Genomic DNA, 57,671 nt, shown 5'->3' on the forward strand with positions numbered 1-57,671 from the left:
GCAGAAGCGGAATTGTCAGTTGCTAAAACAAAAACCCTTGGCAAATTTAGATTAGCGGCCTTGATTTTAGTTTCAATAGCCTCTGCAGCTGCTATTAATTCATCCTCGCTAGGATTGTCTGGCAAGTTTTTGGATAGAGCCGGATATAGATCGTAGAATCTTTCATCCCGGCTTTGGCCTGCTCGATCAAATTCTTGATTCAAGCGGTCGTTATAATTGTATTTGACAAAAACGTTTTCTTTATTATAATCATCCATAATGAGTGCAGATAGAGCACCTGAGACGGCGATACCTCCGCCTAGATTATAACGAAGATCTAGAATAAGATCACTTATGCCCGCAGATTTGAATTCCGCAAACACGTCAAATACTTCGTCAACTTTATTATTTAAGAAACGGTTGTAGAAAATATAACCGACTTTCTTACCATTTGTTGAGGTAATTATTGAATGATAATGTACGGATGGTTCATCAACTTTTGCTGATGTTAATGTGACAATTTTATCTGTTGTCGTCAATACGTTCCCTTCCAGAGTGGCTAAGGTAATATTAAAGGATTCTCCTGATGAATACGGTTCTAATACATCCCCGTAATTTCCAACCGTCATCTCAGTACCATCCACTCTGGTGAAGATATCTCCTCTTTCTAGATCGACTTGGTCAGCTGGTGAACCCGGAATAATGTATTTGACGACAGCAAATACTTTTGTGTCATTTTCGTATGCGAATAACATGATGTTCATCCCCGTACTAGTTGAGACACCTTGCATCCCTTCATTTAGTTCATCTGCCTTCTGTATCCACGAAAAGCGATCATCCTCATTCAGAATGGTTTCAAAAAACTTTGGTGGTGTGAGTCCGAAATCCAGATTGTTATCAGTTGGCATCTCATCATTCCAATAGTAATAAACCCGCATCTGTTCGGTAACCCATTCATTAACCTTCTGATTCTTGGCTGATTGGTCACCTGGTTCATCCTCCTCGCCGGGTAGTTCTTCTTCTTCAGGTGGAGGAGGGGCTGTTTTTTCACACGAAGCGAAGCTGATCGCGATACCTATCAATAATATCGGGATATATCTTTTTATAAGTGTAAGATAACTTACTTTCATTATATCAAATTTAGTTGACCCAAAAGTAATAAAAAACTTATAGTTATTTATTAACATTCAGGTAGGCTTAGCGGGATATTAATTGCTAAACCACCATCTGACGTTTCTTTGTACTTTGAGCTCATGTCCTGAGCCGTTTGCCACATAGTTTTTACTACGTTGTCCAAACTGACAATAGTTTTATCAGGATCTGTTTTTAAAGCAAGCTGCGACGCCGTAATTGCCTTGATGGCGCCCATGGTATTTCGTTCGATGCAAGGAATCTGTACAAGTCCACCAATTGGATCACAAGTTAGGCCTAAATGGTGTTCCATAGCGATCTCAGCTGCTATTAATACCTGGGCTTGTGTGCCTCCCAAGCATTCGGTCAATGCAGCGGCAGCCATGGAGGAGGATACTCCGATTTCTGCCTGACAGCCGCCCATTGCGGCTGATATGGTAGATCTCTTCTTAAAAATACTACCTATTTCCGCTGCAGTCGCTAAGAAATGAAGAACCTCTTCTTCTTCTATATCGTGATGAAAGACACTGAAATACAAGGCAACTGCAGGGATAACACCCGCTGCGCCATTGGTAGGTGCCGTGACGACACGACCAAAAGATGCGTTTTCTTCATTCACAGCCAATGCGAAACAACTTACCCAATCAAGCGTATATTTAAAGTCGCTTCCCCCTGATCGGATCGCTTCTACCCACGATTGGTAATCATGGTAAGACTTGCCATTTAAGAGTTTTTTGTTGAGTTTAGCAGCTCGTCGTGTAACTGATAAACCGCCTGGCAGAACTCCCTCGGTATGACATCCGCGATACACACAATCCTTCATGACCTCAAAAATGGCCAGCATCTGAGCACGGGTTTCTTCTTCACTTCGCCAAGCCGTCTCATTCTCTAATACGATATCAGAAATGCTAAGCCCAGTCCGAATACACCAACCTAATAATTCATTTGCATTTTCAATAGGAAATGCTAGGTCAATCTGATTGTTTGAATCAAGCACTTCATTTTCCTGCGTCACAAAGCCTCCACCTACTGAATAATAGGTTTCCGTTACTGCTTTGCCTGTTGTTAAGAACGCCTGAAAGGTGAGCGCATTCGGATGAAAAGGGAGACTCTCTGTAAAATGAAAAACTATATCGTCTTTAAAAGAGAAAGGTATCGTCTGTTTTCCACCAAGTGAGATTTTTTTATTGCTTTTTATATATTCGATGGTCGGATTAATCTGGTTCACATCAATAGTAACCGGATCGTCACCATTAATACCAAGGGCAACAGCTATATCAGTCCCATGGCCGTGTCCTGTTTTCGCCAGAGAGCCGTAAAGATGTATTTGTAGCTGTTCGACGTTTCTCAACAAATCCTCTTCTTCTAATCGTACCAAAAAGCGCTGCGCAGCACGCCAGGGTCCCAAGGTATGGGAACTGGATGGTCCGACACCGATTTTCAAGATATCAAAAACCGAAATCTGTTCCTTTTCCATTCTTTATCGCTAATAATCAGTTTATTTTAATTGCAAAAATACAGATTATAAACTCACATCCGAAGCTTTATCTTTGCGGGGTATACAATTAAAATTATTAACTTGAAACATAGATTCCGAGCTATGAGAAAAATTCTTCTTTTATTCTTCTTTTTACATCTTTGTTCAATTAGTTCTGCGCAGTTATATAGAGAGTATTTGCTGAGCGACTGGGTTTTTAAATCCACGGAATCTAAATATTGGTTGCCCGCACAGGTTCCGGGAAATTCTGTAGATGATCTCTTGCTGAATGGGAAGACATCGGTAAATAAAGCTGATACAACCTGGCAATATCGAACAACTTTCATTGCCGACAAACAAATCATGTCAAGAGATTTTGTGGAATTGTTATTTGAAGGTCTCGATACACGCGCGACGGTTTATCTGAATCAGGAAAAAATATTAGAAGCTAACAATATGTTTCGTTCCTGGTCAGTTCCGGTCAAGCCTTGGTTGAAAGAAGGAGATAACGAATTACTAATCGAATTTGAAGCTGACGATTATACGCCGTCGCTTCGTAAAGCTTTTTATCATTACGACAGTGGACTTTCCCTTATCCCTGCAGGGATATGGAAGCCAATTATACTGGAGTCATGGAATGACTATCGTCTGGATGATGTGAGCTATAAAGTCGAGGAAATCAAAGATAAGGTTGCTTATTTAGATGCGTCGATCGAGTTCAGAACCGCCCAGAACTTAGCTGTAGATATCGAAATATATGACGAAGTATCTGGTAGAACATTTGCGCGAGAGAACATCACATTCGATAAAGACAGCCATCGAATGGATATTCCTTTTACGATAAGAAGACCTAAATTATGGTGGCCAAAAGCGTTAGGTAAGCCCAATCTTTATAAAATAGGAGTGCGTGTGAAGGGTGCCGATAATGAACAAACATTGGGTAAGCGGATCGGTATCCGAACTATTCAGGTTGATGGGGCTAGTCGAAATGATTTACGTATCTCTATAAACGACAAACCGGTCTTGGTCAAACAGACAGATTATAGACCTTTCTTAATTAATATAAGTAGTCAGAACACGACCGATTATGAAGCAATATTTAAAGTTGTAGAGTCACTCGGCAAGACGATGGTCCGCGTATTAGGTGTCGGAGTTTATGAAAATGAGTATTTTTATGACTTAGCTGATGTACATGGCATCATGATTTTGCAAGATTTCATGTTCGTTCCCACCGATTACCCAAAGACCGAAAGTTTTCTGAAGAATGTGAAAACAGAGGCTTTGGAAAATATCAAATCATTGCAACATCATCCGTCAATTGTCGCTTGGGGCGGCGTCATGGCTGATGACCTTAATCCGGAAGATGAATCATCAGCAGGTATTAATGCTGTGTTAAAAGAATCATTGAAACAGATAAATCCTTCATATATCTTTCTACCAGAATAATAATTGATACGCTATGCCTTTTACTTATGCATAAAAAAAGGGAGCCATTCGAATAGCTCCCTTTTTTTAGTATAGAGTGTTTGATTACATCATTCCACCCATGCCGCCTCCCATTGGAGGAGCACCTGCAGCGCCGCCTTTATCTTCTTCCGGCTCGTCTGCTAATACTACTTCCGTAGTAAGTAACATAGCCGCAATCGAAGCAGCATTCTCTAAAGCTACACGAGAAACTTTAGTTGGATCGATAACACCTGCACCGATTAAGTTCTCATAAACATCGTTGCGTGCGTTATATCCATAGTCTTCTTTTCCTTCTCTAACTTTTTGAACGACGATTGAGCCTTCTACACCTGCGTTATTGCAGATTTGACGTAGTGGTTCTTCGATTGCACGTTTGATAATATTGATGCCTGTAGTTTCGTCTTCGTTTTCGCCTTTCAGATCAGCTAAGGCTTCAATAGAGCGAATGAAAGCAACACCACCGCCAGCAACGATACCTTCTTCAACTGCTGCGCGAGTTGCATGTAAAGCATCATCTACACGGTCTTTCTTTTCTTTCATTTCAACTTCTGTAGCTGCACCAACGTACAATACTGCTACACCTCCCGCTAACTTAGCAAGACGTTCTTGAAGTTTTTCACGATCATAATCAGAAGTAGTGCTTTCTATTTGAGCTTTAATTTGATTAACACGTGCTTTAATCTCATCGGTTGAACCTGAACCGTTAATCATCGTCGTGTTGTCTTTGTCGATAACTACCTTTTCAGCTTGTCCTAGAGATTCTAATTCAGCATTTTCTAATTTGAAACCTCTTTCTTCAGAGATTACTGTACCGCCGGTTAGAATTGCGATATCTTCCAACATAGCCTTTCTGCGATCTCCAAAACCCGGAGCTTTTACAGCAGCTACTTTTAGCGAACCGCGAATCTTGTTAACAACTAATGTTGCTAAAGCTTCGCCGTCTAAGTCTTCCGCGATAATCAACAATGGTTTTCCAGTTTGAACTTGTTTTTCCAATATAGGAAGAAGCTCTTTCATATTGCTAATCTTCTTGTCGTAGATTAAGATATATGGGCTTTCTAATTCAACTTCCATTTTATCTGTATCGGTAACAAAGTACGGAGATAAGTAACCTCTGTCAAATTGCATACCTTCCACAGTTTTCACTTCTGTCTCAGTACCTTTAGCTTCTTCAACGGTGATAACACCGTCTTTACCAACTTTATTCATTGCTTCAGCAATCAATGTACCGATTACTTCATCATTGTTTGCAGAGATAGAAGCAACTTGCTTGATTTTGTTGTTGTCTTCTCCTACAGTTTGTGATTGAGATTGAAGACTGTTTACGACAGCAGATACTGCTTTATCAATGCCACGCTTTAAGTCCATCGGATTTGCACCAGCAGCAACATTTTTAATTCCTGCCGTTACGATAGCCTGGGCCAATACCGTTGCAGTTGTAGTACCGTCACCTGCTTGATCAGCTGTTTTCGAGGCTACTTCTTTGACCATCTGAGCACCCATATTTTCCATCGGCTCTTTCAAGTCGATTTCTTTGGCTACTGTTACACCGTCTTTCGTGATTGCTGGAGAACCGAATTTCTTTTCAATGATTACGTTACGACCTTTTGGCCCCAACGTTACCTTTACTGCATTAGCAAGTGTGTCTACACCTTTTTTAAGTGCATCACGTGCATCAATATTATATTTTACTTCTTTTGCCATTATATTTTATTTGTATGATAATTCTTGATTATAAAACCGATCCAATGATTAAAGTACTGCGTAAATGTCTGATTCGCGCATGATTAAATACTCTTTTCCTTCATAAGTAATTTCGGTGCCTGCATACTTTCCGTAAAGTATCTGGTCGCCTACTTTTACGGTTAATGGTTCATCAACTTTCCCTGTGCCGACAGCCACTACAGTACCATGTTGAGGTTTTTCTTTTGCAGTGTCTGGGATGTAAATTCCTGAAGCGGTTTTTTCCTCAGCAGGAGCGGCTTCTACTACCACTCTGTCTCCGATAGGTTTAATGCTTAATGCCATAATTATTCTATTAAAATTTAGTGTTAATACTTTTGTAAAGTTTTCTACTGGGTGATATTCAGTAACTATGCCAAAGTGATTTGGGGCGATAAACTGACACTTTCTATGTAAAAATGTCAGGGTCTTCCAACAAAAAAAGGGATGAATTTATTTTTCATCCCTTTTTGTTAGTCTTTTATGTCAATTAATTTGTTGTGTCGGCTGGACTTTCCGGGGTAACCGGTGTTGTGTTCAAATCCGGTGCTGGTGTCGTTGGCACTGTTGTCGGCTGGATTTGGTCTCCTAAGCCTGAGCCCGTACCGCTACCGCCGCCCAAAGGCATCGTTACATTGATCAACAATGAAATTACCATAATTGCAATTACAAGGATCCATGTCCCTTTCTCTAAAATATCTCCAGTGCGTTTAACGCCCATTAAATTGTTCGACCCGGCAAACTGAGATGCTAAACCACCTCCTTTAGGATTTTGTATCAGTACTACAAATACCAGTAGCGCACAAGCAATTATGATCAGGGTAATGAATAAGTAAAACATTGTATGATAGTTAATTTAAATTTTTTGATTCAATAGTTCAATTTGCCCCGCAAAATAAAGACTTTTTTCGGGATATTTCAAACTTAATTTTTTATAGGTGTCAATGGCTTTGTGATAGAGTCCCTGTTCGGCATAAATTTTTGCTAGGGTTTCGGAAACAAAACCCGAATCATCTTCAGCGCTTCTTCTCGCTTTATTTTCTAGATTTATCTTTTCAGCAGACGGAGGCTTGATCTGTGGTTCCTCTTTTATAAACCTTTCGATAATTGGGTCTTCTTTTCTTGGAACTTGGAACGGTTTAGCTTTACCGTCAAATTGTTCGCTCAATTTTGACTCTGGGTTTTGTAAGCTGAAAATATGTTCGCGTATTTGTTGATCTAAAGGGTTGTCGAGTTTATTGCTTTCAGGAATTCTATCTTCAGACTGTCTGCTCGAAGTGTAGGGTTGATTAGATTCTGCGTATTCATTCCTCATTTTTTGCAACCACCATACATAGGAATACGGCATCCAATCGTCAATATATCTGCTGGGCGTTTGATTGTCAGCGCTGTCTGTTTTTTGTGCAAGCTGCCGATGTTCGGAGCTAGGTTGTTGTGCTTGCGTGGTATCATTTTTTTCGGACAAATCTGATTTTTCGTCCTCCTTAGTTTGAAAAACATATGCACGGTATTTCGCTGTGTCTGAGCTGAATATAGCCCCATGCTGATATCGGTCTTTCGCGTCGGAGCTATTTTCAATAATCCCTAAACGAGCATGTAAAAACCAAAGAGCATTGACGTAGGGATATTTATCAATGAGCTTTTTTATATCGCTTGATTTCGCCGAGTCTTGGTTTGTGAACGACAATTGAAAGAGTTCCTGTTTTGCTATTTTACCATCCATTTTTCCTTGCTTTAATCATTTCGAATTTACCAATTCGCGAACGCACGATTAAAGATATCCTCTGTGAGCATATCGTTGATGCTTTTAATTAGCTGAGGTTCCTGCGCCTGAATAGGACCTGCTGTCGTCGAAAAATCCTCAAATCGACTAAACGATTGTTCGAAATTTAACTTCGGATCTAAGCGATTCTTATAAGTTACCGTTACCGTTATCGTAAGTCGGTTCAAGCCGGCACGGTCATTCCCTTGTACAGCTGTTGGTGTAATGCTATAGCCGGTTATCCTGCCTTGAAATGCAGCGTCTGCATCGGTACGAACCATGCTTAACCGTGATTGATTTCTGATTCGTGTCTTCAACGCCTCTGTAAATTCTTGACTAAGGTAAGTCACGACGATAGGTGCTGTATTTTCGAAAAAGTCAACGCTTACCGTATTCATCTCGGCGGGTATAGAAGCTCCTGTAAAGCTGTATATGCCGCATGAAAGATGCGATCCCATTGCAATGCAACATATTAGGAAAATCTGTTTAAACTTCTTTAGTGGCTTAAGACGCATTTAGTTTAAATTTAAGTCTTTTATTTTTCGATACAGCGTTCGTTCAGATATCCCCAATTCCTGTGCGGCTAATTTACGTTTTCCCTTATGTTTCTTTAATGCTTTTTTAATCAGATCAGACTCCTTGTCCACCAACGAAAGCGATTCTTCAATTTCCTCGGCTTCTTCGGTAATATTTACATCTTCATCGCTTTCCCTTTTTGCTTGATGTATCGTTAGGGTAGAGGATGGGCCAAGTTCATTTTGCGAATGGGCGGTATCCCGATAAAGCTGATTGATATACGGCGAATGTTCATCGATCGTGGATGCATTCACTCCGTTGTTTACAATACCCAATACTAGCTTCTTCAGCTCCATCATGTCTTTCTTCATATCAAAGAGTACCTTGTAAAGGAGGTCTCTTTCTGAAAAATCGTCACTCTTGTTATGCCCCAAAGTCGTCGGCAGTGAAGTCCTTTCTTCCGCAGGGAGGTATTTTCTCAAGGCCTCTGCATTTACGTTCCTGTCTTTTTCAAGTACGGCGACTTGCTCAGCTATGTTTTTTAGCTGCCTTACGTTCCCCGGCCAATTATACTGTATTAACAGAGACTGTGCATCGTCAGTCAGCTGTACATTCGGACTGCGGTACTTAAAAGTGAAATCCGATATAAATTTCCGGAACAGCAGATGAATGTCCTCTTTTCGTTCCCTTAATGACGGTATTTTTAATGGAACGGTATTTAAACGATAGTAAAGATCTTCTCTGAATTTACCTTTCTCTACCGCATTAAATACGTCAACATTGGTTGCCGCAATTACACGGACATCTGTTTTCTGAACTTTTGAAGAGCCGACACGAATGTATTCACCAGACTCCAATACTCGTAATAAACGGGCTTGGGTATTAAGGGGCAGCTCGGCCACTTCATCAAGAAAAATAGTTCCGCCGTTTACGGCTTCAAAATAGCCTTTCCTCGCTTCATGTGCACCCGTAAAGGATCCTTTTTCATGTCCAAATAATTCAGAGTCGATGGTGCCTTCTGGAATTGCCCCACAGTTTACGGCAATAAAGGTCCCATGTTTTCGAGCACTTAGCTGGTGGATAATATGTGAAAATACCTCTTTTCCGCTTCCACTCTCGCCAGTGATGAGTACCGATATGTCGGTCGGTGCCACTTGTCTCGCAATATCAATTGCTCGGTTCAGTAAGGGAGAGTTCCCTATAATACCAAACCTATTTTTTATATCTTGTATATCCATTTGACTAATCTATAATTCTTCCTATCAATGTAGCTGAAGTACAGGTTTCGCCAATTACATTTACGTAATCTCCAATTTTATATGATCCTTTTGGAAAAACAACCATCGCGTTCTGATCATTCCTGCCACAATAATCTTGGTCTGATTTTTTTGAATAACCCTCTATCAAAACTCGGTGTACTTTCCCAATTTGATTTTCTAGCCTGAATAAGCTATGCCCACGTTGTTTGTGCACTATTTCTGTGAGGCGACGTTTCTTAACTTCCTCTGGAACATCATCTTCGTATCGTTTAGCTGCCAAGGTTCCAGGTCGTTCCGAGTATGTAAACATATATGCGTAATCATACTGCACTAAATCCATAATAGATAACGTATCCTGATGATCCTCCTCAGTTTCTGTACAAAAACCAGATATGATGTCTGTAGATATCCCACAATCAGGTATGATTCGGCGAATGGCATTAATACGATCTATATACCATTCCCTGCTATAGGTACGGTTCATCAGTTCTAACACACGCGAGTTCCCAGATTGGATTGGTAAGTGAATATAATTACATATGTTCGGGTACTTTGCAATGGTATGGAGAACTTCGTCGGTAATATCTTTTGGGTGGGAAGTAGAAAAACGCACTCTCAACAAAGGGCTCACATCTGCAACCAATGCCAAGAGCTTTGCAAAATTGACGATTTCTTCGTCATTTTCACCTTTATGTTTATATGAATCCACATTTTGCCCCAATAAAGTTACTTCACGATAACCAGCTTCAAACAGATCCTTCGCTTCTTTGACGATGGATTCCGGATCTCTGCTACGTTCCCGTCCGCGCGTAAATGGCACAACGCAGAATGAACACATATTGTCGCAACCACGCATGATCGAAATAAAGGCCGTGATGCCATTTGAGTTTAAACGAACCGGACTAATGTCAGCGTAGGTCTCTTCTCTGGAAAGAAGAACGTTCACTGAGCGGTTCCCATCTTCAACTTTGGCGATTAAATTTGGCAAATCGCGATAAGCATCAGGACCTACTACTAAATCTACCAATTTCTCTTCTTCCAGGAATTTAGACTTTAGCCGCTCTGCCATACAACCTAGAACACCGACAATCATGCCTGGATTTTCGCGTTTGGCTCGCTTAAAATCTCCCAAGCGAGTACGAACACGTTGCTCTGCGTTTTCGCGGATCGAACAGGTATTGATAAAGACAACATCAGCATCATTATAATAACCCGTCGTTTCAAAACCGTTGTCTAATAAAATAGAAGCCACGATTTCACTGTCCGAAAAATTCATTTGGCAGCCGTAACTCTCAATATAAAGTTTCCTCCTCCCTTTACCTGGCTCTTTTTCTAAAAGAAGCGCTTCGCCTTGGCGAGCTTCATCATGTACTTTTGATTGGATAGGTGATTCTAACATTTACTTCTAATTTCAAACGACAAAGATACAAAAAAAAGACGAAAATGACAGTTTGTCAGGTAACGATTATTTTATTTTACCCTCAGCTAACTATTCAAGGCTTTGATTGTTACTATAGCCAAGTAGTGTAGGTTTTAAAAATTAAGATAACCTGACTCACGCACTTATTAAAGGAACATCTATGAATAAAATGAATACCCACAGCCATAAGAGAAATAAATGGAGAAAGCTGGTAATTTGGTTCGGAATCGTGCTTGGGGTTATTGTAATAGCCTTAGTAATTGGCGGTTTTATGCTTCAGAATAGCATGCCTGAAAAGCTCAAAGAACGGGTGGCTAAAGAAAGCAACGGTGTTTATCAACTGAACTTCACCGATATGAACGTAAGTTTGTTGAGAGGTGCAGTCACATTAGAGAATGTCAGCTTATTGCCAGACACAGCAGCATATTTTCATTCCGCCGACAGCAGTCGTTCTGCCAGCCTTTTTGAAGTCGACCTGAACTCTCTCTCCATTTCTGGGGTGAATGTGCTGAAGTTGCTTTTTAAAAAAGAAATACAACTTTCTACCATAACACTCAACCGTCCCAATTTGACCCTCTTGTCGATGCGGGATACAGTCGACCGTAACGAGGTTGAGAAAACCTTGTATGATAAAATGCCGGATTTCCTCAAGGAAACCGAAATAGAATTGCTTCGAGTGAATGAGCTTTCTTTTGTCGAACAAAAAGGTGGAGATACCACTGAAAGGGGAGGACGTTTATCGGGCCTGTCTTTCGCGTTGGAGTCAATCTATATCGATTCATTGCGAACTAGTGATACAACCGCATTTTGGTTCTGCGACGATGTGCGAATCGATAGTCGGAACGTTAAATACGAATCGGCCGATGGTATGTATATTTTCGACATAGCGTCTGTCCAATCTTCACTAAAAGACGGTTTTCTCAATATTTCGAATTTTAAACTCACACCACAATATCCAGAGATCGAGTTTTCGCAGCGATTGGGGACAGAAGGTGACCGCTACCAAATTGTCGTTGAAGATATTAAAGCGAGCGAAATAAATTTCAAAGATTTAGAACTGAATGAGGTGTTGAAGTTATCAACGTTGAGTTTGGAAGATGCTGAACTACGAATATTTAATAATAAAACCCTTCCCGAAAGTGGTAAGATAAAGGCGGAGAATTTTCCAAATATAGCCATGAAGCGCCTTGGACTGCCAACAACGATTGATACACTGCTGATGAAAAACTTCGCTGTTTATTATAAGGAGATGAGTCCCAAATCTGAGAAAGCGGGTACGGTATTCTTTACCAACTTGTACGGTACACTTAGAAACGTAACGAATGATAGTAGCCGATGGGAGTCTGATTCTTGGTGCAGGTCTGACTTTAAGACTAATTTTATGGGTAAAGTGCCGTTAAAGGTCAATTTAAACCTCAATATGGCTGATAAGGATGGTGAGTTCAATTATAAGGGGTCTCTGGGCAAAGGAAACGCGAAACTGTTTAATCAGTTCGCTGAACCTCTCGGATTAGCAAGAATTGAAAAGGGTGTTATTAATCAAGTTACTTTTTCCATTAACGCCAATCGCTACGGTTCATCAGGAACAGTGCAAGCATTGTATGATAATATAGAGATTAGTCTCTTGGATAAAGACGGTAATGTATTAAAGAAGAAGGGCTTCCTTTCGTTTTTAGCAAATTCGCTTATTGTTAAGAATAGTAACCCTCGTAAAGAGGGAGAGGAGCCAATATCCGCAGAAATATCTCATTTACACCCGCAAGACAAATCATTTTTTAATTTGATGTGGAAGAGTATTTATGCTGGATTAAAGGTAAATTTAGGCATTCCAGATTTATAGCAAACTATATGAATAAAGCTTTAAAAATCGTCCTCGCGATATTCTTATTTATTATCATCGCCGTTTTGGCTGGGTCTTGGTATTTAAGTAAACATTGGCGGCCGATCCTCAATGAACGTCTACAGGTGTTGGTAAGTTCGTCATCTGATAGCCTATATACCCTGACTTATGACGATTTGGAGTTTAGTTGGTACCGTGGTTATGCATCTCTGACCAATGTGGCTTTGAAGCCGAATCAGGCAGTATTCGACAGGATGAAAGCTGATAGTTTAGCACCGGATAATCAATACTCGATTCAGGTCGGCTTGGTTGAAATAAAGAATTTTCATCCAAGTCGATTATATCGACAACAAAAGCTCAATATCGATGATATTATATTGGTGGATCCAGTAGTTTCAGTTATCAATGAAACCATGCCCAAAAAAGATACAATCGAAGTTAAAGATCAACGAACGTTGTATCAAAAAATATCGAAGCTATTGAAAGAGATTCGGGTTGATAATTTTAACGTCAATAACCTGACACTTACCTATCAGAATAACAATACCGATGATAGTATCACTACTCGTTTGAAAAATATCAACTTACAGGTCAGTGACATCTTACTCGACTCGCTCTCAGGTCAGGATACTTCTCGAATTTACTATTCGAAAGGAGTCCATTTTAAAATGAAAAACTATCGGATAGCCACTCGTGACAGTCTTTATCATGTCAACCTTTCGGATATCGATTTCTCTACGGCGGCGAAAGAACTCAAAATCGACCATGTTGCGTTAGTCCCTCGCTATAATAAAGATGAATTTTATGAAATGGCAGCGAAGCCGACGGAGCGCTTCGAGCTATCATTCGATTCGTTGCTTATTCAGGGAATTGACATACCCCGTTTATTAGAATCCCAGCAGTTTCGGGCAACTAAAATTAGCACATCCGGCGGAGATATGGAGGTGGCCGCCAATACAAATTACCCAAAGCCGGTAACGGATAAAAGAGGGAAGGACCCTCATCAACAGATTTTAAAATTGGCCTGGAATATCGGAGTAGACACCCTTCATCTTAGCAATATGAATATCGTTTACGAAGAGCTTAGTAAGGTAACACAACAGAGAGGGAAGATCTCTTTCAATAATTCCGAGATTTCCTTATACAACATAACGAACGATTCACTCTTGCTCAGTCGCTCCCCCCATCTAAAAGCGGAAGTGCGAACAAAGTTTATGAATGCGGCATCGTTAGATGTTCATTTTGATTTTAATATGTTATCGGAGATAGGCGCCTTCCAATATCATGGAAAGCTGGGTGCAATGAATGGGCGGGTGCTAAATCAAGTATTGAAACCATTGGCGCAAATTGAAATCAATTCCGCAGATATACGGTCTTTAGCGTTCAACTTTAAAATAGATCAGCGTAAATCAGTTGGAACGGTCGACTTCCGGTATGATAATTTGAAAGTCAAGTTATTGATGCTAGAAGATAAAGGAGCCATCATTTCTAAAAGAAAATTGGCTTCATCACTTGCTACCACCGTTATCATTAATAGTAGTAACCCCGATGGGATAGGGAAGTATACACGCGGAAATGTGTATTACAATCGGCCTCAGTCTTATGCATTCTTTAAAATTATCTGGAAAAGCCTTTTTCAGGGCATAAAAACAAGTGCCGGTGTCAGTGAAGAGCGAGAAGCTAAATTAAAAAATACTGCCAAAGACACGAAACGCGCCGCAAAAAAGGTAGGCTCCTTTATAAAGGGAATTTTCAAAAAGAAAGAAGAGTAGAATTTAGTGCTTAATCAAGCACTAAATTCCAGCCAAATTCATCTTCGATGCGACCGTAACGCAAATCGTTCAGATAGGCAAGTACTTTATTGGAGAAAGCGCGGGTTGCCGGATCACTTAATTTGTAAACCTTCCCTTCATGCCCTATTTCAACTATTGGTGTTAAAGTTGCCGCCGTCCCCGCCGCAAATGCTTCGGTGACTGATCCATCCTCAATTCCATTGATCAGTTCCTCTATAGATACTTTCCTTGATTCGGTTTTCAAACCCCATTTCTTGGCGATATCCATAATGCTCAAGCGTGTAATTCCACGTAAGATAGTTTCAGAAGAAGGTGTTATCAGCGTGTCGTCCATAATGAAGAGCAAGTTGGCTGTTCCCGCTTCTTCTATATAGGCGTGTTCTTTCGCATCGGTCCACATCAGTTGATCGAAACCTTCTTCCTGCGCTAAGCGAGTCGGATGAAGCGATAATGCGTAGTTGCCAGCATTTTTTGAAAAACCAACACCGCCTTCTGCTGCACGTGTAAAATGGGTTTCAATCTTAACTCGTAAAGGCTTATTATAATAGGCGCCGACCGGACTCGTGATGATTAGGAACTTGTAACTGGCAGAAGGGTGTACCCCAAGGGCAGCCTCAGTTGCAAACATATACGGACGAATATAAAGTGACGTACCTGGATTTTTAGGAACCCAATCTCTATCTGTTCTAATCAGCTCTTTCATGCCTTCAAGAAAAATTTCTTCCGGCACTTCCGGCATTTCAAGTCGCGCAGCCGACTTGTTAAAGCGGATATGATTTTGGTCTGGACGAAAAATGCTGATCTGTCCATTCTCCAGGCTATAAGCTTTAATCCCTTCAAAGATTGCTTGTCCATAATGCAAAGCAGATGCCGCAGGGCTCAAAGACAGGTTCTCGTAAGGAACGACCTTCACACTTTGCCAGCTACCGTTGTCATATTCTGCCAACAACATGTGGTCTGACATGATTTTTCCAAAATTAAGATTTTCAAAATCTACTTGAGCTAAACGCGAATTTTGAGTTTGCTCAACGGCTATAGAATGCACTTTTTCCACGATAAACGTTGTTTAAATATTTATGTGCAATTTACAAAAAAAGAACAATTAACATTTAGAATATTTGTTTTTTAGGTTTTTGCCATTATATATGTACTTTTGATTTCAACGTTATATAATTTAAAACTCAAAAAAATAAGATACAATGAATAAAAAAGCACTATTATGCTCGTTAGCAGCATTGCCATTCATGGCATTTGCTCAACAAAGCTTTACAATAAAAGGACAGCTGGGATCTATCTCTTCCCCTGCCAAGGCTTACCTTCTTTACTCAAACGAAGGAGAGAGGATAACGGATTCAGCAACCATTGAAAATGGTACGTTCACTTTTTCAGGTACGGTAAATGAGCCAACTTCGGCAACATTAGCTATCGACCCAGACGGTGTAGGAATGAGCCAGTTAAGAGATCCGGATCGTACTACCCTATATTTGGAAGATGGTACGATCACACTAAAAGCAGATAGTTTGGTGGCAGAGGCAGAACTTGGTGGAACTCCGTTGAACGTAGATCAGAAAAAAATGAACGTACGTCTAGACGAGGTAAATGCGAAGCGCCAGCAATTCTTAGCTGATTATGCTGCAGCGAGTGACGAGCAGAAACAAGATCCGGCTTTCGGTGAAAAGATGAATGCTCGCTATGAACTGATCCAGGAGGAAAGAGATGAAGTGCTGAAGCAATTTATTGTCGAAAATCCTAACTCATTACTGAGTTTAGAAGCGTTGATTGATTATGCGGGATACGCACCGGAATTTTCGGAAGTTGACCCACTGTTGTCTGCGCTTTCTCCTGAATTACAACAACATGAAAAAGGGCTTGCTTTAAGAAAGACTTTAGATATTGCTAAAACAGTGGCTATCGGCGCGGTTGCACCTGATTTTACGCAGAATGATCCCGACGGTAAGCCCGTTTCTCTTTCGTCATTCCGTGGCCAATATGTGTTAATTGATTTCTGGGCTAGCTGGTGTGGGCCTTGTCGTCAAGAGAACCCAAACCTGGTTGCTGCCTATCACAAGTTTAAAGATGATAACTTCACTGTATTTGGTGTATCCTTAGATCGCGAAACTGGTAGAGATGCTTGGTTGAAAGCGATCGAAGATGATAAATTAGAATGGACACAAGTATCAGATCTTAAATTTTGGGAAAACGAAGCTGCACAGCTGTATGGTGTACGGGCGATTCCGCAAAACTTCTTAATCGGTCCCGACGGGAAAATTGTTGATAAAAACTTACGGGGTGAAAAGCTTCATACCCGGTTGGCAGAACTGCTAAAGTAAAGTATCCAAATTGTGTCTTGCCCTTCTATGGATGTCAAACAGCAAGGCCCCTCAAAACCAGTGTTCGAGGGACCTTGCTGTTTCATGACGCGACTAGCCAAGTGTTTTAATACTAGCTACGTATCCTAATAGAGCGCTCTAACTAATAGAGCACTCTAAACTTAATGGTGTGTTCAACCGATTTCAGTTCTTTTAAGACTGTTTTGTCGTATTTTCGGCTAATATCTGTGATAACATAACCCAGCCCTTTCTTCGTCATCAGAAATTGTGCAACAATATTGATGTCGTGATCTCTTAAGATTCCATTAATTCGAGCCATAATTCCCGGAACATTCTCGTGAATATGGATTAGTCGATGCGAATCATTTTTCTGAGGGACATTTAAATTAGGGAAATTCCGACTCATCATCGTGTCACCATTGTTAATAAAGTTAGCCATACGGCGAGGGATAAAATCAGCATTTTTCCACTTATTCTTCTTATCATCAAAAAGAACAATTCCGCGATTGCGACAAAAATCGCGGTCGATCTGACGTTTACTATTCCCCAAATAACCGATGGTTTTTAATCGTGACGCAGATTCAATCATCTCATTGCTAAGCGATATACCATCTTCCAAGAGAAGCATGCCCACCTCCTTTAAGTCAGCTTCCTCCAAATTTTTCACCGATACTGTCTTGAAACCATCTTTCTCGAAGAAGTGGGCTGCATGTTTAGGGATTGACCCCACAAGTAAACAGATGATTCGGTTTTTGGGATAAGAAATAGCCCGCGGAAGTTGATTGATGTACAAAAATTCATCGAAATTCGGAGCTATATGGTCGGCTTTTGAAGATACTGAATCCCGTTTGATGTTTTCAGTAAACGCATAAAACTTTTCGATCATACCCGACTCTTTTAATTGAAAGTCAGAGTAACCGTCTCCTATTCCATGAATCTCACCTTTCAGCTTAAGTTGTTGAAGTAGTTTTACTTTCCCTCCTTCTTCAGAGAGAGGGTTATTGGCGTCAAAACCGATGATATTCCCGTTCACATCAAAAATGAAGGTATTCGCATACACATTCTCTTCTGCGATATGATAATTTTGAACTACTGGACAAATAAACTCTTTAAAACCACCGGAAACAATCAGCACGTTATCTGCATTTTCTTTGAAAAATTCTTTGTTTCTTGAAAATGACGCAGATACTTTTTTCTTGAGCTTTTTGATAAGCAACTCCAAGTGGTCTTTATTGGCATGCAATAGTTGAAGACGTTTATTTAGGCTCTCGCGAAAGGATAGCCTACCTTCCATTGCCAAGGTCGTAAGTGATTCGATCTCATCGAGGTAGCGCTGCTTATTTGTGTTGTTTTTTAAGGATATTTTTGCTAATTCATCTAGTGCCTCTACTTGAGTAAAGGTGCTGTCGAAATCGATAATATAACTTGTTTTCATTTAAATAAATATTGACTGAGTCTTTATTCTACTAGTTCCTTTAGAGTTTGTTTCATAGGTTTGAATGTGTAATCAAGGGTTTGGATTATCTTTTCATTGCTATACTGATTTTTTTTCCTCGCGGACCTGACTATGTCTCTGCTAAGTTTCGATTTGCTTAACCTTAACAGGCGAAGAATGTTCTGTATTCGCCATACGACGCCCATCAGAAGCCGACTGGCAGGAACATCAGGTGGGGTGATTTTATGATAATGGGCGTATTGTTCAAACAATTCCTGATAAGTCATATTGGCATTGTTAATCAGGAAGTTCGTCCCTGTTATCTGTGTTTCGCTCATCAATCGTATCATGATGTTAACCAAATCAACTACATCGACAAAGCCCGTACTGCCAGTCGGATAAAACTTTAACCCTTTTTGTAGCCGGGTGAAAATCTGACCACCATTTTTTTTGTCGCCGGCTCCCAATACGATTGTCGGATTGACGATGACTGCATCCAGCCCTTCAGCAATGCCTCTCCACACTTCCCTTTCAGCTTCAAATTTAGAAACGCTATAAGCCGATTTTTTCTTGTCCCATTCCCATTTACTCTTTTCTGTGATCAGTGTATCCTCCTTTTCGTCGCCTAAAGCAGCTACTGAACTGACATGCAGAAGTCTAGTTTTTTTAGCAAGGCAAAGATTAACAATATGCGTTGTACCTTCAACATTTATTTTTTGCAAGAGATTTCGGTCGGCCGTATCGAAAGACACCAAGCCAGCACAATGGTATACCTGACTTACATTCGTAAAAACGTCTTCAAGCGCAAAATAGTCTGTGATATCTGCATCAAACCAGAAAAGGTTCTTTTTATAGAGCAGCGTCTGGGGAATAGTGGATTCCTTCCGTTTGATAGCTAAAACAGAATTACCTGTTTGAAGTAATTTTTCAATCAGAAGAGAGCCTATAAAACCTGTGCCGCCCGTTACTAATATCACATTAAATATTTTTGAAAAATCAATTCAATTTGTTATTCGCTTTCAAAAGTAAGCTATTAAATGGATATTTGCAGGAATTATTCATTATCGCCTATTATATATCATTATTTAAACGTCAATATGTCTCTAATCGATTTTTTTAGCCCCGTAAGAAGCAAGGAAATATTAGCAAATGCAGACTTGCTAAACACTCAATACGGTAAGATAATAGAGATCTATGAAGAGGAATTTCCTAATCTTGTTAATGTCGATATAGCAATTATTGGAGTGATGGACGATCGGAAGGCGATCAACAATAAGGGTTGTTCAGCAGCACCGGATGCATTTCGGAAACAGTTCTATAAATTACATCAAGGAGATTACAAAACAAAGATAGTCGATTTAGGTAATATACAACCGGGTCACTCTGTAACGGATACTTATGCAGCGTTGCGGGTAGTAACAACGGAGCTGATAAAGAAAAATATCGTCCCAGTTATAATCGGAGGAGGCCAGGATCTGACCTATGCTCAATATCTGGCTTATGAGAAGCTAGAACAACGTGTTGATTTAGTCGTTATCGACTCTTCATTCGATTTACAAGAGGATGAGGTTGAGGTGTCTGAAACAACATCACGATCCTATCTGAATAAGGTAATGTTACACCAACCCAATTATCTATTTAATTTTAGTAATATCGGCTACCAGACTTATTTCGTAAACCAAGATAGTTTAGCTGTCTTTGAACAGCTTTACTTCGACGTTTACCGTTTAGGAACCTTCTCGGGTAAAATTGAAAAGGCAGAGCCTGTACTCCGCAATGCCGATATGATCAGCTTTGATATGGGGGCTATACGTTCTTCCGATGCCTTTGCCAATGGCAATGCGACACCCAACGGATTTTATGGGGAAGAAGCCTGTCAGATAGCTCGTTATGCAGGGATGAGTGATAAACTAACTTCCATTGGCTTTTATGAATTCAATCCAGAACATGATCGCAACGGTCAAACTGCCATTTTACTTTCCCAGATGATCTGGTACTTCATTGAAGGCTACTACCAACGGAAGAAAGATTTTCCTTTGCAACCTAAATCGGCCTATATCATCTATCATACAGCGCTGAAGGCGGATGATCATGAAGTTGTCTTCGTGAAAAGCAAAAAATCCGATCGTTGGTGGATGCAGGTGCCCTACCCCAATACGAAGTCTGTGAACGAGCGTTATCATCTCGTGCCTTGCAGCTACGAAGATTACCAGACCGCTATCGATGGCGAAATGCCTGACCTTTGGTGGAGAACCTATCAGAAACTGACGTTCTAAATAACAAGTACTATCAATCGATTTTCTAACTTTATTCTTATGAAAAACATCCACCTGTCACTTGTCCTGCTAGTACTTTTCTCTCTTTTTAGCTTAGAAATAATCCATGCTCAAGAAGCAAAGGAAAAGAAAATCTTAAAAGTTCTTACATATAACGTTCATCATGCGAATCCCCCGAGCAAAGAGGGCTTTATTGATTTACCCGCGATTGCCAAGGTAATCAAGCAGAGTGGTGCAGATTTAGTTGCCTTGCAAGAGATCGACGTTGACACCGAACGTTCCGGAAAAGGGATTAATCAAGCTGCAGAGCTAGGACGTATGACCGGCATGAACCACTTTTTTGTAAAGGGTATTAATTATGAAGGGGGAGAATACGGTATAGCGATTTTGTCGCGATTTAAGATCTTAGAAAAAGATAGCTTGCGTTTGCCTATGAAAGACGGTGTTCGCGGCGAACCGAGGGTATTGGCCTTAACTACCATTAGTCCCACGAAAGGTAAGAAGATCGTATTTGCTAGTACACATCTCGACTTGAATCCCGAAACAAGAATATTGCAAGCCGAGGCAATTACGAACTATCTTAAACAACTCAAATATCCAGCTATCTTGGGAGGCGATTTCAATGCAATACCTGGGACTGCGGAAATTGATATCTTCGATCAATATTTGACGCGGAGCAGCGTCCCAAACGGCTTTACCATTCCGGTAACTAACCCTCAACGCGAAATCGATTTTATCATGTTTAAGCCTAAAAGTCGCTTCAAGGTGCACAAACATTTGATAATCGACGAGCAGTATGCCTCGGACCACCTACCCGTATACGTAGAGTTTCTATATTAACTAGCACTTATCTGATGTATGCTCCATTAAACGCAATGAAGGTCTTAAATTATCAAGTGTTTGATTATGCGTCAAGGGAGTCAGACCACTTTCCAGTTGTTGCAACTTTTGAAATAAAATAAAAATATGAATACTAACAAACCGACCCGGCGTAGTTTTTTGCAGATAGCAGGTGCATCTACGGTGGCATCCCTAATTTCACCGCTAGATATTTTCGCCGAATCAGAGCGCGCGGTTGTTCAAAGCGAAACTAGCTTTGGTGCACCATATCTGCAAAACTTGAATCCGACAGAGGTGTCGGTCTTCGTTGTTGACACAAAGGATTCAGTAACTTGGGTTGAATTGGATGAAGGTGATGAAAAACGAAAAATTGTAAATAAAAGCGACGGGTTTTTAGAAGCGGGTAGAGGGCCAAAATCTTTTAAAATCGATGGCCTAGTTCCGGGCAAAGAATATAGGTATGCCGTTTACCGGAAGGAAATAATTGTTTTTAAACCTTATGATCTCCAATACGGGGAGCCGAGAAAGACAAAAGATTATACGTTTAGAACACCTCTGCCATCTGCTCAGACGGTTTCATGCTTGATTATGAATGATATTCACGATCGACCCCATTCTTTTTCACAATTGATGTCGCTTAATAAGGAACCTTATGAGTTCGTAGTTTTCAACGGTGATACCTTCGATTATCAAACAGATGAGAGACAGTTAATCGACCATCTGTTTCAGCCGGTGAGCGAACTGTTTGCCGCAGACAAACCGATGCTGATGATCCGGGGAAATCACGAGACACGTGGAAAATATGCACGCGATTTCAAGGATTATTTTAGCTATCCCAACGGTCAGTATTATTTTAACTTCCAGCAGGGTCCGGTGCATTTTATTGTGTTGGATACGGGTGAGGATAAACCTGATGACGCTGAAGTTTATGGAGGTATCGTAGACTTTGATGAATTCCGAAGAGAACAGGCACTTTGGTTAGAGAACGTGATGACAAGTAAGGCTTACAGACAGTCACCTTTCAAGGTTGTTTTAATGCATATACCTCCCTTCCATTCGGGCGATTGGCATGGGACGATGCATTGTAGAGAACTCTTTGCGCCTCTTTTTGAAAAATATAATGTAGATGTAGTTATTTCCGGTCATACGCATCGCTATGGAATTCATAAGCCAAACGATGAGCATAGTTTTCCGATCGTTATCGGCGGAGGACCTAAAGAAGGGCAACGGACGATTATACATCTGTCTGCAAACCAATCGCAGTTGTCAATAAATATGAAGGATGACACTGGAACAACGGTTGGCGAACTTACTATATAAGATACGATGAACATGACGAAGATTAAGCTTTTCTTTTCTTTCTTTCTTTTGTTGGCAACTGGCGATTTGAGAGCGCAGGAAGTGGCCACTCCTTTGGAAACCCCGAATGACAGTTTAGCTGTTTTTCACCCATATATTGAATCTGCTAATTGGAAGGTGTCGAAAATAGCTAATGGTGTGACATGGAAGTATTTCCATTTTGATGACCTTTATGCTTCTAAACAGTTTATCACCATTATCGAGGTGGACCCTAGTAAGAATATTGCGGTTGGTATGCCGTATATAACGAAAGGCTTTATGAAGACAAGTAAAGCAGCGGTAGAGGAAAATGCTATCGCTGCAGTTAACGGGAGCTTTTTTGATACGAAAGTAGGAGGGTCAACGGTGTTTCTAAGAAAGAATGGCGAGATTATCAATCTAACAAGAGGCAAATTTACTCACTATCGTGAGGAAGCAGGCTTTTCAATTGATAAGGATGGAACTGTATCCATTGTTAAGCGCCCTACAGAAGCTGAGGGCGGCTGGCCGTCGGTCGATGCCTATACCCATTTAGCGTCGGGGCCTTTGTTGGTTTATGATGGTGAAATCATGGATCAATTGGATCAACCCTTCAACACAAATCGCCACCCTAGGACAGCCATCGGTATCACCGCTAACAAGCGAATCATTTGCGTGGTCGTAGACGGAAGGTCATCTGAATCCTATGGAATGTCGACACCCGAATTGGCTAACCTGATGTATGCTTTGGGTTGTGAGCAAGCTATGAACTTAGACGGCGGAGGCTCATCGACTGCATGGGTACGAGGAAAAGGGATAGTTAATCATCCGACGGATAATAAAAAGTTTGATAGTGAAGGCGAGCGTGCAGTCGCCAACGCAATAATCTTTACGGGCGACTAGTACGTCCTGCGAAATACGGCATTCTTCAAACTTTCATCAAAAACAAAAATTATATTTGTTTAACCATGAAAGTGTTAGTAATCGAGGATAATCAAGATCTGGCCAGCAATATCATGTCTTACCTTATGCGTGAAGGCTATGTTTGTGAGTTGGCGAGTGATCAGTATACAGCAATTGATAAGTTGAGTACCTTTCAATATGATTGTATTTTGCTCGATATTATGCTTCCAGATGGGAATGGTCTGGATATCTTGAAACATATCAAAGGGAATAGGATAAAAAGCGGAATTCTTATTATTTCCGCAAAAAATTCCTTGGATGATAAAGTACACGGACTAGAACTTGGGGCCGACGACTATCTGACAAAACCATTTCATTTACCAGAGCTGAATGCGCGATTGAAGGCTATTTATCGCCGCAAATATCTTGAGGGAGATCATCGCATCAACTTTAATGATATATCGATCAATATTGATACGATGGAGGTTTTTGTGAATGAAACGCTGCTGGATCTCACCCGCAAAGAGTATTCACTATTGGTATATTTTATAACCAATCAAAATCGTGTCTTGACGCGTCAGACAATTGCAGAGCATTTGTGGGGCGATTATGCGGATAATCTTCTGAATTTTGATTTTGTGTATCAACACGTCAAAAACTTGAGGAAGAAAATCATTCAAGCAGGTGGTCATGATTATATCGAGACGGTATACGGATTAGGTTATAAGTTTAACAACCATAACAATTCAGGTAGATGAAGTTAATACATAAGTTTACGCTCTTGTATTTGCTCATCACACTGGTTGTGCTCATTATGGGTGGTGTCTTCTCTTATCATGTCATCAAAAAAGAAGTTGATAAAGAACAGACACGCTATCTGAAGCGAAATATAGATTTCACCATGCAGGAGTTGTCGCGAGGCATTTATCCTGATTCGCTATTCCAAAACAAGATGGAGGTTCAGACTTTGGATATGTCAATTCCCGAGATCGAATTCTTCGTGCGAGATACATTGGTATGGCTAAATTATTTGAAAAGATTTGAGCCTCAAGTGAAAGTATCTGCATCCAGGAAAATAGATGATAGGCATTATTATATCTCAACCTACGGTGCTATTGTTGATACCCAAGACATCACAGATGCTGTAGTGACATCAATCGGTGGTATTTTTCTAATTATGCTGATCGTCACGGCCTTGGTTAGTGTTTTAATATCAAGGAAGATTCTCAAGCCGTTCAATCGTACATTAAAAGCGATGCGATCTTTCCGGCTCCGGGAAAAGAAACCTTTATCGTTGATGAGTACGAGCACGAGCGAGTTTAAGCGGCTTAATTTGCTTTTGGAGAATATGACAGAAAAGATGCAAGACGATTATGCAGCTTTAAAAGAATTCTCGGAAAATGCATCGCACGAGCTCCAGACACCTTTGTCAATCATCATGGGGAAGTTGGAGCTACTGATGGACTCGGATATCAGTGACGAGCAAGCAAGATTGATTCACAGCGCGCAAAATGCGGTAGATAAACTGAGTAAGATGGGGCAATCGCTCACACTCCTTACGAAACTTGGAAATCGTGAATTTGAGTCGCCCGGCCCGATCGACTTTTCAACCTTATTAAAGGAATGTCTTTTTGCGTTTCAGGAATTGCTCGAAATGAAATCTTTAATCTTGGAGGAAAATATTGAAGATGGTGTGCTAATAAGTATGCATCCTGTATTAGCGAATATCTTGCTTAATAATCTGATGAGTAATGCCATCCGCCATAATAACCCGAAAGGTGTGATCCGTGTTCGTTTAAACCAGGACCATCTCGAAATAGCGAATACGGGTGAAGCTCTTAGCGGTCCTCCAGAGGAAATGTTTGAGCGTTTTCGCAAAAATGAACCCAATAGTCAGTCCATTGGATTAGGCTTATCGATCGTTAAACAAATCTGTAGCCAAAATGATCTACATATTTGTTACGAATATCGCGCTGGAATGCATGTTCTTCAAATTTCCTTCAAAATGTTATCAAATTCAGCTTAAAGATCAAGGCTAGTTTTGTAGTTATATACTAAAGCAAAAAACTAAATACGATCTTACCATGTCTATCATGTCTCTACATTCATTTAAATTTAAAGCGTTGTTTCTGTTCTTTTCCTTTTTTGTCGGGCAAGTTTACGCTCAGCAGAATGGTTCTATTCGGGGGCAGATTGTTGATGAGGCAAAAGATGGTCTGGAGTTCGTAGCTGTCTCGCTATTAAAATTGCCCGACTCGAGCTTTGTTGAGCACGCTGAAACTGCTGCCAATGGACGCTTTCAGTTTCCTTCTGTGGCTGCAGGAGAGTATGTAATTAAAACAAACTACATCGGTTATAACGAGGAGAAGCGGAATGTAACTGTAAAGGTGGGTGCGAACGAGAATCTCGGTGTTATTAACCTAAGTGTTGATAGTAAGTTATTACAGGAAGTGGTTGTGGAACGGGAGGCGCCAGCTGTGCAATATGAATTAGATCGCACGGTTTTTAATATAACTTCTGATGTCCAGGCCATGAGTGTGAATGCGACTGAAGTATTGGAGCAGATTCCAATGGTAGAGTTGGATGAAGAAGGGACACCGAGCGTTATGGGGCAGAACTTAACTGTATTGATCGACGGCCGACCGTCCCGGATTTACGGTGATAATATTGAAACAGTGTTGAAGCTTATTCCATCTGGCGTAATAGCGAAAGTTGAGGTTATCACAAGTCCTTCGGCAAGGTATACAACGGAGCAAGGAGGGATTGTTCTGAATATTGTAACAAAAAGCGAACGTCTAATTGGTGTTAGCGGAATAGCTACAATGAACGCGACAACGAACAATAATTATTCTCCGTCATTGAACTTGAATATCACCCGAAAGAAAATAGGTTTTAACAACAGCGTGAGTTTCGATTTCGACAAACAGACGTCTGAAAGTAGTATTTATCGAGAAAATAGGGTAGATGATCTATTCTTTACGGATCAACAGCGGACCGGTACAGACATTGACAAAGACTTCTCTTATAACGGTAATCTATTCTATAATGTTAATGATAATAACACAATCGGTATTTTCTTCGGAGTGGGAAAAGACACCGAAGATGAAAATGAAGTATTATTAACACGTTCATATAATGCAGAAGGCGAAGATATCTCAGCCTACCGTCGTGCTATCAACGGAACTGAAGAGTCTTGGCAATATCGCGGAGGGATCGACTATAAGCGTACTTTTGAGAATGAAAATCAGGTATTGGACTTACAGGCTTACTATTCTACGCGGGACGATAAGGAAATAGAGATATTTGATCAGGAAAGTGAATGGGAAGAATTAGAGCATTTACAACATCAAACTTCAGTCAGTGAAGATGAAGGCTTTACTTTCCAGGGCGACTATGTTCATCCTTTTGGCGAGAAGTCGATGTTGGAGGCAGGTATCCGTGCCGATTGGGAGACCGATGCGAACGACTTTACGCCTCTCGAGTTTGATCCTGAATTGGGCGATTACGTTATAGATACAGAATTGCTGAATGATTTTGTTTCGAAAGAGAAGGAGTTCACGGGGTACCTTATGTATCGAAACTCGTTTGACCGATTTAGTTTACAGGCAGGGGCGAGGCTTGAAAAGGCGATCCTGAAGACGGAACAGGAACTGTTGAATCAATCTTATGAGAACAATTTCTTAAACTTGATTCCCACCTTAAATTTAGCTTACCGACTAAAAAATGAAGACAATATCAAATTTAGTTATAGCCGTCGTGTGAATCGGCCTTGGTGGCGTCAATTGAACCCTTTTGTTGATTATTCTAACCCTGAAGATATCCAGTCAGGTAATCCAGATCTAGATCCAGAGTTTATAAACTCATTTGAGGCTAGCTATGGTAAATTCATTAATCAGTTTAATCTTTTTGGTTCCGTATTCTATAGACACAGTAATAATCCTATTCAGCGTGTAAGTACGGTTGATGGTAGCGGGGTAACCCATACAACCTATCAAAACATTGGTACGGAAAACTACTATGGTTTAGAAACGGGAGCGAGCGCGGATATCATACCTCAATGGAATGTACGTTTAAATGTCGGTCTTAGAAAAAATGAGGTTTTGGGATTTGCACGTGAAAATTCACAAATATCGTTTACAGGACGTTTTTCTACATTCTTTCCTATTTGGGCAGGATTCAGGGGCTATGCATTTGTACGCTATCGCGGACCGAGAGCCATTGCACAAGGAAAGATGAAAGGAATGTTGATTAGCGATGCAGGAATTCGTAAATCTTTCTTTGACAAAAAGGCCAATTTCTCAGTGCGTATTTCCGATATTTTCAATCAAAGACAGTTTTCAAGAACCTTGGAACAAGAGAACTTTTTCCAAACAAGTGATTATAGAAGACAGTCACGTTATGTGTCCTTTAGCATCAGTTATATCTTCGGAGGACTGAGAGATAGCGCGGGTGATCGTGATAGGGGCGACGGTTTTGATCAAGGTCCGGGTGGTATGGAACCTGGCATGGAAGATTAACCACAAAAAAGTAATAAAACAGCTAGAAAACAGCTAAATTAGCACATACTAATTTTATAATTTTTCTAAGCTTTATGAAAAGACTATTCACATCCTTATTCCTTTTATTTGTAATTTCCGCATCTGTTATTGCTCAGGAGCTAAAGGTAGCTTCCTATAATGTCAGATATGCTAATACGACAGATACCGGTAATTTATGGCCAGATAGAGCGCCTTATGTCGCGTCGCTGATACAGTTTCATGATTTTGATGTGTTTGGCACACAGGAGGCGTTAAATTCTCAGCTAGTTGATTTAGAAGAGCAGCTTTCCGACTACGCACGCTACGGAGTGGGGCGTGATGATGGGAAAACGAAAGGCGAGCATTCGGCTATTTATTATAAAAAAAATAAATTCACCTTATTAGATAAAGGGGATTTTTGGTTAGCAGAAAATCCTGACGTGCCCGGCAAAGGGTGGGATGCCACCTGTTGCAATCGGATTGTGTCATGGGTAAATCTAAAAGACAACGATTCCGGGAAGGAATTCTTTTTCTTTAGCGCTCACTATGACCATCAAGGGAAGGTGGCGCGACGAGAAAGTAGTAAGTTGGTGCTGAAAAAGATTGCGGCGATGGCTAAGGGCAAGCCTGTGATTTTGGTGGGAGATCTAAATGCCGGTCACGACGCTGAACCGTACAAAATATTACAGGAGTCGGATTTATTAACCGACACATATACCTTAGTTGATAATCCCTATCATAATAATGGAAGCTTCAATGGTTTTAAGACATCGAATAATATGACGATTATCGATCATATTTTTGTGAGCAAAGGAATCGAGGTTACAAAATGGGGGATATTAACTGATACCTATTTTGGGAAATATCCATCTGATCATTTTCCGGTTGTCAGTGTTGTAAAGCTCCCGTAGCTAGTTTCAATCTGCCGCAACGCTATTAAGTGTATGAAGAAGAAAGCTCGATGGATTAAGAATCTATCGAGCTTTTTTTTAAACGCTTACTTATGATGACAAAGCAGAGTAAGGGCGAGATAGCGAACAGTATAAACAGCCAAAAGGCGGCAGATTTTGCGCCTTCTAGTCCCCCTGGGTCATTAATGCCAGCCAAATTGGTTATGATACCGGCTAGGGCCGTGCCGAAGGCTGTAGCAATAAGCTGAATAGAGGTAATAGATGTCGAAGCTTGATCCTCATCGCCGGGCTTAGCTGAGGAGAGAACTAAGCTGAGCAAGTGTGGCCAACCTAAGCCAATACCGATACCTGTCAAGGCCAACCCGGCGCATGTCAGGATAAAGCCGAGGGTGTTTTCTCCAAAGGTAGAGGGTAATAGGAACGCCAACATGAGCATTCCCGAAAGCATACATATGGGGCCCGACCGAACGATATTATAGATGTGTTTCCGATTCGCACCAGCATAGCGAATGGAGGCTGCAGTCCACCCCAAGGAAATAATCACCGTTAAGTACCCAGCTTTGAGTGGGGGGTATTGATGTATTTCTTGAAAAAAGTAGGGGATGTATATTTCCGGGTTCGTGCATAAAATCAATAAAGCCATTGCCGAATACACAACCCCGAGGGTAGAGCGAAGAGAATAAGCTCCGTGTGGTAACAGTCGGTTGACCGAATTTCTTTCGAGCCTGACAACGATTAAAATGAATATGAGAGATAAAAGTAGACCTAAGATATTATAAAGCAGATTGGGCGTTAGGCTACCAAAAGAAAGACAAAGGATAGCGATACTCAGCATTCCGAGCTTCAGAAAAGGTATTTTCGTATTCGCTTTTGCGAATTCGTGCCGTTGAGGAAATATCTTAGTAATAAGAAAGAAGAGTACGATTGAGAAGAGAACAATTGCGCCAAATGCCATTCGCCATACATTAAGCTGTGCGAATATACCACCGATAAAAGGTCCGGATAAAGCTGCTATTCCCCAAATGCCGGAAAGGAGAGCCATCGCCCTAGGCCATACAGCCTTGTCAAAGACCACCCGTACCATTGAATAGGACAAGGCCATTAACAAACCTCCGCCAAAGCCTTGAGCGGTTCTGCCGATAAGCATCATGGACATACTAGGAGCGAATGTACAGGCTAATGTGCCGAGAATAAAGACGACTATGGAGTATTGAAATGCCTTCCGTGGGCCAAACTTGTTTAACAATCTGACGGATAAGAAAGAGCCGAGAATCGATGTGAGCACAAATAAGGTTGAGTTCCACGAATAAAATTCCATTCCACCAATATCGTCAACGACCGACGGCAATATGGTTGTAACTAAATAAATATTGATTGCATGGATACCGAGCCCACCAGCGAGAGCACCAGTTTTAGCTCTATTTTCTTTCGAGAATAATATACTCCAACTATTGTCTGTCATTTATTTTTCGTCTATAAGTATATATCCTGAAAAATACGGTAAAAAAGTTGGCTGCTCCGTATCATTCTTATTATCTATCGTTATTGTTTGTATTAGTAGCTGTACACGATATTTCGCATTTTCAGCATTGAGAGTCATCCAGTCACTGGGGACATCAATTGGTTTTTGCATAATATGCTGGTTGCTCGTCTCTGCGTCAGCAGTTTTTAAGGAATCGTATTTAGAGATCAAGAACTCCCCGAACTGTTCTATAGAGAAGCGTACGCTGTCTCTATCATCAAATACCACATAAAAATCCCGATTGTCAACATAGGATGTATTGATGGTTCCCATGGGTGTATGCTTGTCGTCTGTATTTGAACTGTTTGGCATCCAGAAGATAATATCGAAATTCGTATCTCGGATGTAGTTTTCTCGATTGACAAAGCTTATCATAGCTCTTTCTGACGGATAGCGATCAATAGCAAGCATGGAGAATGCAGTGTCCAATAAAAGGCTCTGTTTTTGAAAATTGGAACTTCGAAGTGAGTCTTGCGCATTTAGAATCTGTGTTTGAACGGAATGGGTGTTCTGTTTTATGAAGGACTCCAGCGAAGTTAGTCCGTGGTAGCGAACTAAATAGTTAACAATCGATATCTTTTCTTCATTTGGATCTTCGGTTTCAATGTTTTTCGACAGACGAGATTGCTGAGATTTTTTTGAAATGCTACTTGCGCTCTGTGGTCCAGTTATGCTCAGGATAGTTGCAATAAAGAGACTGATTGGGATTACTTGGATATTCGGATTTCTTTTTGTGATAAAATAAATCGTAATACACGTGAGCCAGATAGCGAGTACGAAAACGAAATAACGCATTTCCGTGACACCGTAATCCTGAATCCGAACGATAATAGCAACAAATAAAAGAATCAGAAGAGGCAGCATGAACCAAAAGAATAACGTGGAAAATTGATTGATCCATCCCTGTCGCTGTTTTGTACTGATCGGATAAATGAGTAGATATGACAAGATGCCGAAAACAGCGTAGCCCATTATAAGAATAGAAACCATTCCATCAGGAAGCTGCATGTTGAAGGTGATCTTCAATTCGTATACTAACAAAATGGCTAAATAGATAGTTGAGAGGGGCACCAGAACATACTGGGTGAAAATTTTGAGAGCTTTTGGGTATTCGCTTATCTCTGCTATCTTGGTTAAATTAGAAGGAATTCCGTCTAGAAAAAACAAAGTGTTAAAACCAACTCCTATAATTATAAAGAGTTTAAAATAGACGTCACCTTTGAAATCTAATTGAAACAATGATTCAATCGAAAAAAGCGCAACGGCCAGCCCAATATACAAGAGGGCTGAGAATAATATGGACGTAAAAAAACGAAGGAAGAGTGTTTTGTTAAAATTCCAAAATGCTAACTGATTAGAAGTATTTATGTAGGGGCTGCAGGAGACCATTAAGTGTCCCGCTAGTATCAGAAGTATAATTTTGAGCGTGTCAGTTTTAAAATATTCCGGGTAAATAATCAGAGCGGCGCTATAACTGAGAGCAATAAAAAGAAACTGTATACCTAAGCTTACAGGCATGGAAATATTACGACTCTCAGCCAATAATGCGATTGATAAAGACGTCGTGAAAGCGACCATACTCAGAACCACTAATTTATAAATCATGTCGACATGATCGCTTACATAATTATCGGCTGCGGAGAGCCATAAACTCATGGCAAATAGAGTAATAAGGGACTGCAGAGGGAAGCGAAAGAGAATATTTCTGAGACTTGTCCACAGCGTATGGATGGATGGAAGTTTTAGCATAACTCGCGTGCTTTGAGCGTGAATTTACTCCATTTTTTTTATCTTTGCGCAAAATTTAACATTAAACGCCGTTTGCAGCGGTATCAATGGATTTATGAAAAAATATCAAACCTTGCTGTACTATTGCTACAGCCCAATAGAGAACGCAGAAGAATTTGCTGCTGAACATTTAGTTTTTTGTAAGAGTCTGAACTTGGTAGGAAGGATTATTGTTGCCGACGAAGGACTGAATGGCACTGTTTCTGGAACTGTAGACGCTTGCCGTCAATATATGGAGTCGATTCATGCTGATCAACGCTTTGCAAAAACTGATTTTAAGATAGACGATGTAGAGGTGCCTTCTTTTATAAAGATGCATTGCCGTTATAAGCCGGAAATTGTTCATTCCGGGCTGCGAGATCCGGGACTCATTAACCCAAATGAGGAAACAGGTGTCCATCTAGATCCAAAAGACTTTCTGGAAATGAAAGACCAAGAGGATGTCGTGATCCTAGACGTTCGATCGAATTATGAACATAATTTGGGCCGATTTAAAAACGCGGTTACCTTGGATATTGAGAACTTTAGAGATTTTCCATCAAAAATTAATGAGCTTGCACAATACAAGGACAAGAAGATATTGACCTATTGCACGGGTGGAATTAAGTGTGAGAAGGCGTCAGCTCTGTTACTAAAAGAAGGCTTTAAGAATGTGTATCAACTGCACGGTGGCATAATAAAATACGGAAAAGACGTTCAAGGGAAGGACTTTGAAGGACAGTGCTACGTATTTGACAACCGAGTTGCTGTTGATGTCAACAAAGTCAATCCAACAGTTATATCTACTTGCAGGAACTGTGGCAATAAAACCAATAAAATGATCAATTGTGCGAATCCAGAGTGCAATGAACATTTTACACAATGCGATGCTTGTGGTGAGTTGCTAGATGGATGTTGTTCAACGGTCTGCCAAAGCCATCCGCTTAGAAGGGAATATGATGGCACTGGATATTACGTAAAAGTTCCGCAGCCTGTTAACACGAATAAGCGGTCGCTAGCAGGATCATAACCCTGCCTTAGTCCGATTCTTCTTGGAATGTTATAAAAGTGTACAGGGTTTTTCGTAGTTTTAACTATGCGAAACCCTTTTTTCTTATTTATCACTTTATGTATCGCTTGGCCGTCGATCAGCCAAGCGCAGCGTGCAGATAGCTTACATAATACTTCGATCGTCATAGACACTCATAACGATGTGTTGATCTCGTCAATCATGGAAGGCAAAGACATAGCAGGTCCGATTCCTTCTGGTCATACAGATATCGCTCGATTTTTTGAAGGTGGCGTGGATGCACAAATATTTTCCATTTGGTGTGGGGACGACTATGGGAAAGGAACAGCCTATAATTTCGCAAACGAGCAAATAGACTCGTTGTTGAAGATTGTTGTAGAAAACCCCGATAAGTTGGTCTTAGCTACAACAAAGGAAGAAATACTTAAGGCCTCGGAAGAAGATAAGCTCGCCGTACTAATGGGTGTGGAAGGGGGACATATGATTGAGAGTAATCTGGGCTATCTTCAAAATCTGTACGATCGTGGTGTGCGGTATTTAACATTGACTTGGAATAATAGTACAGACTGGGCGAGCTCTGCATCTGATGAGTCGAACCCTGACTCCCAGATCAAGCAAAAAGGGTTGACCGATTTTGGAAAGGATGTGATTCGCTATATGAATAAGATAGGAATGATGGTAGACCTGTCACATGTTGGAAGACAAACTTTCTTTGATGCTATCGAGACAACGTCTAAGCCGGTAATTCTATCACATAGCAATGTCTATGCAATTGCGCCGGTATCACGAAACCTGAAAGACGATCAGATTCGGGCAGTTGCGAAGAACGGAGGTGTTATCTGTATCAATTTCTATTCTGGGTTTTTAGAGGAGGGTTATAACCAGAAGGTTGATAGCTTATACAAGGCCACGGTGTCCGAAAAAGTGCGAAAGAAAAATGCGAGCGGAGATAATAAATTTTATCAGCTATCTGCTGAAGCTAAAGAACAAGTCAGACCCGAACTCAGTGTCGTAATAGACCATATCGATTATATTGTTAATCTCGTAGGTGTAGATTATGTTGGGCTAGGAGGCGACTTTGATGGTGTAGAATCAACGGCTAAAGGACTTGACGACGTGGCTGCTTACCCCAATATAACCAAGGCATTGGTTAAGCGTGGCTACAGTGACAGTGATATACAAAAGATATTGGGGCTCAATGTACTGAGGGTGCTCGATGCCCAATAAAATACGTTGTGTTCGATTGTCTATGCCATGTTGTGATACACTGCTTGAACATCATCATCGTCTTCGATTTTGTCAATTAATTTAAGGATATCAGCTGCATCTTCTTCGCCAATTTCAGTAGAGGAGAGTGTGATCCGTTCGAGTTTAGCTGTTACCTCTAAACCTTTTTCCTCCAGAAGTTTCTGCATATTGCCGAAGTCTTCGAAAGAAGTTTGAATAACCACGATATCATTACCCTCTTCATCATCCTCCACATAGAGTTCTTCAAGGCCTCCATCTATTAGCTCCAGTTCAAGCTCCTCAAGATCTACCTCTTCATCTACCTTAAAGCGAAAAACCGATTTGCGCTGAAAGATGAAATCAAGCGACCCTGTTTTCCCCAATGACCCACCTGCCTTCGTGAAATAGCTGCGGACATTAGCCACGGTACGATTGATATTATCGGTTGCAGTTTCTATTAATACTGCTACCCCGTGAGGTGCATATCCTTCATAAATATGTTCTTCGTATGAGCTCGCATCTTTCTCTGATGCTCTCTTTATTGCCGCTTCAATCCGATCTTTAGGCATGTTCACTGCTTTCGCATTTTGAATTGCCGTACGTAGGCGTGAATTAGTTTCTGGATGCGGACCTGCGTCTTTAACAGCCATAACTATTTCTTTGCCAAGGCGAGTGAATTGCACCGCCATTTTGGCCCATCGTTTAAACTTTCTTTCTTTTCTAAATTCGAATGCTCTTCCCATAGGATTATTGTTTTCTTAGGTTCGTCAACATTTCTTCTGCCATCTTAGAAAGGTCGTATACAGGATTCCAACCCCAATCTTCTCGTGCATATGTATCGTCGATCGATCGTGGCCAGCTGTCTGCGATCTTTTGCCTAGGATCGCTGTCTGAATAGCTTAATCCGAAATCGGGTAGATGTTTCCGTATTTCAGCGCCGAGTTCGTTGGGAGTAAAACTTAACCCCGTCAAATTATAACTAGAACGAATTCTCAGATCTTCGGCCGGAGCATCCATCAGCTGTAAGGTGCCATTGATTGCGTCGTCGATATACAGCATGGGTAGTCTTGTATCTTCGGAAAGGAAACTTTGATAATTGCCGGATGACAATGCTTCATGAAATATGTGAATTGCGTAATCAGTCGTTCCGCCTCCTGGTGCTGCTTTCCAGCTGATAAGTCCTGGATAACGAATACTTCTCACGTCGAGATTGTGTTTTTGATAGTAATATTCGCACCATCGTTCGCCTGCTAACTTACTGAAACCATAGACCGTATTTGGGTCCATAACGCAATATTGAGGTGTATCCGTTTTGGGCGAATGGGGACCAAAAACGGCAATTGAGCTTGGCCAAAATACCTTTGAAACCTTAAATTCTACAGAAAGGTCAAGAACTCCAATCAAACCATCCATATTCAACTCCCATGCTTTTTTAGGGAATTGTTCGCCAGTGGCTGATAGAAGCGCGGCAAGGAGGTAGACTTGCGTTGGTTTACGCTTTTCGTATAATGCTCTTAATGCTTTTTTATCAAGGACATCGAGAGTTTCGAAGTTGGCTGAAGGGTCAGCTTGACTCGGTGGATTGATATCACAAGAGAGGACGCTGTCCTTTCCAAATTTATTTCGGAGTGCTACAGCTAATTCAGTTCCGATCTGGCCGTTTGATCCGATGATTATAATACTCTCTTCCATTGGCGCAAATATATACTTTTTGAAAATAAAATATAGGCTGGATCAAATTTAACGTACTAACAAAGCTGTTGCCTTGAATGTCTTTAGGTTGCCATTTGAGTCATATAGTTCTGTATGGATATAATATATCCCCATTGGAAGGACATTTTGTCGCTCATCTGTACCATCCCAGCTAATAATATTACGCGTGCCTAAGCGATGGTTCGAGCGCAGCTTTTTTACTCGTTTCCCAGCAGAATTGAAAATAAGAATATTCGCCATCTTTCCCCCTCGGGGGAGGCCAATATGAAGATCGAGCGTTTCATCCTTAGAAGGTGCAAATTTTTCGTTTAACAACGATACACCATAAGAAAGCGAATCGTCATTGGCTGCTTGAGAGTTCTGGTAGCCAGGAGTACCATATCCATAACTTGCTGCAGCGGATATAAAGTTGCCCGCAGTATTTGTGTTTACATTAAAATCGACCCGTTCTAAAGAAACTCCTTTGGGGTTCTTGATAAAGATATCGTGCATCTCAACGGTATAGAAAAGACTGTCGATAAGCTCTTCGTTCTGGAAAACTAATACGGCGCCTCGTGTATTGGTAAGCGTAGGAAAAGTTTCCATTGAATGGAAAGAAAGTCGATCTGAATAAGCATAGTGATCCTGAAGGGTTTCCGAACTTTTGCTCAATACCTTGTATCTCCCTGGATACAAGTATTCGGACTTGTCACTTATACGGTGGAGGCGGTTTCTTTTACCATTAGCATTCACAGTGGTGATCTCCAGTGATTGAAGATCAACGATTTGATCCGAATTATTATAGATTTCAATGAATTCCACGCCACCCTGTTTGGGGTCAGCCAAGATTTCCGATATTAGGACACCGTTCTTGTAAATGGTGTCGGAGAACTGTTCTTTTTCAAGATCTGACGGATTGAAGGTTGAGTTCTTTTCGCAACCAATAAATAGAAAACATATTAAAGTTACGGGAAACCAATGTATTGTCTTCATTTTTTAATAAAATCATATCGGCCTTCGTATACGTACTCGGCCGGACCTTCCAAGAATATGTTATGAAACATACCGTTGTTTGCATGAAAACGAATACGCAAATCTCCTCCTTTAGTCCGTATAGGAATTTGAACGTCCCCTTGCAAGCCATTTTGATCTGCCATAGCGAGGGCGACAGCTGTGACTCCCGTTCCGCAAGCCAGTGTTTCCCCCTCTACACCTCTTTCAAATGTTCGAACAAAATATCCTTGGGGATCTGGACTTACAAAATTCACGTTGATTCCATCTCTTTTATAAGCATCGCTATTGCGTATTTTTGATCCTTCTAATTCAACATCCAATTCCTCAAGTTGGTCAACAGTCGTCACGTAATGCGGAGAGCCAGTATCTAAAACGTAAGCCTTGTCTATCTTGTCTATTTGATGTACATCTTGCATCTTTAAGGACACCCAATTGCCTTTATCGTTAATTGAAGCAGAATGCGGACCATCGACCGCGATAAAGTCAGCTCTATCTTGTATAATGTTTAATTTTTTTGCGAAAGCAACCATGCATCTACCGCCGTTTCCACACATGCTGCCGATATGGCCGTCGGCATTGTGATACACCATTTCAAAGTCAGACTGCTCGTTTGTCTGTAGCAGCATAAAGCCATCAGCGCCTATTCCAAACCGTCGGTTACAAAGGTGGTTAATCTGAGTTTTACTGAGGTGAATACCTTTGTTCCGATTGTCGACAATGATAAAGTCATTGCCGGCTCCTTGATATTTATAGAAATGAATAGATTGCATGTTCAAATTTAAACAAAATATCGACTATCGGGTTCTAATATTAATGTCATTAAACGCCGGTTGCCGCTTTTGTTTAACATTATTTAACAGAAAAGTCGTTTAACCGACTTGCAAACAAGTCTACCTAAATGGTAAATTTGTAGATATTATTAATTTAATAAATCATAAAAAACAATAAAGTGGTTTCCACTTTATAAATACTTGAATAAATGAATATGAAAAAGATTGGAATGACGGTTTTAATTGCCATGATCGGTGGGCTTCTCGCCATCGGGGGTTATAAGCTGTTCGAAAACAAACAAGCTGAACGAATGACTTTTGAGGAACAGCAAGAAGTTTACTTCGCTAATAACCCTTTGAAAATTAATTCATCAACAGGAAATCCTGATTTTACACAGGCAAGTGCTGCGGTTTCGCCCGCAGTTGTACATATCGTTACAACGTACGAAGCAAAGCAACAGCAACGGATGCAGTCGTCACCATTCGGCGATATGTTCGAGGAGTTTTTCGGTGTCCCCAGAGGTCGTGGTCAGAGCCAACCTTCTAGAGCATCTGGTTCTGGAGTTATTATTTCGACCGATGGATATATCGTGACCAACAATCATGTTGTCGAGGGTGCTGACAAAATCGAAGTGAAACTTACAGACAAACGCGTATTTGAAGCCAAATTAATAGGTCGGGATCCGAATACTGATCTTGCCTTACTAAAAGTGTCATCCTCAGATCCCCTCCCTATCGTCAAATTAGGAAACTCGGACGAAGTGAATATCGGTGAGTGGGTGCTGGCAGTAGGTTATCCTTTGGGATTGGAATCGACGGTAACTGCGGGTATTGTGAGTGCTAAAGGAAGATCGCTTAATCTTCTGGGGCGCGAAGATCTGCGTCGTCAGTATCAACAGAATCCAGATGAAATCCCTGCAAATGCCGCAATAGAATCTTTTATCCAAACTGATGCTGTAATTAATAGAGGTAATAGTGGAGGTGCATTAGTAAATGCCTCTGGCGAACTGATTGGGATAAATTCTGCTATAGCATCTCCTAGCGGTTATTATGCAGGATACGGATTTGCGATTCCAGTTAATTTGGTAAAGAAAATTGCAAACGATTTTAAAGAATTTGGTGAAGTGAAACGTGGTTTCGTTGGGATTACATTTGTTGAGCTAAATACGGAAATAGCGAAGGAGATGGAAATCAGTGAATACAACGGTTTATATGTTCGTGATGTAGTTGAAGGTGGAGGTGCTGATAAGGCAGGAATTGAAGCCGGCGACATTATTACACATATCGATAACCGACTGATTACTCGCTCCTCTATACTGCAAGAGCGTGTCGGTAGAATGCGTCCGGGCGATAAAATAGAGTTAAAATATCTTCGGGACGGGAAAGAACGGAAAACGACCGTAACACTACAAGAAGCAACGGAACGTACGTTTGAGACAGCTGAATCGACCAAGTCAGCAACGCAGTTGTATAATAGCTTGGGCGCTGGTTTTAAAGAGCTGAGTTCTGCGCAAAAGAAGGAACTTGGTGTAGATGCCGGTGTCGTAGTTTCGAGCGTGAGACAAGGTGGTTTGTTTGCTAAATATGGCGTTCCTAATGGTCTGGTTATTACCAGTATCAATGGAACGGCAGTGACTAATGTAGATCAAATCGGACAAGCTTTGAGCAAGAATGCTGAGGTGGTAACGATCAAAGGAATTACTCCTGATGGTGGTATGGCTACATTGACATTCCCTACCGAATAGATTATATATAAACTGCTTTTAAAGCAACTAAAAGAGGTTGAATCACGTGTAGCGTGGTCAGCCTCTTTTTTGTTTCTATCAGATTAGAACAGTTCTAAATTGCTTTATTTTTACAAAAATTGTACTGAATTGAATTCAAATGGATAATTTTGCTTACCATAATTAAAAACAAGCCATATAATGAGTCGTTTCAATCATTTATTTTCCTCGACGATAGGGAAGAAACTTATCATGAGTTTGACAGGAATTTTCTTAAGCTTATTCCTAGTTGTTCATTTGATTGGGAATCTACAGTTATTCAAAGATGATGGAGGATTGGCATTCAATCAGTACGCATACTTTATGACGAGCTTTGGTCCCATTAAAATCATTTCTTACGGCCTTTATGCAACCATCGTTTTGCACGCCGTATATGCTTTAGTTGTCACGATACGAAATAGAAAGGCGCGACCCATAGCATATAAATCATATAATGGTGCCGCAAATAGCCCGTGGAACTCAAGAAATATGGGTATTTTAGGAACGATTATATTAATTTTTATCGTTACCCATATGAGTAATTTCTGGTATAAGTATCATTGGGGCGGTACACCCTATGTTGAGTATGTAACCAATTTGCAAAATGGTGAAACCCAGGTAAACGAGCTATCGGAAGCGGAATTTACCGGTTACATAAATTATGTAGATGCAGATAAGCAGATTCTGAAAGCCAAAGATTTGTACAAACAGGTCAATTTTGCCTTTCAGAATGGGTTTCTTGTACTTTTTTATGTATTGGCGATGGTGGCCCTAGGGTTCCATTTGGCACACGGGTTTAAGTCGGCGTTTCAAACTTTAGGCTTTGCTCATAATCGCTATGCACCGCTAATCAAATGGATAGGGTTCTGGATTTTCGGAATCTTGATACCTCTAGGTTTTGCAGCGATGCCTTTGTATTCTTTTTTCGTTGTTAATGGTTAGCATTTTATGATGCTGAAAATAAAATATTCAAAATGATTTTAGATTCTAAGATTCCAGAAGGTCCATTAGCGGAGAAATGGACAAAACATAAATTTAACCTGAAGCTTGTCAATCCTGCTAACAAAAGGAAATATCATATTATTGTAGTTGGGACCGGGCTTGCCGGAGCATCCGCTGCGGCTTCCTTAGGAGAGCTTGGATACAATGTTACAACATTTTGTTATCAAGATAGTCCGCGGCGTGCACACTCGATTGCAGCACAAGGGGGTATCAATTCTTCCAAGAACTATACAAACGATGGCGATAGCGTTTATCGTTTGTTTTATGATACGATTAAGGGCGGCGACTATCGTTCGCGTGAAGCTAATACCTACCGGTTAGCCGAGGTGTCAGCGAATATCATTGACCAATGTGTGGCTCAAGGCGTTCCTTTCGCCCGCGAATATGGTGGTATGCTGGACAACCGCTCATTCGGAGGTGCACAGGTTTCTAGAACTTTTTATGCTCGCGGACAGACGGGGCAACAGTTATTGCTCGGTGCCTATTCCGCATTGAACCGTCAGATTAAAAAGGGAACAGTAAAGAGCTATACACGTCATGAGATGCTTGATGTTGTCACAATCGACGGGCATGCTAGGGGCGTAATTACCAGAGATTTAATAACGGGCAAGATTGAGTCGCATGCGGCACATGCAGTTTTGCTTTGTACTGGTGGGTATGGAAATGTCTTTTTCTTGTCGACAAACGCAATGGGATGTAATGTTACTGCGGCATGGAGAGCCCATAAACGCGGTGCATTCTTTGCAAACCCATGTTATACTCAAATCCATCCTACATGCATCCCTGTGACCGGAGATCACCAATCGAAGCTAACGTTAATGTCTGAATCTCTTCGGAATGACGGTCGCGTTTGGGTGCCAAAAACAGTAGAACTGGCCGAACGTTTACGAAAAGGTGAGCTTAAAGCCAGCGATATCAAAGAAGAGGATCGCGACTATTACCTAGAGCGGAAGTATCCAAGTTTTGGAAATTTAGTTCCACGTGATGTGGCTTCCAGAAATGCCAAAGAGATGGTTGACGAAGGCAGAGGTGTGGGCAAGACAGGCGTTGCTGTGTATCTAGATTTTGCCGATGCAATTAAGCGTCTAGGTGAAGATGCGGTTCGTGCAAAATACGGTAATTTGTTTGATATGTACTTACAGATTACAGACGAGAATCCTTATAAACAGCCAATGCGTATTTATCCTGCAGTTCACTATACAATGGGTGGGCTTTGGGTTGATTATAATCTAATGACAACGGTCCCTGGGCTTTACTCTCTTGGTGAATGTAATTTCTCGGATCACGGAGCAAATCGCTTAGGTGCATCAGCCTTGATGCAAGGATTGGCTGATGGATATTTTGTGGTACCATATACGATAGGCGATTACCTAGCCAGCCAAGGATTTGATCCCGTAGATGATACAAACCCTGCTTTCGAAAACACAAGAAGAGATGTGGAGGAGCGGGTTAATAAGTTGCTTAGCATGAAAGGTAAGCAAACGGTGGATGATATTCATAAGAAGCTTGGGCACATCATGTGGGAGTATTGTGGGATGGCAAGAACTGAAGAAGGGCTTACGAAAGCCAAAGGTTTAATCCAAGATCTTAGGAAAGAATTCTGGGAAGACGTGAGTGTTCTGGGAGTAAATGAAGAACTGAATATGTCTTTGGAGAAAGCCGGTAGGGTTGCCGATTTTCTCGAACTCGCTGAGTTGATGGTTGACGATGCATTGAATCGTTCCGAGTCTTGCGGCGGCCACTTTAGGGTGGAAAGCCAAACAGAAGAAGGAGAAGCCAAACGTAAAGATGATGAATTTGCGTATGTAGCGGCCTGGCAATATCTAGCTGATGGTTCTGAAAAGTTACATAAGGAGGAGCTGGAATTTGAAAATGTTAAATTGACTCAACGTAGTTATAAATAGGTGATGAATTTCTAATCTATAAGAAAATGAGTGCAACAATGAATCTGACGCTGAAAGTATGGCGTCAAAAAGACGAGAATACTCGAGGTAAGTTTCATACATATGAAGCTAAGAATATATCTGATGACATGTCATTTTTAGAAATGTTAGATGTTGTCAATGAAGAGATTACAAGAAAAGGTGAAGATCCTATCTATTTTGATCATGATTGTCGCGAAGGAATTTGCGGAATGTGTTCATTGTATATAAACGGTAGACCACACGGTCCTAAAGAAGGTATCACGACTTGCCAACTACACATGCGGAGCTTTCACGACGGACAGACGATTGTTATCGAACCATGGAGAGCAGCTGCGTTCCCTGTTCTGAAGGATTTGGCAGTTGACCGGACGTCATTCGATCGTATACAGCAAGCAGGAGGCTTCGTATCTGTGAATACAGGAGCTTTAGTTGATGGGAATGTTCATCCCATTCCGAAGGTGCAGGCCGATGAGTCATTTAATTCAGCTACTTGTATCGGATGTGGAGCTTGCGTAGCAGCCTGTAAGAACTCATCCGCTATGTTATTCGTATCGGCAAAGGTATCTCAGTTTTCACTCCTACCTCAGGGTCAAGCAGAACGCGTTGAGCGGGCACAAGCAATGGTTGATCAGATGGATGCAGAGGGTTTCGGCTCTTGTACGAACACGGGAGCCTGTGAGATTGAATGTCCGGTTGGTATCAAGCTTACGAATATCGCACGATTAAATCACGAATATTTGCGTGCTAAGATTGTTAAGGAGGAAGAAATTCACTAGATAGAAAATACTCTTCTAATAGATACACAAATAAAAAGAGCTTCGGATTCCGAAGCTCTTTTTATTTGTGTATCTATTTAGTCGTTAAAAAATGTTGCTGACTACTTGTATAATGTTCACGCTAGGTATTTGAATAAACGACGCATTGATTGTTCCTTCTTCCACCGTAGCATTAGCATCTGCATTGGCAAGAATAAGGGCTAAAGCCAGAAATATAGGCACTAAAAGAAGCAAATAAGGTGATATGTTTAAAAAGGACCGTTTCATGGCAGATGCTGTTAATTATTATCAATTTCGATAGTACAAATAAACAATATGAACTTGGTAAAATAAAATTTAATAGACGAACTGGCTGATTTTATAGATATTTACTAAAATTACATGATGAATCAACGAAATTCCTTTATTATTCAGGGGATAATCTGGATATTACTTTTGTTAATATTCTATTTGGTTACTCCTCATCGTGCTGCCGAACTTGTTATCCTCGGTTATGGTTTCTTGAATATTGTTGTATTCTATTTAAGTTATTTCTTTGTTACCCCTTTTATTTTTAATAAAAAAAAGTACTATAAAGCAATTTCATACTTAGTGCTAGTTTTACTTGTATCGATAGGGGTCAAGTACGGGGTTGCCTTAGTTTTTGAGTCAGACGTAATGTACTATGGGACGGATTATGACAAGCGATATACCAACGCTCAGTATCTTTGGTCGGCTGGTCTCGTTAGCTTATTTTTCGTACTATTAAGTTTTGGTTTGCGTCTAACACATAATTTTCTTATCCAAGAAAGAGAGAAAGGTATGTTAGAAAATGAGAAGTTAATCGCTGAACTCTCTTTTTTAAAGTCGCAGATTAACCCTCACTTCTTATTTAATTCCTTGAATAACATCTATTCGCTGTCTTATCACAAATCAGATAAAGCCCCGGAAGCAATCTTAAAACTCTCGGGTATTATGCGCTATATGCTTCAAGAAAGTGATGACGATAAGGTTCAACTAAAAGATGAGATTGCCTACCTAGAAAATTATATCTCTCTTCAGCAGCTTCGTTTTAAAGAACCGCTTGCAATCGACTATAAAGTGAATACAGAAAGCTTGGAGCTGCGAATTATGCCACTTTTATTGATATCCTTTCTGGAAAACGCATTTAAACATGGTGTAGTGACCAATAAGGATCATCCAGTCCGAATTCTGATAGTGGTGGAGAATAATAGACTGCACTTCAAGGTTTCCAACTTTAAGAATAAATCGTATAAAGACCAAGCAAGCGGTATCGGTCTCGAAAATCTGAAACGGCGTTTAGAGTTAGGATACCCTAATCGGTACACATTGATGATAGACGACAAGGAGCTGTTCTATAGCAGCGAATTATTTATATATTTATAAAAAATCTAAAGAAATGCGATGCCTAGTAATTGATGATGAACCTTTAGCGCTGGATATCTTGTGTGACTATATTAAGCGTATGCCGGAACTAACTCTATTGGATTGCATTACAGATCCATTTAAAGGTTTGGATATGGTTCAAAACGGTGAAGTAGATCTTCTTTTTCTGGATATTCAAATGCCGGAACTCTCCGGTATCGACTTTTTAAAGAAGATGGATCGTGAATGCGATGTGATTCTTACGACGGCTTATCCTGAATATGCTCTGGACGGTTATGATCTCAATGTCGTAGATTATTTGCTCAAGCCCTTTGCCTTTGAAAGATTCAAAAAGGCAGTCGAAAAGGCTATTGATGTGCAAAATATTCTCTTTGTAAAAGTGGAGCATAAAATGCAGAAAGTTGATTTAGAAGAAGTTCTATATATCGAAGGGTTAAAAGACTATATTTCGATTTATACAGGCGACGAGCGTATTATCACCTTGCAGAATCTTAAAAAAATCGATTCTATGCTGCCGAATAAGCGTTTCGTAAGAGTACACAAATCGTATATCGTAGCTGTCGATAAAATTAATTCGATTGAACGGGGAAAAATAAGTATTGGGGAAAAACAAATCCCAATTGGTGATACCTATCGGGATTTATTTTATAAGAGAATAGAGAATAGAAGGTCTTAATTAGATTTCTCTTCCCATATCTTGGCGATCATCATAATCGTCAAGACGGCTTTTTGCATGTCTTGTATCGAAACCCATTCTTGTTTGCCATGAAAAGCATGCTCTCCAGCAAAAATATTGGGGCAAGGTAAACCCATAAAGGATAGGCGTGATCCGTCGGTTCCTCCTCGAATACTGCGTAAAATAGGTTGTATATTCAATCGTTCCATCGCCTCAATTCCAATGTCAGTCACCTCCGGATAGTCTTTGAGGATATTTTTCATGTTTCGATATTGCTGTTTTACTTCGATATCGTAGGTACAAGTTGGGAATTGGTCTATGACAGACTGCGCAATGTTTTTTAACTCTTCGACGTGCTGTTGAAGTAGCTTATCGTCAAAGTCTCTGATAATAAAATCTATCGTCGCCTGCTCTACAGTACCGGACATCGATACCGGATGGATAAAACCTTCTTTACCTTCGGTAGTCTCTGGCGATAGGCGATCCTTTGGTAGTTTGGCAATTAGTTCACTGGCTACCTTCAGAGCATTGATCATTTTCCCCTTTGCGAAGCCTGGATGTATACTATTTCCCTGTATGGTAATCCGGGCGCCATCCGCAGAGAACGTTTCATTCTCAATAGACCCCAGCGTTTCCCCATCTACTGTATAACCAAAGTCTGCCCCCAGTTTTGACATGTCAAGTTTTTCCACACCGCGACCAACTTCCTCATCGGGTGTAAATAGAATCCGGATATCGCCATGCTTAATTTCTGGATGCTTCAGAAGCAGGCGGACAGCATCCATTATTTCAGCGACGCCAGCTTTGTTATCGGCGCCTAAGAGGGTAGTCCCACTAGCCGTTATAATATCATTCCCTAATTGTTTTGCGAGGTCTGGATGATCTTTCTGCGTCAGAATTTGTGTTTTATCATCAGGAAGGACAATATCCTCCCCTTGATAATTATAATGAATAAGTGGTTTCACATTCTTACCGCTACAATCGGGCGAGGTGTCCATATGTGCGCAAAAACAAATTACTGGAACCTTCTTTGTCGTATTGGATGCTAATGTTGCAAAGACGTAGCCATGTTCATCCATATAGGCATCGTCAATTCCATATTCTAGAAGCTGCTGAACTAATAATCGGCCTAGGTCCTTTTGCTTTTCTGTCGATGGGAAACTTTTAGAGTTAGCATCCGACTGTGTATCAATTTGAACGTATTGTGTGAATTTCTCTGTTACTTGAAATTCATTCGGTTGAATTTGTAAGGTCATCAATTAAAGGGTTAAATAAAAAACCCACAGATGTCTGTGGGTTTCTCTTTATGCGGAAGCGTTCTCATTAGTGAACTCTTCATCGATTAAGATTCGTCCACAATGTTCACATACTATTATTTTTTTCCGTTGACGAATATCCAGTTGCCGCTGTGGTGGAATTTGGTTAAAGCAGCCAGAACAAGAGTCACGATCAATGGTAACTACAGCCAATCCGTTTTTAGCATTTTTTCTCAAGCGGTTATAAGCAATTAACAGGCGTTCATCTATCTTTTTCTCCGCTTTCTCTGCTTTGTCAAGCAATGCCTTCTCATCCTTCTCAGTTTCTCCTGTGATATTGGCTAGTTCTTCTTGTTTAGCAACTAAGTCTTTTTGGCGCTCCTCCAAGTCTTCCTGCGCTTTCTCGTACTTCGTCGTTTTATTGCTGATTTCGAACTCAGTTTCGCGAATTTTTTTCTCAAGAACTTGTATTTCGAGCCCTTGAATCTCTATCTCTTTAGCGATCGCGTCATATTCACGATTGTTCTTTACTTCGTTCAGCTGTGTTTCGTATTTTTTGATTGCAGCTTGAGCGTCCTTAATTAAATTTTTGCGATTAACAATAGAGTCTTCGGCCGCGTCAAGTTCTACTCTTATCTTTTCTATACGAGTTTCCAGGCCAGCTACTTCGTCTTCCAGGTCTGCTACTTCAATAGGGAGTTCGCCTCGAACTTGATAAATTTTATCTATTTGCGTATGAATTGTTTGCAGGTTCCACAACGCTTGTAATTTCTGCTCTACAGTTTTTTCCATTAAAAGTAATATTTTATTGGGTTTGTACTTTCTTTAGTAATTTGGATTGCAAAGTTAGGAAATTTTTTTCGTATTACTTCCAACAATAAATGTTGCGTAAACTGCTCGCTTTCAAAATGTCCAATATCAGCGATCATGATTTTGTCTTCTGCATCGAAGAATTCATGATACTTAAAATCGGCCGATATAAAGACATCGGCACCAGCTTGTATCGCCTTCTGTAATAAGAAGCTGCCTGCACCTCCACAAACCGCTACTCGCTGTATGGGTTTGTTAGGTTCTTGTGTATATCGGATCACTCTTACTTCCATCTTTTCTTTTAAGAAAGCTAGAAAATCTTTGCTATTGAGCGCGCTCGGCAAATCTCCTATCATGCCCGAGCCGACATTTTGGTGGGTGTTGTCAAGTGAATATATATCATAAGCCACCTCTTCATACGGGTGGGTTTCGAACATCGCGATTAAAATATTTCTTTCCAGATAGCTCGGGTAGAGAACCTCAATCGCTGCTTCCTCTACTTCTTCTCTTAAGCCAATGGTGCCGATAGTTGGATCCGCCTGTTCGTTTGCTAAAAAGGTGCCGACACCCTTACCACTAAAACTACATTCTGAATAGTTGCTAATATCTCCTGCGCCTGCCGCAAACAACGCATTTTTTACTGTTTCTGAGTGGGTGAAAGGCACGAATACGCGCAGCTTTTTTAATATATTCTTCTTAGGAGCCAGAACGATCGGTTTTTCGACGCCAAGTCGTTCCATTATTTTCGTGTTTACGCCGCCTTCAACATTGTCAAGATTAGTGTGGATCGCATATAATGCAATATTATGACGAATGGCCTTGGTGACAACACGCTCAATGTAGCTTGCGTTATTAAACCTTTTCATTCCTTTAAAAACGATGGGATGATGAGTAATTACCAAGTCGCATTGATTATGAATAGCCTCGTCTATGATGCTTTCTGTACAGTCGAGTGATACTAGTGCTTTATTGACATCTTGTTTTGGGTCGCCAATAATGAGCCCGGAATTATCGTAACTCTCTTGTAAGGCCAGGGGAGCAAGTGATTCAAGAAATCGCGTTAATTCAATTAGTTTCATCTTCTTTCTTATTTTTTGCATCAACAAAACGTTGATGTTCAAGTATCAAAACTCTAAAATAGTCGATTTTAACCCAATAGCGGATAAAGTAATATAAAGTAAAAACCCCCGCAACAAAAGAAATACTCGGAATAATTGGAATGCTGGCGACGATCATAAAAATGGCATAGGATAGACCAAGTAATCGTCCCGGATTTTCCTCCTCTGCTATTTTTCGATCGTAGAATTCATTCGTTAGTGAGTCTGCCATTCTATTTGCGATAACGAAGTTCCAGTAAAGGTTTACGATAGGAATGAGTGCCATCCATGCCATCCACGGCTTCAATAATTGATTCTCCTCAGCTATAGTTTTTAGTGTCTTACTTAACGTGAGGCAATAAAATGCGCGAACAATCAAGCTGATTATGTAAATAATCGTGACGGCCCACATCATGTCCTCCGTAAGGGTCATTCCGTTATACTCCATTCTGCACGAAAATACGGGAAAATTATGAACAATGAATTTAATATGGAAATTGTTAACAATAAAATGATTATAATTGGAATAGTTAAAGCGTAAATCTATTAAACCCAAGCATACACATATACCGAATGAGTCTGCGTTACTCAAGGATTTTTATCGTACAGGCGATTTAGAGATCTTGGGTAAGCTATATGAGCCCTATATGTATCTTATTTACGGTCTTTGTCTCAAATACTTGAAAGATCCGGGTAAAAGTGAAGACGCTGTGATGCAAATCTTCGAAGAATTAATCAAAAAACTGCGAGTTCACCGAGTTGATAACTTCAAAGCTTGGCTCTATACGCTTGCAAGAAATCACTGCCTGATGGTGCTTCGAAAGGAAAGTAAAAGTCCAATGGTTTCATTAGAAGAAAATTTTGTGGAAAAAGCTGATTATTTGCATCTTGATGATAGCGAAGCTCTGCAAGAAAAGGACTTAACACAAATGGAAGCTTGCATTGATCAGCTGAAAGAGGATCAAAAACGATGTGTTAAGTTGTTCTATTTAGAACAGAAGTGTTATAAGGATATTGTGGATGAAACCGGATACACAATGAATCAGGTTAAGAGCAATATCCAGAATGGGCGAAGGAATTTAAAAATATGCATGGATAAAAATATATGAGTCACCATTACGATATACTATATATTCAACAATATCTGGACGGGAAGCTGAGTCCTGAACAGATGCATGATCTAGAACGGGCGGCTTTGGATGACGAACTCTTGCAAGATGCCATCGATGGCTACCGGTCGACTAGCTCCATAGATCACAGGCAATTGAGTCTATTGCAGAAGCGTTTTGCTGCGCGCATTGAAACTCATTTGGAAAATAAGAATACAAACTACTTTACCTGGCAGCGATTAACGATTGCTAGTCTAGCGGGTTTGTTATTTATCGTAATCGCCGTTTTGTTCTGGATGATGCAAAATCCTGATAGATCTACACAGGCCAATTCACAAGCGAGTGTTCTCAGTATTCAAGAGAAGGTTACGATTAGGGCGATTGACGGCGACTTGGTTCCAAAAATTGGTTGGACCGAACTTCGAGACCAGGCTAGTATTTCTAATATCCCTGCTGCTGTAGGGGAGAAGGTCATTGTGCATTTTGAATTAACGGAGGATCACAAGCCCATCAACGTTCATTTTGTCTCTGAGCATGCAGAGTCCGTCACGGGCGCTATCACGAAAATGTTGGAAGAAGGAACAACTTGGGAGGGTAGTTCTGGGACAATTGAACTACAATTTTAGCTTTATTTCTTTTCTAGCGTAAAACTGAACGTACTTCCTTCACCTTCTTTGCTTTGCACGGAAATCGTTTGTTGGTGTGCTTCTAGAATGTGTTTAACAATCGATAAGCCTAGTCCTGAACCTCCAATGTCGCGAGCTCGGCTTTTTTCCGTTCTAAAGAACCGTTCGAAGATTCGTGGCAAATTCTCCTCGTCAATTCCGATTCCGTTATCTGAAATTTCGATCAGAATCTGATCATGCAACTCGAAAAGTGTAATTTCTGTCGTGCCATTCTCTCTCCCGTATTTCACGGAATTGGACAGAAGGTTTGCCAATACCTGCCTGATTTTTTCACGGTCCGCATTGACCATCGAATGTATTTTAGGCTTATCGTTAAAGTATAGCTTGATTTTATGTTTTTTTGCTTTTAATTCTAAAGACTCAATTACTTCATTAATCAGCGTGTACAAATCGAATTGTTGGAAATTAATCGACAGTTCGCCACTCTCCAGTTTGGATATCTCATCGATATCTTTAATGAGGTAACTTAATCTATCTAAGTTGTTGGCGGCTTTACTAAGAAATTTATTAGCTAGTTGCGGATCCTCTTCGATCAATCCTTCTTGAAGGGCATCTAGGTAACCTTGAATTGCAAACAGGGGAGTTTTAAACTCATGTGAAATGTTTGAAAGAAACTCCCGGCGATATTTCTCTTGGCTTTTTAAGGCATCTATCTCCAGTTTTTTGTCGCGAGCCCATTCCCGTACCTCTTTCTGTACATCGCGTATAGGGTCCGAACTTACTTGCGCAGCTAACGTGTCTTTATTGTCTTTCCCGAGTTTGAGGTGATGAATGAGCTTATAGATAATTTTTATTTTTCCATACACATAGCGTTCTATCAGTATATAAAAAATCAGAAAGCTAATAATTGCTGAACTTATAAAAATCAAAGCAACCTTTGTTAGCTCGAGTTTGAGAAGGAAACTAACGAGAGCTATTGCCGAAGCAACGAGTATTGCATTTAAAAAGACTAAGGACCTAAACTTCATGCTTTAATTCCCCCAACACCGTTATTCCCCCTTTTACGACATCACCTAACTTGACATCGACTTTGCTACCAATAGGAAGAAAAACGTCAACTCGTGAGCCAAACTTAATAAAACCGAACTCTTTGCCTTGTTCTACAGATTGCCCCTCATTAACATACCATACTATTCTTCTAGCCATCGCTCCGGCAATTTGTCTAAACAGAACTTCAGTACCATTGGATTCCACCACAGTTGTCGTACGTTCGTTTAACGTCGATGATTTCGGGTTCCATGCCATTAGATATTTCCCAGGGTGATATTTGAAGTATTTAACGATACCGCTTACCGGGTTTCTGTTAATATGCACGTTGATCGGCGACATGAAAATAGATATCTGAAGCCTCCTGTCTTGAAAATATTCGGTTTCGTCTGTTTCTTCGATCACCACTACCTTTCCATCTGCCGGACATAGGATGTGTTCCTCGTTAGGAGAAATCGTTCTTTTTGGATTCCGGAAAAACTGCAATAGAGTAATCAGGATAAATGCAGATAAAATATACGTCGTCCACGTCAAGATTTTACTCTCCGAGGCATAGTAATGGACGATTGCATTGAGTATAAAAACAAATAAAACTCCTAATGCAATCGACGTGTATCCTTCTTTATGAATGGTCATGATTTGTATATTTTCTGCAAATATAAATATAAAGCACTATTTAGTCACACGCTTTATATATATCTTTAAGATTCCTGCCCAGACCGTTATAGTCCATACCATAACCAACTACAAAATCTTCGGCAATTTCAAATCCTACGTACGCGAGGTTGGTAAATTTATGTTGCAATTTTGACGGCTTCAGAAGGAGCGTACAGACGGCTACGGATGCGGGTTGGTGCTCTTCTATTTTCTGTAGAAGATAATTCAACGTGTTCCCCGTATCCACTATATCTTCAATAATGATGACATCCCTGTCTTTGATATCTACACATAGCCCGATGATTTCTCGTACCCGTCCCTGTTGTTGATCGCCTTGGTAGGACGCCAATTTAATAAAGCATGTTTCCGCGGCGATGTCAATTTCTTTCATCAGATCGGCCATAAACAGGAAACAACCATTCAGCACACCGATGAATACAGGTACCTGTTTTTCGTATGAAACGTTAATTTGAGTTCCGATCAGCCGAATGCGTTTCTTGACCTGATCATGTTCTATCAAGAGCCCAAATTCCTTTTTGTCGATTTGTAGTTTCATGCTTACTGTTCTTCAATTTCCTTACCAAAAAGCTGTTCGAGTAGTCGTTCTGCTTCCTCGACTTCTCGTTCCAAATCGATTCTGCTCCGATCCGTATCCAGCATTGTACTATCAGGTTCGGGAGCTCTAGAGGGCAGTACAGCATTTCGTAGGCTCACCGAATAGAAGCCATAACTTCTGTTGGGGTCCCGAGGTATATAGCCGGAATTTGCCATCAAGGTGCCTATTAGTCGGAAGTATCCTGTCAGATAGGGTTGTAGTCCACCATAGCTCGTGAAGCGTGATAATCCTCTTTTGGGACTGGGAACAATGCTAGCCAAAAATATACTCTCGCCTATTGTTAATTGCGATTGGTCTTTCAAGAAATAATGACGAGCCGCTTCAGAAATCCCATAAACATTATTTCCCCATTCAATAACATTTAAATAGACCTCATACATACGTTCCTTGCTAACAATGTCATTATGTTCAATTAACCATACAATGAGCATCTCTTCGACTTTTCTAGCCAGTGTCTTTTCTCGATCGAGAAAAACATTTTTAACCAATTGCATGGAAATGGTGCTGCCCCCACGACGGAAAGCCTTTTCTTTGAAATTGGTAGCAATGGAAGCTTTGATCGATTTCTCTACAAAACCCTCATGTGTAAAAAATGTTGGATCCTCTGCGGTGAGTACAGCATTTCGTAGCAGCGGGGAAATTTGGTTCAGAGGTGTGAAATCTGGGTTCTCAGGGCCGACAATAATATCTCGGACGGGACCATCCGTCTCATAAGGTTCGTATGTAAAAGGGGAGTTGATTTTAGACAGATCGGTTTTCCCGTAGGAGTTAATTTTAAAACCGTTCTCTTCAATCGCCGAATGCAGTTGAACGCTATCCGGCATTTCTGAATCCAGATGAAGATCAAAGCGGTATTTCATCTTCCCTGATACTTGGATGCCTTCCAATGATTCGAAAAGTCCGGTAGGGAATGAATCAAAAGCCTTTTGTGCGTCCATCTCCGGAATTTCGACACCTAGGTCGTATATCTTGTGCGGAAGAAGGGTCAATTTAGCATATGGGTGTGCTTTAATTTCTTCCAGCTGCACGACCGATCCTTCGTCCAATTCTATAAAATCTTTTCCAATAATAAGCTCGGCCTGGGTCGAAGCTTTTGGAACGATAACATCGTTGGAAGCAATACGCCAATGGTTGATCAAGAAATTGCTCAGTTGCCCACTGATCGAAATTTGCAAATCATCGTTGTTTATCCATTTTACGTCCTGTAACTCTGCTTCAATCATATCAAAATTGACACGCATGCCATACTTGTCTTCAAGCAAAGGGAGTTCTACCTTCCCTTGATCTGCATATAGACGAAAGGATAGTCTATTTCTACCCGGGTTCAGATCACCATCTATGTGCCAAGTTGCCTTATCTTCATTTACTAGGATTGTCGATTCAAGATCGCCATTGTCTATATTTGCTTTTGGGATTTTTATATTATGAAATAGACTGTCATCTTTATAGGAGATCTCGAACTTTGTCAAATCCATATTCTCTGGTATCTTATAAAGAACCTGATGAATGACACGGTTGGCCAGTTTAGCCATATGAATCGGCTCTTCTGCTTTTTCTACTTCCGCTACTTGTGCGGTGTCGGCTTCTTTTTCGCGAAAAAGGAAGTCATAATTACTCGTAACACTATCTTTTTTGATAAAGCTGACCCTTGCATTTTCCATGTCCATATTTGCAAGCTTTACTTTGCCGCTAAGTAAGGGGAAAAGTTTAACGCTCACCCTCAGAAGTTCAATATTCACAAGCGTATCAGCATCGATCGGGGTTGCCGAAATGCCTTCAAAGCTGACTTCTTTGAGGCCAGAGAAATAAGCTTTATTTATTTCCAGTTGAACCTGATAGTCGTCTAAAGCTTTAGCCTTTGCTCTCTCAATCGCACTTTTTAACAAAGGCTCTCTTTTGTTGATGGCAATGATCGCCACAATGGTGAATAGAACGATGAGCACACCTCCAACGCCTGCGGCAATCATATAATACCTTCTGGGTATCGACTTAAAAAACGTTTTAATCGTGTCCAAATTTGTCTTTTTACGTTGGATTGTAGTTTAAATGTCTAAACTTCCAGTAAATATCTATAAAATACTCTGTTTTTCAAGTTTGTATAGCTTATTTCTTAAATTTGAAAATATTTAAATACTGTGTGACAATGATTACTGAAGAACAAGTTTTAAAAGCATTGAGTCATGTTGAGGATCCTGATTTTAAAAAGGATTTGGTTACGCTTAACATGATTAAAGATATTAAAATAGAGCCTAATAAGTTGAGTTTTAGTGTGGTGTTGACAACACCGGCATGCCCGATGAAAGATCATTTAGAAAACGCATGTCGTAACGCAATCAAGCATTTTGTGTCAAAGGACCTTGAGGTCGATATCAACATGACATCTAAAGTGCTCGCTCCGAAGAACAGTCAACTGCCGAACATCAAGCACATTGTTTTGGTGTCGTCCGGAAAAGGTGGGGTTGGGAAATCGACCGTAGCAAGTAATTTAGCGCTAGCACTAAGCATGCAGGGAGCGAAAACTGGTCTACTTGATGCTGATATATATGGTCCGTCCTTGCCGATCATGTTTGGTCTTGAGAATGCTAAACCTCAAGGCACGACGGGCCCGGATGGTAAATCGAAAATCTTACCGATTGAAAAGTATGGCCTCAAACTACTGTCCATAGGCTTCTTCACGGATCCCAATCAGCCGGTCCCTTGGCGTGGTCCTATGGCAAGCTCGGCCGTTAAACAATTATTCAATGACGCCGACTGGGGTGAACTTGATTATCTGATCGTTGATTTGCCGCCGGGAACCGGAGATATTCATATTACCATTGCTCAAGGTTATCCGATTACCGGGGCACTTGTTGTATCCACACCTCAAAATGTGGCAACGGCTGATGCTTCCAAAGGTATCGGCATGTTCTTGATGGACGCTATAAACATACCGTTATTGGGTATCGTTGAAAATATGGCTTACTTTACCCCGGCGGAGCTGCCAGAGAACAAATATTACATCTTCGGAAAAGGTGGGGGTAAGTTCCTTGCAGAAAAATACCAAGTTCCGTTGATCGGTGAAATTCCGCTTGTGAAAAGTATCAGTGATGCGGGGGACAATGGTGTGCCAGCTGTACTAGATGAAGATTCCGTAATCAGTAAGGTGTTTTCTGAAATTGCACAGAAAGTAGCACAACAGCTTTCCATTGTCAGTGAATCAAATTTGCAAACGGTATAATTTTATGAGAGGGATTATTTTAGTAACTTTACATTTAGAAACGTAGAATTATGAATTTGAAGGATAGAGTGGAGCAGGCATTGGATTCAATGCGCCCTTTTCTTGAAGCTGATGGTGGCAACGTGGTTATTGAAGAAATTACTCCAGAGAATGTGGTTAGACTAAAGCTCCTGGGTTCATGTGCGTCCTGTTCTATGAGCATTATGACCTTTAAAGCCGGGTTAGAACAAGCCATTAAAAAGGCTGTACCCGAAGTCAGTGGCGTCGAGGCTATCAATCTTACGACAATTTAACATTATTTAACCACGCTAGTTTTCATAATGTGGTAGATTTGTGAATATGAAATTTTGCTTGAAAACGGTTATTGTATTTATAATGGTTGGTATTACGATGGGTGTCTACGCTCAGGAACGTCCGACCAAGAAGCTAATACAGTTTACTGGGATCATCCAAAATGCAGATTCTAGTGTCGTAGTTCCATATGTTACTATTCGGAACACCTCCTATAAAAACCAAACATTTGCTGCGAACCATCAAGGTTATTTTTCTTTTGTCGCACATGAAAACGATACGATTGAGTTTACGGCGATCGGATATAAAACTACACAAGTTATTATCCCTGAATCAGAAACCAATCGACACAGTGGTATCATAAAAATGGAGGCTAGTGTCACTGCACTGCCCGCCGTCGTCGTTCTTCCTTGGGCTAGTGTCGAAGAGTTTAATCTTGCCTTTCTTGCTCTCGATGTCGCTGACGATGACCTATTGGTGGCTAAACGAAATTTAAGCCGTGAAAGCCTGGTTGCTATGGCTCGTGAGGCACCGTTGAGCGCTAACGAGCTGCAAAACTACCAAGCCATTAGCTCACATCAGAACATGACCAATCGTAACATAAATCAACGCTACGCCAATCCACTGCTCAACCCTTTTGCTTGGGCCAAATTTATCGATCAAATATCTAAGGGTAGCAAGAAATAGGCGGGCTTATGAGCTAGTCGCCGAAATTACATCTAATCCTTTTCGGATTCTCGCTATTGTCTCCGCTTTTCCCAACGTAGCTACAATATCGAATACGTGTGGGCCAAACTTTCCGCCAACTAACATGATCCGCAGGGGAAGCATAAGTTCGCCCATCTTCATGCCAGATGCTTGAATCGCCAGTTTGTAAAAACTCTCTAGTTCTTCAGAATGCCACGGCTCAAAAGCATCCAGACTTTCTGTAATATTGGTAAAGAAGGTGGTTTTTTCATCATTCCATCGCTTTAAGATCGCGTCTAAATCATATTCTTCAGGTTTTTTGAAGAAAAAGCTGGCATGATCCCAGAAATCCGTTAAAAAAGTCAAACGGTCCCTAACTAAAGCAACGACGCTTTCTAGATATTTTGTTTCGGTGTCCACATGCTGACGTGTCAGAATTGGGTGTATGTGCTCTGACAGAACGGATATAGAAAGCTTTTGTATCCATTCGTGGTTAAACCACTTCGCTTTTTCAAAGTCGAATTTTGCCCCTGAATTGTTAATCCGCTCTAAAGAGAACTTCTCAGTTAGTTCCTCTAAAGAGAAAATCTCCTGATCTGTCCCATCATTCCAGCCTAATAAAGCAAGCATATTTACAAAGGACTCGGGAAGAAAGCCCATTTCCCTGAAACCCATTGTTGTCTCGCCAGATTTTGGATCGTGCCAGTTCATCGCAAATACCGGAAAGCCAAGTCTATCACCGTCACGCTTACTTAGCTTGCCCGGACCGTCGGGTTTAAGAATGAGTGGCAAGTGAACCCATTGTGGCATTTC

General features: G+C 40.7%; 53 protein-coding genes (2 of these 53 running past the window's edge). 25 read left to right on the top strand and 28 right to left on the bottom strand.

What is annotated here, in order from left to right; genetic code table 11:
• Positions 1–1,109, bottom strand: the 5' portion of a protein-coding gene (locus WKR92_RS07885) for a S41 family peptidase (protein WP_375557281.1). Its footprint begins 472 nt before the window's first position; the window shows 1,109 of its 1,581 coding nt (coding positions 1–1,109); it begins with the start codon at positions 1,107–1,109; its stop codon lies off the left edge, out of view.
• Between the two features lie 50 nt (positions 1,110–1,159).
• Positions 1,160–2,587, bottom strand: coding sequence for an L-serine ammonia-lyase (locus tag WKR92_RS07890; RefSeq protein WP_375557282.1), 1,428 nt, complete (start codon positions 2,585–2,587; stop codon positions 1,160–1,162).
• A gap of 123 nt (positions 2,588–2,710) precedes the next feature.
• On the opposite strand from WKR92_RS07890, the gene WKR92_RS07895 reads away from it, so the two are divergent.
• Positions 2,711–4,033, top strand: coding sequence for a glycoside hydrolase family 2 protein (locus WKR92_RS07895; RefSeq protein ID WP_375557283.1), 1,323 nt, complete (start codon positions 2,711–2,713; stop codon positions 4,031–4,033).
• An 84-nt stretch (positions 4,034–4,117) separates the two neighbouring features.
• Here the strand turns inward: WKR92_RS07895 and groL are convergent, their stop codons facing one another.
• The 7 genes from groL to miaB form a co-directional block, all read right to left on the bottom strand.
• On the bottom strand, positions 4,118–5,758 hold the full coding sequence (gene groL, locus WKR92_RS07900; RefSeq protein ID WP_446014092.1) for a chaperonin GroEL: 1,641 nt from the start codon (positions 5,756–5,758) through the stop codon (positions 4,118–4,120).
• Between the two features lie 48 nt (positions 5,759–5,806).
• Complete coding sequence (gene groES, locus WKR92_RS07905; RefSeq protein ID WP_375557284.1) at positions 5,807–6,082, bottom strand: co-chaperone GroES; 276 nt, start codon at positions 6,080–6,082, stop codon at positions 5,807–5,809.
• A 184-nt stretch (positions 6,083–6,266) separates the two neighbouring features.
• On the bottom strand, positions 6,267–6,617 hold the full coding sequence (gene secG, locus WKR92_RS07910; RefSeq protein WP_375557285.1) for a preprotein translocase subunit SecG: 351 nt from the start codon (positions 6,615–6,617) through the stop codon (positions 6,267–6,269).
• A 15-nt stretch (positions 6,618–6,632) separates the two neighbouring features.
• Positions 6,633–7,499, bottom strand: a complete 867-nt coding sequence (locus tag WKR92_RS07915) for a hypothetical protein (protein ID WP_375557286.1) — start codon at positions 7,497–7,499, stop codon at positions 6,633–6,635.
• 26 nt (positions 7,500–7,525) lie between these two features.
• The gene (locus tag WKR92_RS07920; RefSeq protein WP_375557287.1) at positions 7,526–7,936 is read right to left on the bottom strand and encodes an LptE family protein; all 411 of its coding nucleotides are present in this window, start codon (positions 7,934–7,936) and stop codon (positions 7,526–7,528) included.
• A 117-nt stretch (positions 7,937–8,053) separates the two neighbouring features.
• Positions 8,054–9,292 carry a sigma 54-interacting transcriptional regulator gene (locus WKR92_RS07925; protein WP_375557288.1) on the bottom strand — a complete coding sequence of 413 codons (1,239 nt, stop codon included), beginning with the start codon at positions 9,290–9,292 and terminating at the stop codon, positions 8,054–8,056.
• Between the two features lie 4 nt (positions 9,293–9,296).
• Complete coding sequence (gene miaB / locus WKR92_RS07930; RefSeq protein WP_375557289.1) at positions 9,297–10,712, bottom strand: tRNA (N6-isopentenyl adenosine(37)-C2)-methylthiotransferase MiaB; 1,416 nt, start codon at positions 10,710–10,712, stop codon at positions 9,297–9,299.
• Between the two features lie 181 nt (positions 10,713–10,893).
• Between miaB and WKR92_RS07935 the strand changes: the two genes are divergently transcribed.
• Positions 10,894–12,573 carry an AsmA family protein gene (locus WKR92_RS07935; RefSeq protein ID WP_375557290.1) on the top strand — a complete coding sequence of 560 codons (1,680 nt, stop codon included), beginning with the start codon at positions 10,894–10,896 and terminating at the stop codon, positions 12,571–12,573.
• An 8-nt stretch (positions 12,574–12,581) separates the two neighbouring features.
• Positions 12,582–14,345, top strand: a complete 1,764-nt coding sequence (locus WKR92_RS07940; protein WP_375557291.1) for an AsmA family protein — start codon at positions 12,582–12,584, stop codon at positions 14,343–14,345.
• A 10-nt stretch (positions 14,346–14,355) separates the two neighbouring features.
• Here the strand turns inward: WKR92_RS07940 and WKR92_RS07945 are convergent, their stop codons facing one another.
• Positions 14,356–15,420 carry a branched-chain amino acid aminotransferase gene (locus tag WKR92_RS07945; protein ID WP_375557292.1) on the bottom strand — a complete coding sequence of 355 codons (1,065 nt, stop codon included), beginning with the start codon at positions 15,418–15,420 and terminating at the stop codon, positions 14,356–14,358.
• 145 nt (positions 15,421–15,565) lie between these two features.
• On the opposite strand from WKR92_RS07945, the gene WKR92_RS07950 reads away from it, so the two are divergent.
• Positions 15,566–16,696: a redoxin domain-containing protein gene (locus WKR92_RS07950; protein ID WP_375557293.1), complete on the top strand. Its 1,131-nt coding sequence runs from the start codon at positions 15,566–15,568 to the stop codon at positions 16,694–16,696.
• 142 nt (positions 16,697–16,838) lie between these two features.
• On the opposite strand, the gene WKR92_RS07955 is transcribed toward WKR92_RS07950, so the two are convergent.
• On the bottom strand, positions 16,839–18,131 hold the full coding sequence (locus WKR92_RS07955; protein WP_375557294.1) for an HAD-IB family phosphatase: 1,293 nt from the start codon (positions 18,129–18,131) through the stop codon (positions 16,839–16,841).
• A 23-nt stretch (positions 18,132–18,154) separates the two neighbouring features.
• Positions 18,155–19,108 carry an NAD-dependent epimerase/dehydratase family protein gene (locus tag WKR92_RS07960; protein WP_375557295.1) on the bottom strand — a complete coding sequence of 318 codons (954 nt, stop codon included), beginning with the start codon at positions 19,106–19,108 and terminating at the stop codon, positions 18,155–18,157.
• A 120-nt stretch (positions 19,109–19,228) separates the two neighbouring features.
• On the opposite strand from WKR92_RS07960, the gene WKR92_RS07965 reads away from it, so the two are divergent.
• From WKR92_RS07965 to WKR92_RS08000, 8 genes are all read left to right on the top strand, one after another.
• Positions 19,229–20,407, top strand: coding sequence for a formimidoylglutamase (locus tag WKR92_RS07965; RefSeq protein WP_375557296.1), 1,179 nt, complete (start codon positions 19,229–19,231; stop codon positions 20,405–20,407).
• A 39-nt stretch (positions 20,408–20,446) separates the two neighbouring features.
• Positions 20,447–21,247, top strand: a complete 801-nt coding sequence (locus tag WKR92_RS07970) for an endonuclease/exonuclease/phosphatase family protein (protein ID WP_375557297.1) — start codon at positions 20,447–20,449, stop codon at positions 21,245–21,247.
• A 126-nt stretch (positions 21,248–21,373) separates the two neighbouring features.
• A complete protein-coding gene (locus WKR92_RS07975) occupies positions 21,374–22,567 on the top strand; it encodes a metallophosphoesterase family protein (RefSeq protein WP_375557298.1) in 1,194 nt (397 codons plus the stop codon).
• Between the two features lie 12 nt (positions 22,568–22,579).
• Entirely contained in the window at positions 22,580–23,467 is an 888-nt protein-coding gene (locus tag WKR92_RS07980) for a phosphodiester glycosidase family protein (protein ID WP_375557299.1), read from the top strand.
• Between the two features lie 65 nt (positions 23,468–23,532).
• On the top strand, positions 23,533–24,225 hold the full coding sequence (locus tag WKR92_RS07985; RefSeq protein ID WP_375557300.1) for a response regulator transcription factor: 693 nt from the start codon (positions 23,533–23,535) through the stop codon (positions 24,223–24,225).
• Positions 24,222–25,493 carry a sensor histidine kinase gene (locus WKR92_RS07990; RefSeq protein WP_375557301.1) on the top strand — a complete coding sequence of 424 codons (1,272 nt, stop codon included), beginning with the start codon at positions 24,222–24,224 and terminating at the stop codon, positions 25,491–25,493. The genes WKR92_RS07985 and WKR92_RS07990 overlap by 4 nt, the downstream gene beginning before the upstream one ends.
• A 67-nt stretch (positions 25,494–25,560) precedes the next feature.
• Entirely contained in the window at positions 25,561–27,984 is a 2,424-nt protein-coding gene (locus tag WKR92_RS07995; protein ID WP_375557302.1) for a TonB-dependent receptor, read from the top strand.
• Between the two features lie 74 nt (positions 27,985–28,058).
• A complete protein-coding gene (locus tag WKR92_RS08000) occupies positions 28,059–28,895 on the top strand; it encodes an endonuclease/exonuclease/phosphatase family protein (protein WP_375557303.1) in 837 nt (278 codons plus the stop codon).
• 55 nt (positions 28,896–28,950) lie between these two features.
• On the opposite strand, the gene WKR92_RS08005 is transcribed toward WKR92_RS08000, so the two are convergent.
• Together WKR92_RS08005 and WKR92_RS08010 are read right to left on the bottom strand one after the other, a co-directional pair.
• Positions 28,951–30,357 (bottom strand): MFS transporter, encoded by a 1,407-nt coding sequence (locus tag WKR92_RS08005; RefSeq protein ID WP_375557304.1) that lies wholly within the window; start codon positions 30,355–30,357, stop codon positions 28,951–28,953.
• Positions 30,358–32,166: a DUF4153 domain-containing protein gene (locus WKR92_RS08010; protein WP_375557305.1), complete on the bottom strand. Its 1,809-nt coding sequence runs from the start codon at positions 32,164–32,166 to the stop codon at positions 30,358–30,360. It abuts the gene before it with no gap.
• Positions 32,167–32,260: 94 nt separating this feature from the next.
• Here WKR92_RS08010 and trhO point away from each other — a divergent pair, with 94 nt between their 5' ends.
• Both trhO and WKR92_RS08020 read left to right on the top strand, forming a co-directional pair.
• A complete protein-coding gene (gene trhO, locus WKR92_RS08015; protein ID WP_375557306.1) occupies positions 32,261–33,214 on the top strand; it encodes an oxygen-dependent tRNA uridine(34) hydroxylase TrhO in 954 nt (317 codons plus the stop codon).
• 66 nt (positions 33,215–33,280) lie between these two features.
• Positions 33,281–34,441, top strand: coding sequence for a dipeptidase (locus WKR92_RS08020; protein ID WP_375557307.1), 1,161 nt, complete (start codon positions 33,281–33,283; stop codon positions 34,439–34,441).
• 20 nt (positions 34,442–34,461) lie between these two features.
• Here WKR92_RS08020 and WKR92_RS08025 read toward each other — a convergent pair whose 3' ends face one another.
• Genes WKR92_RS08025 through dapF form a run of 4 tightly spaced genes read right to left on the bottom strand, consistent with a single transcriptional unit; the run spans position 34,462 to position 37,917 of the window.
• Positions 34,462–35,184: a YebC/PmpR family DNA-binding transcriptional regulator gene (locus WKR92_RS08025; protein ID WP_375557308.1), complete on the bottom strand. Its 723-nt coding sequence runs from the start codon at positions 35,182–35,184 to the stop codon at positions 34,462–34,464.
• 4 nt (positions 35,185–35,188) lie between these two features.
• A complete protein-coding gene (locus tag WKR92_RS08030; RefSeq protein ID WP_375557309.1) occupies positions 35,189–36,133 on the bottom strand; it encodes an NAD-dependent epimerase/dehydratase family protein in 945 nt (314 codons plus the stop codon).
• 48 nt (positions 36,134–36,181) lie between these two features.
• Positions 36,182–37,126: a lamin tail domain-containing protein gene (locus WKR92_RS08035; protein WP_375557310.1), complete on the bottom strand. Its 945-nt coding sequence runs from the start codon at positions 37,124–37,126 to the stop codon at positions 36,182–36,184.
• Positions 37,123–37,917: a diaminopimelate epimerase gene (gene dapF / locus WKR92_RS08040; protein ID WP_375557311.1), complete on the bottom strand. Its 795-nt coding sequence runs from the start codon at positions 37,915–37,917 to the stop codon at positions 37,123–37,125. The genes WKR92_RS08035 and dapF overlap by 4 nt, the downstream gene beginning before the upstream one ends.
• 215 nt (positions 37,918–38,132) lie before the next feature.
• Here dapF and WKR92_RS08045 point away from each other — a divergent pair, with 215 nt between their 5' ends.
• From WKR92_RS08045 to WKR92_RS08060, 4 genes are all read left to right on the top strand, one after another.
• Positions 38,133–39,662: a Do family serine endopeptidase gene (locus WKR92_RS08045; protein ID WP_375557312.1), complete on the top strand. Its 1,530-nt coding sequence runs from the start codon at positions 38,133–38,135 to the stop codon at positions 39,660–39,662.
• A 180-nt stretch (positions 39,663–39,842) separates the two neighbouring features.
• Positions 39,843–40,622 (top strand): succinate dehydrogenase cytochrome b subunit, encoded by a 780-nt coding sequence (locus WKR92_RS08050; protein ID WP_375557313.1) that lies wholly within the window; start codon positions 39,843–39,845, stop codon positions 40,620–40,622.
• A 32-nt stretch (positions 40,623–40,654) separates the two neighbouring features.
• The gene (locus tag WKR92_RS08055; protein WP_375557314.1) at positions 40,655–42,586 is read left to right on the top strand and encodes a fumarate reductase/succinate dehydrogenase flavoprotein subunit; all 1,932 of its coding nucleotides are present in this window, start codon (positions 40,655–40,657) and stop codon (positions 42,584–42,586) included.
• 26 nt (positions 42,587–42,612) lie between these two features.
• On the top strand, positions 42,613–43,383 hold the full coding sequence (locus WKR92_RS08060; protein ID WP_375557315.1) for a succinate dehydrogenase/fumarate reductase iron-sulfur subunit: 771 nt from the start codon (positions 42,613–42,615) through the stop codon (positions 43,381–43,383).
• 84 nt (positions 43,384–43,467) lie between these two features.
• Here WKR92_RS08060 and WKR92_RS08065 read toward each other — a convergent pair whose 3' ends face one another.
• Entirely contained in the window at positions 43,468–43,650 is a 183-nt protein-coding gene (locus WKR92_RS08065; protein ID WP_375557316.1) for a hypothetical protein, read from the bottom strand.
• 114 nt (positions 43,651–43,764) lie between these two features.
• Here WKR92_RS08065 and WKR92_RS08070 point away from each other — a divergent pair, with 114 nt between their 5' ends.
• Positions 43,765–44,769 carry a sensor histidine kinase gene (locus WKR92_RS08070; protein WP_375557317.1) on the top strand — a complete coding sequence of 335 codons (1,005 nt, stop codon included), beginning with the start codon at positions 43,765–43,767 and terminating at the stop codon, positions 44,767–44,769.
• A 13-nt stretch (positions 44,770–44,782) separates the two neighbouring features.
• Positions 44,783–45,445 carry a LytR/AlgR family response regulator transcription factor gene (locus WKR92_RS08075; protein WP_375557318.1) on the top strand — a complete coding sequence of 221 codons (663 nt, stop codon included), beginning with the start codon at positions 44,783–44,785 and terminating at the stop codon, positions 45,443–45,445.
• On the opposite strand, the gene pepT is transcribed toward WKR92_RS08075, so the two are convergent.
• From pepT to WKR92_RS08095, 4 genes are read right to left on the bottom strand one after another with little or no spacing between them, the layout of a single operon-like run.
• Entirely contained in the window at positions 45,442–46,701 is a 1,260-nt protein-coding gene (pepT, locus tag WKR92_RS08080; protein ID WP_375557319.1) for a peptidase T, read from the bottom strand. The two genes, WKR92_RS08075 and pepT, sit on opposite strands and share 4 nt — an antisense overlap.
• 48 nt (positions 46,702–46,749) lie before the next feature.
• Positions 46,750–47,493 carry a zinc ribbon domain-containing protein gene (locus WKR92_RS08085; protein WP_375557320.1) on the bottom strand — a complete coding sequence of 248 codons (744 nt, stop codon included), beginning with the start codon at positions 47,491–47,493 and terminating at the stop codon, positions 46,750–46,752.
• Positions 47,493–48,590, bottom strand: coding sequence for a Nif3-like dinuclear metal center hexameric protein (locus tag WKR92_RS08090; protein WP_375557321.1), 1,098 nt, complete (start codon positions 48,588–48,590; stop codon positions 47,493–47,495). Before WKR92_RS08090 ends, WKR92_RS08085 begins: the two co-directional genes overlap by 1 nt.
• Positions 48,577–49,056 (bottom strand): hypothetical protein, encoded by a 480-nt coding sequence (locus WKR92_RS08095; RefSeq protein WP_375557322.1) that lies wholly within the window; start codon positions 49,054–49,056, stop codon positions 48,577–48,579. The genes WKR92_RS08090 and WKR92_RS08095 overlap by 14 nt, the downstream gene beginning before the upstream one ends.
• A 199-nt stretch (positions 49,057–49,255) precedes the next feature.
• Between WKR92_RS08095 and WKR92_RS08100 the strand changes: the two genes are divergently transcribed.
• Complete coding sequence (locus tag WKR92_RS08100) at positions 49,256–49,717, top strand: RNA polymerase sigma factor (RefSeq protein ID WP_375557323.1); 462 nt, start codon at positions 49,256–49,258, stop codon at positions 49,715–49,717.
• Positions 49,714–50,343, top strand: a complete 630-nt coding sequence (locus WKR92_RS08105; protein WP_375557324.1) for a hypothetical protein — start codon at positions 49,714–49,716, stop codon at positions 50,341–50,343. Before WKR92_RS08100 ends, WKR92_RS08105 begins: the two co-directional genes overlap by 4 nt.
• Positions 50,344–50,345: 2 nt before the next feature.
• On the opposite strand, the gene WKR92_RS08110 is transcribed toward WKR92_RS08105, so the two are convergent.
• From WKR92_RS08110 to WKR92_RS08125, 4 genes are read right to left on the bottom strand one after another with little or no spacing between them, the layout of a single operon-like run.
• Positions 50,346–51,371, bottom strand: a complete 1,026-nt coding sequence (locus WKR92_RS08110; protein WP_375557325.1) for a sensor histidine kinase — start codon at positions 51,369–51,371, stop codon at positions 50,346–50,348.
• The gene (locus WKR92_RS08115; RefSeq protein ID WP_375557326.1) at positions 51,361–52,026 is read right to left on the bottom strand and encodes a phosphatidylserine decarboxylase family protein; all 666 of its coding nucleotides are present in this window, start codon (positions 52,024–52,026) and stop codon (positions 51,361–51,363) included. Before WKR92_RS08115 ends, WKR92_RS08110 begins: the two co-directional genes overlap by 11 nt.
• 40 nt (positions 52,027–52,066) lie before the next feature.
• Positions 52,067–52,603: a hypoxanthine phosphoribosyltransferase gene (gene hpt, locus WKR92_RS08120; protein ID WP_375557327.1), complete on the bottom strand. Its 537-nt coding sequence runs from the start codon at positions 52,601–52,603 to the stop codon at positions 52,067–52,069.
• A gap of 2 nt (positions 52,604–52,605) precedes the next feature.
• On the bottom strand, positions 52,606–54,678 hold the full coding sequence (locus WKR92_RS08125; protein ID WP_375557328.1) for a transglycosylase domain-containing protein: 2,073 nt from the start codon (positions 54,676–54,678) through the stop codon (positions 52,606–52,608).
• Between the two features lie 128 nt (positions 54,679–54,806).
• On the opposite strand from WKR92_RS08125, the gene WKR92_RS08130 reads away from it, so the two are divergent.
• The 3 genes from WKR92_RS08130 to WKR92_RS08140 are packed head-to-tail and all read left to right on the top strand — an operon-like array spanning position 54,807 to position 56,858.
• Positions 54,807–55,880: an Mrp/NBP35 family ATP-binding protein gene (locus WKR92_RS08130; RefSeq protein ID WP_375557329.1), complete on the top strand. Its 1,074-nt coding sequence runs from the start codon at positions 54,807–54,809 to the stop codon at positions 55,878–55,880.
• 50 nt (positions 55,881–55,930) lie between these two features.
• Positions 55,931–56,173 carry a NifU family protein gene (locus WKR92_RS08135; RefSeq protein WP_375557330.1) on the top strand — a complete coding sequence of 81 codons (243 nt, stop codon included), beginning with the start codon at positions 55,931–55,933 and terminating at the stop codon, positions 56,171–56,173.
• A gap of 46 nt (positions 56,174–56,219) precedes the next feature.
• Positions 56,220–56,858, top strand: a complete 639-nt coding sequence (locus WKR92_RS08140; RefSeq protein WP_375557331.1) for a peptidase associated/transthyretin-like domain-containing protein — start codon at positions 56,220–56,222, stop codon at positions 56,856–56,858.
• 6 nt (positions 56,859–56,864) lie between these two features.
• On the opposite strand, the gene gltX is transcribed toward WKR92_RS08140, so the two are convergent.
• Positions 56,865–57,671, bottom strand: partial view of a glutamate--tRNA ligase gene (gene gltX / locus WKR92_RS08145; RefSeq protein ID WP_375557332.1) — the 3' portion only. 723 nt of this gene lie beyond the right edge of the window; the window shows 807 of its 1,530 coding nt (coding positions 724–1,530); its start codon lies beyond the right edge, outside the window; it ends in the stop codon at positions 56,865–56,867.

Source organism: Albibacterium profundi (assembly GCF_042159835.1).
Classification (GTDB): domain Bacteria; phylum Bacteroidota; class Bacteroidia; order Sphingobacteriales; family Sphingobacteriaceae; genus Albibacterium; species Albibacterium profundi.

Excerpts from the sequence above, each read along its gene's own strand:
- WKR92_RS07955 (WP_375557294.1), bottom strand. The coding sequence starts at position 18,131 with ATGAAAACAAGTTATATTATCGATTTCGACAGCACCTTTACTCAAGTA.
- WKR92_RS07990 (WP_375557301.1), top strand. The coding sequence starts at position 24,222 with ATGAAGTTAATACATAAGTTTACGCTCTTGTATTTGCTCATCACACTG.
- WKR92_RS08140 (WP_375557331.1), top strand. The coding sequence starts at position 56,220 with ATGAAATTTTGCTTGAAAACGGTTATTGTATTTATAATGGTTGGTATT.
- WKR92_RS08100 (WP_375557323.1), top strand. The coding sequence starts at position 49,256 with ATGTATCTTATTTACGGTCTTTGTCTCAAATACTTGAAAGATCCGGGT.
- WKR92_RS07975 (WP_375557298.1), top strand. The coding sequence starts at position 21,374 with ATGAATACTAACAAACCGACCCGGCGTAGTTTTTTGCAGATAGCAGGT.
- pepT (WP_375557319.1), bottom strand. The coding sequence starts at position 46,701 with ATGACCTTACAAATTCAACCGAATGAATTTCAAGTAACAGAGAAATTC.
- WKR92_RS08000 (WP_375557303.1), top strand. The coding sequence starts at position 28,059 with ATGAAAAGACTATTCACATCCTTATTCCTTTTATTTGTAATTTCCGCA.
- WKR92_RS07890 (WP_375557282.1), bottom strand. The coding sequence starts at position 2,587 with ATGGAAAAGGAACAGATTTCGGTTTTTGATATCTTGAAAATCGGTGTC.
- WKR92_RS07995 (WP_375557302.1), top strand. The coding sequence starts at position 25,561 with ATGTCTCTACATTCATTTAAATTTAAAGCGTTGTTTCTGTTCTTTTCC.
- WKR92_RS07965 (WP_375557296.1), top strand. The coding sequence starts at position 19,229 with ATGTCTCTAATCGATTTTTTTAGCCCCGTAAGAAGCAAGGAAATATTA.
- WKR92_RS07985 (WP_375557300.1), top strand. The coding sequence starts at position 23,533 with ATGAAAGTGTTAGTAATCGAGGATAATCAAGATCTGGCCAGCAATATC.
- miaB (WP_375557289.1), bottom strand. The coding sequence starts at position 10,712 with ATGTTAGAATCACCTATCCAATCAAAAGTACATGATGAAGCTCGCCAA.
- WKR92_RS08070 (WP_375557317.1), top strand. The coding sequence starts at position 43,765 with ATGATGAATCAACGAAATTCCTTTATTATTCAGGGGATAATCTGGATA.
- WKR92_RS08085 (WP_375557320.1), bottom strand. The coding sequence starts at position 47,493 with ATGGAAAAAACTGTAGAGCAGAAATTACAAGCGTTGTGGAACCTGCAA.
- WKR92_RS08025 (WP_375557308.1), bottom strand. The coding sequence starts at position 35,184 with ATGGGAAGAGCATTCGAATTTAGAAAAGAAAGAAAGTTTAAACGATGG.
- WKR92_RS08095 (WP_375557322.1), bottom strand. The coding sequence starts at position 49,056 with ATGGAGTATAACGGAATGACCCTTACGGAGGACATGATGTGGGCCGTC.
- WKR92_RS07970 (WP_375557297.1), top strand. The coding sequence starts at position 20,447 with ATGAAAAACATCCACCTGTCACTTGTCCTGCTAGTACTTTTCTCTCTT.
- WKR92_RS07895 (WP_375557283.1), top strand. The coding sequence starts at position 2,711 with ATGAGAAAAATTCTTCTTTTATTCTTCTTTTTACATCTTTGTTCAATT.
- WKR92_RS08055 (WP_375557314.1), top strand. The coding sequence starts at position 40,655 with ATGATTTTAGATTCTAAGATTCCAGAAGGTCCATTAGCGGAGAAATGG.
- groL (WP_446014092.1), bottom strand. The coding sequence starts at position 5,758 with ATGGCAAAAGAAGTAAAATATAATATTGATGCACGTGATGCACTTAAA.
- WKR92_RS08005 (WP_375557304.1), bottom strand. The coding sequence starts at position 30,357 with ATGACAGACAATAGTTGGAGTATATTATTCTCGAAAGAAAATAGAGCT.
- WKR92_RS07950 (WP_375557293.1), top strand. The coding sequence starts at position 15,566 with ATGAATAAAAAAGCACTATTATGCTCGTTAGCAGCATTGCCATTCATG.
- WKR92_RS08135 (WP_375557330.1), top strand. The coding sequence starts at position 55,931 with ATGAATTTGAAGGATAGAGTGGAGCAGGCATTGGATTCAATGCGCCCT.
- WKR92_RS08065 (WP_375557316.1), bottom strand. The coding sequence starts at position 43,650 with ATGAAACGGTCCTTTTTAAACATATCACCTTATTTGCTTCTTTTAGTG.
- WKR92_RS07935 (WP_375557290.1), top strand. The coding sequence starts at position 10,894 with ATGAATAAAATGAATACCCACAGCCATAAGAGAAATAAATGGAGAAAG.
- groES (WP_375557284.1), bottom strand. The coding sequence starts at position 6,082 with ATGGCATTAAGCATTAAACCTATCGGAGACAGAGTGGTAGTAGAAGCC.
- WKR92_RS08110 (WP_375557325.1), bottom strand. The coding sequence starts at position 51,371 with ATGAAGTTTAGGTCCTTAGTCTTTTTAAATGCAATACTCGTTGCTTCG.
- WKR92_RS08030 (WP_375557309.1), bottom strand. The coding sequence starts at position 36,133 with ATGGAAGAGAGTATTATAATCATCGGATCAAACGGCCAGATCGGAACT.
- WKR92_RS08020 (WP_375557307.1), top strand. The coding sequence starts at position 33,281 with ATGCGAAACCCTTTTTTCTTATTTATCACTTTATGTATCGCTTGGCCG.
- WKR92_RS07920 (WP_375557287.1), bottom strand. The coding sequence starts at position 7,936 with ATGAATACGGTAAGCGTTGACTTTTTCGAAAATACAGCACCTATCGTC.
- trhO (WP_375557306.1), top strand. The coding sequence starts at position 32,261 with ATGAAAAAATATCAAACCTTGCTGTACTATTGCTACAGCCCAATAGAG.
- WKR92_RS08045 (WP_375557312.1), top strand. The coding sequence starts at position 38,133 with ATGAAAAAGATTGGAATGACGGTTTTAATTGCCATGATCGGTGGGCTT.
- hpt (WP_375557327.1), bottom strand. The coding sequence starts at position 52,603 with ATGAAACTACAAATCGACAAAAAGGAATTTGGGCTCTTGATAGAACAT.
- WKR92_RS08010 (WP_375557305.1), bottom strand. The coding sequence starts at position 32,166 with ATGCTAAAACTTCCATCCATCCATACGCTGTGGACAAGTCTCAGAAAT.
- dapF (WP_375557311.1), bottom strand. The coding sequence starts at position 37,917 with ATGCAATCTATTCATTTCTATAAATATCAAGGAGCCGGCAATGACTTT.
- WKR92_RS07915 (WP_375557286.1), bottom strand. The coding sequence starts at position 7,499 with ATGGATGGTAAAATAGCAAAACAGGAACTCTTTCAATTGTCGTTCACA.
- secG (WP_375557285.1), bottom strand. The coding sequence starts at position 6,617 with ATGTTTTACTTATTCATTACCCTGATCATAATTGCTTGTGCGCTACTG.
- WKR92_RS07925 (WP_375557288.1), bottom strand. The coding sequence starts at position 9,292 with ATGGATATACAAGATATAAAAAATAGGTTTGGTATTATAGGGAACTCT.
- WKR92_RS07940 (WP_375557291.1), top strand. The coding sequence starts at position 12,582 with ATGAATAAAGCTTTAAAAATCGTCCTCGCGATATTCTTATTTATTATC.
- WKR92_RS08130 (WP_375557329.1), top strand. The coding sequence starts at position 54,807 with ATGATTACTGAAGAACAAGTTTTAAAAGCATTGAGTCATGTTGAGGAT.
- WKR92_RS08075 (WP_375557318.1), top strand. The coding sequence starts at position 44,783 with ATGCGATGCCTAGTAATTGATGATGAACCTTTAGCGCTGGATATCTTG.
- WKR92_RS08050 (WP_375557313.1), top strand. The coding sequence starts at position 39,843 with ATGAGTCGTTTCAATCATTTATTTTCCTCGACGATAGGGAAGAAACTT.
- WKR92_RS08115 (WP_375557326.1), bottom strand. The coding sequence starts at position 52,026 with ATGACCATTCATAAAGAAGGATACACGTCGATTGCATTAGGAGTTTTA.
- WKR92_RS08035 (WP_375557310.1), bottom strand. The coding sequence starts at position 37,126 with ATGAAGACAATACATTGGTTTCCCGTAACTTTAATATGTTTTCTATTT.
- WKR92_RS08105 (WP_375557324.1), top strand. The coding sequence starts at position 49,714 with ATGAGTCACCATTACGATATACTATATATTCAACAATATCTGGACGGG.
- WKR92_RS07980 (WP_375557299.1), top strand. The coding sequence starts at position 22,580 with ATGACGAAGATTAAGCTTTTCTTTTCTTTCTTTCTTTTGTTGGCAACT.
- WKR92_RS08060 (WP_375557315.1), top strand. The coding sequence starts at position 42,613 with ATGAGTGCAACAATGAATCTGACGCTGAAAGTATGGCGTCAAAAAGAC.
- WKR92_RS08090 (WP_375557321.1), bottom strand. The coding sequence starts at position 48,590 with ATGAAACTAATTGAATTAACGCGATTTCTTGAATCACTTGCTCCCCTG.